The 56,532-nt window shown below is 72.4% G+C and carries 50 protein-coding genes (2 of these 50 running past the window's edge); 22 read left to right on the forward strand and 28 right to left on the reverse strand.

The genetic code is table 11. The features are described from left to right. Positions 1-154: the 5' end (the start) of an MtrAB system response regulator MtrA gene (gene mtrA, locus J2S41_RS29615; RefSeq protein WP_033339693.1), read on the reverse strand. Its footprint begins 536 nt before the window's first position; the window shows 154 of its 690 coding nt (coding positions 1-154); it begins with the start codon at positions 152-154; the stop codon falls past the left edge of the window. A 200-nt stretch (positions 155-354) separates the two neighbouring features. Here mtrA and J2S41_RS29620 point away from each other — a divergent pair, with 200 nt between their 5' ends. The 5 genes from J2S41_RS29620 to J2S41_RS29640 are packed head-to-tail and all read left to right on the forward strand — an operon-like array spanning position 355 to position 5,465. Then, complete coding sequence (locus J2S41_RS29620; protein ID WP_310372549.1) at positions 355-1,206, forward strand: hypothetical protein; 852 nt, start codon at positions 355-357, stop codon at positions 1,204-1,206. Further along, complete coding sequence (locus J2S41_RS29625) at positions 1,203-1,775, forward strand: DUF4129 domain-containing protein (RefSeq protein ID WP_310372551.1); 573 nt, start codon at positions 1,203-1,205, stop codon at positions 1,773-1,775. Before J2S41_RS29620 ends, J2S41_RS29625 begins: the two co-directional genes overlap by 4 nt. Next, a complete protein-coding gene (locus J2S41_RS29630; protein ID WP_310372553.1) occupies positions 1,772-3,097 on the forward strand; it encodes a DUF4350 domain-containing protein in 1,326 nt (441 codons plus the stop codon). The genes J2S41_RS29625 and J2S41_RS29630 overlap by 4 nt, the downstream gene beginning before the upstream one ends. After that, positions 3,094-4,077 (forward strand): AAA family ATPase, encoded by a 984-nt coding sequence (locus J2S41_RS29635; RefSeq protein ID WP_310372555.1) that lies wholly within the window; start codon positions 3,094-3,096, stop codon positions 4,075-4,077. The genes J2S41_RS29630 and J2S41_RS29635 overlap by 4 nt, the downstream gene beginning before the upstream one ends. Next, on the forward strand, positions 4,074-5,465 hold the full coding sequence (locus tag J2S41_RS29640) for a DUF58 domain-containing protein (protein ID WP_310372557.1): 1,392 nt from the start codon (positions 4,074-4,076) through the stop codon (positions 5,463-5,465). The genes J2S41_RS29635 and J2S41_RS29640 overlap by 4 nt, the downstream gene beginning before the upstream one ends. Positions 5,466-6,210: 745 nt before the next feature. Here J2S41_RS29640 and J2S41_RS29645 read toward each other — a convergent pair. Then, on the reverse strand, positions 6,211-7,167 hold the full coding sequence (locus tag J2S41_RS29645; RefSeq protein WP_310372558.1) for a stage II sporulation protein M: 957 nt from the start codon (positions 7,165-7,167) through the stop codon (positions 6,211-6,213). Positions 7,168-7,213: 46 nt separating this feature from the next. Between J2S41_RS29645 and J2S41_RS29650 the strand changes: the two genes are divergently transcribed. Beyond that, complete coding sequence (locus J2S41_RS29650) at positions 7,214-8,227, forward strand: RDD family protein (RefSeq protein ID WP_310372560.1); 1,014 nt, start codon at positions 7,214-7,216, stop codon at positions 8,225-8,227. A gap of 45 nt (positions 8,228-8,272) precedes the next feature. Here the strand turns inward: J2S41_RS29650 and J2S41_RS29655 are convergent, their stop codons facing one another. The 11 genes from J2S41_RS29655 to J2S41_RS29705 form a co-directional block, all read right to left on the reverse strand. Further along, positions 8,273-8,479, reverse strand: a complete 207-nt coding sequence (locus tag J2S41_RS29655; protein ID WP_310372562.1) for a DUF397 domain-containing protein — start codon at positions 8,477-8,479, stop codon at positions 8,273-8,275. A 30-nt stretch (positions 8,480-8,509) separates the two neighbouring features. Beyond that, the gene (locus J2S41_RS29660) at positions 8,510-9,373 is read right to left on the reverse strand and encodes a helix-turn-helix domain-containing protein (RefSeq protein WP_310372564.1); all 864 of its coding nucleotides are present in this window, start codon (positions 9,371-9,373) and stop codon (positions 8,510-8,512) included. Between the two features lie 380 nt (positions 9,374-9,753). After that, positions 9,754-11,226 (reverse strand): adenosylhomocysteinase, encoded by a 1,473-nt coding sequence (gene ahcY, locus J2S41_RS29665; RefSeq protein WP_310372566.1) that lies wholly within the window; start codon positions 11,224-11,226, stop codon positions 9,754-9,756. A 324-nt stretch (positions 11,227-11,550) separates the two neighbouring features. After that, positions 11,551-12,663: a mannose-6-phosphate isomerase, class I gene (gene manA, locus J2S41_RS29670; RefSeq protein ID WP_310372568.1), complete on the reverse strand. Its 1,113-nt coding sequence runs from the start codon at positions 12,661-12,663 to the stop codon at positions 11,551-11,553. Positions 12,664-12,665: 2 nt separating this feature from the next. After that, complete coding sequence (locus tag J2S41_RS29675) at positions 12,666-13,667, reverse strand: cation diffusion facilitator family transporter (protein ID WP_310372570.1); 1,002 nt, start codon at positions 13,665-13,667, stop codon at positions 12,666-12,668. Positions 13,668-13,670: 3 nt separating this feature from the next. Further along, positions 13,671-14,894 carry an SIS domain-containing protein gene (locus J2S41_RS29680; RefSeq protein ID WP_310372572.1) on the reverse strand — a complete coding sequence of 408 codons (1,224 nt, stop codon included), beginning with the start codon at positions 14,892-14,894 and terminating at the stop codon, positions 13,671-13,673. Next, positions 14,894-15,103 carry a Trm112 family protein gene (locus J2S41_RS29685; RefSeq protein WP_310372574.1) on the reverse strand — a complete coding sequence of 70 codons (210 nt, stop codon included), beginning with the start codon at positions 15,101-15,103 and terminating at the stop codon, positions 14,894-14,896. The genes J2S41_RS29680 and J2S41_RS29685 overlap by 1 nt, the downstream gene beginning before the upstream one ends. 52 nt (positions 15,104-15,155) lie before the next feature. After that, positions 15,156-16,532 carry a phosphomannomutase/phosphoglucomutase gene (locus tag J2S41_RS29690; RefSeq protein WP_310372576.1) on the reverse strand — a complete coding sequence of 459 codons (1,377 nt, stop codon included), beginning with the start codon at positions 16,530-16,532 and terminating at the stop codon, positions 15,156-15,158. A gap of 145 nt (positions 16,533-16,677) precedes the next feature. Further along, complete coding sequence (locus tag J2S41_RS29695) at positions 16,678-17,703, reverse strand: hypothetical protein (RefSeq protein ID WP_310372578.1); 1,026 nt, start codon at positions 17,701-17,703, stop codon at positions 16,678-16,680. A 77-nt stretch (positions 17,704-17,780) separates the two neighbouring features. Next, positions 17,781-18,446, reverse strand: coding sequence for an endonuclease V (locus tag J2S41_RS29700; RefSeq protein ID WP_310372580.1), 666 nt, complete (start codon positions 18,444-18,446; stop codon positions 17,781-17,783). Between the two features lie 101 nt (positions 18,447-18,547). Beyond that, positions 18,548-19,972 carry an aldehyde dehydrogenase family protein gene (locus J2S41_RS29705; protein WP_310372582.1) on the reverse strand — a complete coding sequence of 475 codons (1,425 nt, stop codon included), beginning with the start codon at positions 19,970-19,972 and terminating at the stop codon, positions 18,548-18,550. Positions 19,973-20,099: 127 nt separating this feature from the next. On the opposite strand from J2S41_RS29705, the gene J2S41_RS29710 reads away from it, so the two are divergent. Then, entirely contained in the window at positions 20,100-21,536 is a 1,437-nt protein-coding gene (locus J2S41_RS29710) for a gamma-aminobutyraldehyde dehydrogenase (protein WP_310372584.1), read from the forward strand. After that, positions 21,536-22,852: a 4-aminobutyrate--2-oxoglutarate transaminase gene (gabT, locus tag J2S41_RS29715; RefSeq protein WP_310372586.1), complete on the forward strand. Its 1,317-nt coding sequence runs from the start codon at positions 21,536-21,538 to the stop codon at positions 22,850-22,852. Before J2S41_RS29710 ends, gabT begins: the two co-directional genes overlap by 1 nt. Here gabT and J2S41_RS29720 read toward each other — a convergent pair. Further along, entirely contained in the window at positions 22,805-23,248 is a 444-nt protein-coding gene (locus J2S41_RS29720; protein ID WP_310372587.1) for a hypothetical protein, read from the reverse strand. The genes gabT and J2S41_RS29720 overlap by 48 nt on opposite strands. Then, complete coding sequence (locus J2S41_RS29725) at positions 23,241-27,407, reverse strand: WXG100-like domain-containing protein (protein ID WP_310372589.1); 4,167 nt, start codon at positions 27,405-27,407, stop codon at positions 23,241-23,243. Before J2S41_RS29725 ends, J2S41_RS29720 begins: the two co-directional genes overlap by 8 nt. A gap of 136 nt (positions 27,408-27,543) precedes the next feature. On the opposite strand from J2S41_RS29725, the gene exaC reads away from it, so the two are divergent. Together exaC and J2S41_RS29735 are read left to right on the forward strand one after the other, a co-directional pair. Further along, a complete protein-coding gene (exaC, locus tag J2S41_RS29730) occupies positions 27,544-29,067 on the forward strand; it encodes an acetaldehyde dehydrogenase ExaC (RefSeq protein ID WP_310372591.1) in 1,524 nt (507 codons plus the stop codon). After that, positions 29,067-29,441, forward strand: a complete 375-nt coding sequence (locus J2S41_RS29735; protein WP_310372593.1) for a DUF779 domain-containing protein — start codon at positions 29,067-29,069, stop codon at positions 29,439-29,441. Before exaC ends, J2S41_RS29735 begins: the two co-directional genes overlap by 1 nt. Positions 29,442-29,550: 109 nt before the next feature. On the opposite strand, the gene J2S41_RS29740 is transcribed toward J2S41_RS29735, so the two are convergent. Further along, on the reverse strand, positions 29,551-29,874 hold the full coding sequence (locus tag J2S41_RS29740) for a hypothetical protein (RefSeq protein WP_310372595.1): 324 nt from the start codon (positions 29,872-29,874) through the stop codon (positions 29,551-29,553). Positions 29,875-30,166: 292 nt separating this feature from the next. Further along, complete coding sequence (locus J2S41_RS29745; RefSeq protein WP_310372597.1) at positions 30,167-30,571, reverse strand: YbaB/EbfC family nucleoid-associated protein; 405 nt, start codon at positions 30,569-30,571, stop codon at positions 30,167-30,169. A gap of 136 nt (positions 30,572-30,707) precedes the next feature. Here J2S41_RS29745 and J2S41_RS29750 point away from each other — a divergent pair, with 136 nt between their 5' ends. Further along, on the forward strand, positions 30,708-31,994 hold the full coding sequence (locus tag J2S41_RS29750; protein ID WP_310372599.1) for a GAF domain-containing protein: 1,287 nt from the start codon (positions 30,708-30,710) through the stop codon (positions 31,992-31,994). Here J2S41_RS29750 and J2S41_RS29755 read toward each other — a convergent pair. Beyond that, a complete protein-coding gene (locus J2S41_RS29755; protein ID WP_310372601.1) occupies positions 31,977-32,570 on the reverse strand; it encodes a LysE/ArgO family amino acid transporter in 594 nt (197 codons plus the stop codon). The two genes, J2S41_RS29750 and J2S41_RS29755, sit on opposite strands and share 18 nt — an antisense overlap. Before the next feature lie 69 nt (positions 32,571-32,639). On the opposite strand from J2S41_RS29755, the gene J2S41_RS29760 reads away from it, so the two are divergent. After that, complete coding sequence (locus J2S41_RS29760) at positions 32,640-33,515, forward strand: LysR family transcriptional regulator ArgP (RefSeq protein ID WP_310372603.1); 876 nt, start codon at positions 32,640-32,642, stop codon at positions 33,513-33,515. Between the two features lie 138 nt (positions 33,516-33,653). Beyond that, positions 33,654-34,817: a monooxygenase gene (locus tag J2S41_RS29765; RefSeq protein WP_310372605.1), complete on the forward strand. Its 1,164-nt coding sequence runs from the start codon at positions 33,654-33,656 to the stop codon at positions 34,815-34,817. Here the strand turns inward: J2S41_RS29765 and J2S41_RS29770 are convergent. Next, on the reverse strand, positions 34,814-35,413 hold the full coding sequence (locus J2S41_RS29770; protein ID WP_310372607.1) for a TetR family transcriptional regulator: 600 nt from the start codon (positions 35,411-35,413) through the stop codon (positions 34,814-34,816). The genes J2S41_RS29765 and J2S41_RS29770 overlap by 4 nt on opposite strands. Positions 35,414-35,552: 139 nt before the next feature. Between J2S41_RS29770 and J2S41_RS29775 the strand changes: the two genes are divergently transcribed. Continuing rightward, complete coding sequence (locus tag J2S41_RS29775) at positions 35,553-36,512, forward strand: glycoside hydrolase family 16 protein (RefSeq protein ID WP_310372608.1); 960 nt, start codon at positions 35,553-35,555, stop codon at positions 36,510-36,512. A gap of 31 nt (positions 36,513-36,543) precedes the next feature. Here J2S41_RS29775 and J2S41_RS29780 read toward each other — a convergent pair whose 3' ends face one another. Continuing rightward, positions 36,544-37,254 (reverse strand): GntR family transcriptional regulator, encoded by a 711-nt coding sequence (locus J2S41_RS29780; RefSeq protein ID WP_310372610.1) that lies wholly within the window; start codon positions 37,252-37,254, stop codon positions 36,544-36,546. 170 nt (positions 37,255-37,424) lie between these two features. Between J2S41_RS29780 and J2S41_RS29785 the strand changes: the two genes are divergently transcribed. From J2S41_RS29785 to J2S41_RS29805, 5 genes are all read left to right on the forward strand, one after another. Beyond that, a complete protein-coding gene (locus J2S41_RS29785; RefSeq protein ID WP_310372612.1) occupies positions 37,425-38,678 on the forward strand; it encodes a sugar ABC transporter substrate-binding protein in 1,254 nt (417 codons plus the stop codon). A gap of 5 nt (positions 38,679-38,683) precedes the next feature. Beyond that, positions 38,684-39,625 carry a carbohydrate ABC transporter permease gene (locus tag J2S41_RS29790; protein WP_310372614.1) on the forward strand — a complete coding sequence of 314 codons (942 nt, stop codon included), beginning with the start codon at positions 38,684-38,686 and terminating at the stop codon, positions 39,623-39,625. Then, the gene (locus J2S41_RS29795; protein WP_310372616.1) at positions 39,622-40,440 is read left to right on the forward strand and encodes a carbohydrate ABC transporter permease; all 819 of its coding nucleotides are present in this window, start codon (positions 39,622-39,624) and stop codon (positions 40,438-40,440) included. Before J2S41_RS29790 ends, J2S41_RS29795 begins: the two co-directional genes overlap by 4 nt. A 24-nt stretch (positions 40,441-40,464) precedes the next feature. After that, positions 40,465-41,637 carry a carbohydrate-binding protein gene (locus J2S41_RS29800; protein ID WP_310372617.1) on the forward strand — a complete coding sequence of 391 codons (1,173 nt, stop codon included), beginning with the start codon at positions 40,465-40,467 and terminating at the stop codon, positions 41,635-41,637. Positions 41,638-41,703: 66 nt separating this feature from the next. Next, the gene (locus tag J2S41_RS29805) at positions 41,704-43,260 is read left to right on the forward strand and encodes a beta-N-acetylhexosaminidase (RefSeq protein WP_310372619.1); all 1,557 of its coding nucleotides are present in this window, start codon (positions 41,704-41,706) and stop codon (positions 43,258-43,260) included. Here J2S41_RS29805 and J2S41_RS29810 read toward each other — a convergent pair. The 7 genes from J2S41_RS29810 to J2S41_RS29840 all read right to left on the reverse strand — a co-directional run bounded on the left by J2S41_RS29810 (position 43,250) and on the right by J2S41_RS29840 (position 51,130). Next, positions 43,250-44,173, reverse strand: a complete 924-nt coding sequence (locus tag J2S41_RS29810; RefSeq protein WP_310372621.1) for a DUF1963 domain-containing protein — start codon at positions 44,171-44,173, stop codon at positions 43,250-43,252. The genes J2S41_RS29805 and J2S41_RS29810 overlap by 11 nt on opposite strands. A 36-nt stretch (positions 44,174-44,209) precedes the next feature. After that, positions 44,210-45,595, reverse strand: coding sequence for an NAD(P)/FAD-dependent oxidoreductase (locus J2S41_RS29815; RefSeq protein ID WP_310372623.1), 1,386 nt, complete (start codon positions 45,593-45,595; stop codon positions 44,210-44,212). Continuing rightward, entirely contained in the window at positions 45,592-46,365 is a 774-nt protein-coding gene (locus tag J2S41_RS29820) for an ABC transporter permease (RefSeq protein WP_310372625.1), read from the reverse strand. Before J2S41_RS29820 ends, J2S41_RS29815 begins: the two co-directional genes overlap by 4 nt. Then, on the reverse strand, positions 46,362-47,273 hold the full coding sequence (locus tag J2S41_RS29825; RefSeq protein WP_310372626.1) for an ABC transporter permease: 912 nt from the start codon (positions 47,271-47,273) through the stop codon (positions 46,362-46,364). Before J2S41_RS29825 ends, J2S41_RS29820 begins: the two co-directional genes overlap by 4 nt. Positions 47,274-47,417: 144 nt before the next feature. Next, a complete protein-coding gene (locus tag J2S41_RS29830; protein ID WP_310372627.1) occupies positions 47,418-48,545 on the reverse strand; it encodes an ABC transporter ATP-binding protein in 1,128 nt (375 codons plus the stop codon). A 10-nt stretch (positions 48,546-48,555) separates the two neighbouring features. After that, on the reverse strand, positions 48,556-49,815 hold the full coding sequence (locus tag J2S41_RS29835; RefSeq protein ID WP_310372628.1) for an ABC transporter substrate-binding protein: 1,260 nt from the start codon (positions 49,813-49,815) through the stop codon (positions 48,556-48,558). A gap of 88 nt (positions 49,816-49,903) precedes the next feature. Continuing rightward, positions 49,904-51,130: a polyamine ABC transporter substrate-binding protein gene (locus J2S41_RS29840; protein WP_310372629.1), complete on the reverse strand. Its 1,227-nt coding sequence runs from the start codon at positions 51,128-51,130 to the stop codon at positions 49,904-49,906. A 210-nt stretch (positions 51,131-51,340) separates the two neighbouring features. Between J2S41_RS29840 and J2S41_RS29845 the strand changes: the two genes are divergently transcribed. The 3 genes from J2S41_RS29845 (at position 51,341) to J2S41_RS29855 (ending at position 54,648) form a co-directional block, all read left to right on the forward strand. Beyond that, on the forward strand, positions 51,341-51,826 hold the full coding sequence (locus tag J2S41_RS29845) for an Lrp/AsnC family transcriptional regulator (RefSeq protein WP_310372630.1): 486 nt from the start codon (positions 51,341-51,343) through the stop codon (positions 51,824-51,826). Positions 51,827-51,949: 123 nt separating this feature from the next. Further along, complete coding sequence (locus J2S41_RS29850) at positions 51,950-53,296, forward strand: aspartate aminotransferase family protein (RefSeq protein WP_310372632.1); 1,347 nt, start codon at positions 51,950-51,952, stop codon at positions 53,294-53,296. Then, positions 53,296-54,648, forward strand: a complete 1,353-nt coding sequence (locus J2S41_RS29855) for an NAD(P)/FAD-dependent oxidoreductase (RefSeq protein ID WP_310372634.1) — start codon at positions 53,296-53,298, stop codon at positions 54,646-54,648. Before J2S41_RS29850 ends, J2S41_RS29855 begins: the two co-directional genes overlap by 1 nt. 60 nt (positions 54,649-54,708) lie before the next feature. On the opposite strand, the gene J2S41_RS29860 is transcribed toward J2S41_RS29855, so the two are convergent. Further along, on the reverse strand, positions 54,709-56,532 hold the 3' portion of the coding sequence (locus J2S41_RS29860) for an immune inhibitor A domain-containing protein (protein WP_310372636.1). The gene runs 354 nt beyond the window's last position; 1,824 of the gene's 2,178 nt are visible here — the last part of the coding sequence; its start codon lies off the right edge, out of view; the stop codon is at positions 54,709-54,711.

Below are 56,532 nucleotides of genomic sequence, written 5' to 3' on the forward strand. Positions count from 1 at the left end.
GCAGGACGATGTCCGGCCTGTTCTCACGGAACGCGGCGAGCGCGCGCTCGCCGTCGGAGACGAATGACGGCAGAAATCCCTCGCTGCGCAGCACGATGCCGAGCATCTCCGCCAGCGCTGGATCATCGTCGACCACCAGGACCCGGGCTCTCATGGCGTCCAATATCGCACTTCCTCCCCACGAACCGCGTGACGCCCGCCGACGGTCTGTGCCGTCCGTCCGTACCGAATCGGGTGATCTCGGGATTTTATCGGCGCGTTTCGCGAGGGGTGGTCGTGGCGTACGGGCGCTCGTCGCGGCGTGCCAGGATTGCCCGAGCGAATCCCTCGACGTCTCATCCCTGGAGCCACCGTTTGGATCACGCGGGTCCCTCCGCCGCGCTTCCGCTGCGTCCGCTCACCGTCGGTGAGCTGCTCGACGCCGCGGTCGGCGTGCTGCGCGACAACGCGCGGACGCTGCTGCCGGCCGGGCTGCTGCTGGCCGCGGCGGAGCAGCTCGCGCTCGCGCCGGTGCGCGCCTGGGCGCAGGCGCCGCCGCCGACGTACGTACCGCAGTGGGAAGACCTTGATCGGTTCTGGGTCCTGCTGACCGTGGGCGCGGCCACCGAGGCGGTCGCGATCCTGCTGCTCGGCGGCGCCGCCGCGCGCGCCGCCTCGGCCGCGCTGCTCGGCACGCGACTGCCCGCCCGCCGGGTGCTCGACCCGCGCGCCACCCGCCTCGGCCCGGTCGTGCTGGTCGCGCTGCTGGTCGGCGCGCTCACGCTGGTCACCGCGTTCACCGGGCTGCTGTGGATTCCGGTGTACGGGCTGACCGGGCTGATCATCCCGGTGCTGGTGGTGGACCGGCTGCGGGTCGGGCGCGCGATCGGCCGCGGGCTGTCCATCGCCACCCGGCACGGCGCGCGCGGGCTGTGGGTGCGGCTGCTCGGCGCCACCGGCTGGCTGGCCATGCGCATCGCGCTCGCGCTCTCCGGCGTGTACACGGTCGACCTGCTCGGGCTCACCCATCCGGGCTGGGCCGCGCCGCTCGGCTTCGTCGTCTGGACGCTGGCGAACACGCTGGCCTACCCGACGCTCGCCTGCCTGGACGCGGTCGTCTACCTGGAGACGCGAATGCGCACCGAAGGGCTGGACATCCGGCTCGCCCGCGCCCGCGCGCACGGCACCGTGACCGAGACCGCGCTCGCCCAGGGGACTCCGGCATGACCTTCAGCCGGTGGTGGACCGAGATGGTGGGCGTGGTCGACGACCGGGTCGGCGCCGGCATCGCCATGCTGATCGTGCTGTTCACCGCGTTCGTGGTGGCGATCGCCTGGTACGCGTACCCGGCCTGGGTGCCGCGCCGCCTGCCCCGGCTGCGGCTGCCCCGATGGCGGCTGCGACGACGGCGCCGCGCGCGCCCGGACGCGGCCGAGGCGATCGAGACCGTGGAGATCGACACGCTGCCGGAGCTGCCGTCCAACTCGCTGGTCACGCTCGCCGACCGGTACGCCGCGGACGGCCGCTACGCCGAGGCGGTCCGCGAGCGGCACCGCGCCATGGTCCGCGAGCTGGTCGAGCACCACGTGATCGAGCACCACCCGGAGTGGACCGTCACGGAGCTGGCCGGCGCCGCCGTCCGCGCCCGGCCCGCGCTGGACGCGCCGCTGCGCACGGCCGGGACGATCTTCTCCGACATCTGGTACGGCCAGCACCCCGCCGAGCCCGGCCACGACCAGCGGATGCGGGAGCTCTCCACGGAGTTGGGCGCGGCGCTGCGGGAGGGGCGGCGATGAGGCGCAGATACCGGATCATCATCCCGGTCGCGGTCGCGCTGGCGCTGCTGCTGGTCACCGGCGTCACGTACGCGATCGAGGAGCCCGATCCGTCGGAGAACACCTACCTGTCACCGGCCGTCACCGAGGGCACCGGGGGCAGCGCGCTCCGCCGGGCCCTGGCCGCGGCCGGCGTCGACGTCCAGCACCTGACCAAGACGTCGGACGCGCTGCTGGAGGCGTACCGGGGCAACGCCACGCTGTTCATCCCGGCGCCGGAGGCGATCCACCCGGAGTACCTGCGCATGCTGGAGCTGCTGCCACCCACCACCCGGATCGTGCTGGTCGCGCCGGCAGCACCGTCGCTGCGCGCGGCCGGGCTCGCGGTCAGCGCGGAGGGCCGGCGCTGGACCACCCGCGCGGTCGCGCCGGACGCGGAGCAGCCCCGGCCGTGCTGGATCGAGGAGGCGCGGGCCGCCGGGGTCGCCGCCGCGCTGCGCCAGCGCTACGACGGCGCCGGGCCGGCCTGCTACGGCCAGGGCCTGATCCGCGCGCTGGACCTGCCGGCCGAGACGTACGTGATCGGCACCGGCGACCCGTTCCGCAACGACCGCATCCGCGAGCACGGCAACGAACGGCTCGCGGTCGGGCTGCTCGGCACCCGCGCGCGCATGATCTGGCTGGACCGGCACCGGCTGGAGCCGCCGCCGCTCTACACCACCGCCCGGCCGAACGGGCCGGAGGCGCCGCCCTCGCTCTACCCGGACGACACCTCGGCCGACGACGGTACGCCGTACGACCGGCCCGCCCCGGACGGCAGCCCGCAGCCGGGCGGCGCCGGCGAGAACGACGGGGACGCGGGCTCCGGCGGAGACGGCGACGACGACCGCGCGGCGGCGCCCGAGCGGCCGGACAACCCGATGTTCGAGGCGTTCCCGCCGTGGTTCTGGGCGATGCTGGTACTGCTCGCGGTCGCGGCGCTGGTCACCGCGCTGTGGCGGGCCCGCCGCCTCGGCCCGCCCGTGGTGGAGCCGCTGCCGGTCCAGGTCCGCGCGCACGAGACCGTGCTCGGCCGCGGCCGCCTCTACCGCCGGGCCCGGGCCGCGGCGCACAGCGCGGAGATCCTCCGCGAGGCCGCCCGGCAGCGGCTCGCCCACCGGCTGCGCCTCCCGCCGGAAGCCGACCTGAGCGCGGCCGTGGCCGCGTACCTGCGCGCGGACGAGCGGGAGGCCCGCCAGGTGCTGTACGACTTCCCGGTGACCGACGACGGCGACCTGGTCTGGCTGGCCGGCGCGCTGCACGACTTGACCACCGCCGTGACACACGAAGGAGACGACCGGTGACCCAGAACGCAGTCGGTGCGGTGGCGACCACCGACGACGCCCGGGAGACGCTGCACCGGCTGCGCGCCGAGGTGGCGAAGGCGGTGGTGGGGCAGGACTCGGTGGTCACCGGCGTGCTCATCGCGCTGCTGTGCCGCGGCCACGTGCTGCTGGAGGGCGTGCCCGGCGTGGCGAAGACGCTGCTCGTCCGGACCGTGGCGGCGGCCCTCGCGCTGGACGCCAAGCGCCTGCAGTTCACGCCGGACCTGATGCCGGGCGACGTGACCGGCTCGCTGGTCTACGACCCGCACACCGCGAAGTTCGAGTTCCGGAACGGGCCGGTCTTCACGAACCTGCTGCTCGCCGACGAGATCAACCGGACGCCGCCGAAGACCCAGTCCGCGCTGCTCGAGGTCATGGAGGAGCGGCAGGTGTCGGTGGAGGGCGTGCCGCGCGCGCTGCCGGACGTGTTCATCGTGGCCGCCACGCAGAACCCGGTCGAGTACGAGGGGACGTACCCGCTGCCCGAGGCGCAGCTGGACCGGTTCCTGCTCAAGCTGACCGTGCCGCTGCCCACCCGCGACGAGGAGCTCGGCGTGCTGCGCGCGCACCACGCCGGCTTCGACCCGCGCGACCTCGCCGCCGCCGGCGTGCGGCAGGTCGCCACCGCGGACGACCTGAACGCCGGGCGCGCCGCCGTCGCCCGGGTCGCGGTCGCGGACCCGGTGCTGGCGTACATGGTCGACATCTGCCGGGCCACCCGCGTCTCCCCCGCGTTCGAGCTGGGCGCGTCCCCGCGCGGCGCCACCGCGCTGCTGGCCACGGCCAAGGCGTGGGGCTGGCTGGCCGGCCGCGACTACGTGACGCCGGACGACGTCAAGGCGGTCGCGCGCGCCACGCTGCGGCACCGGGTGCGGCTGCGCCCCGAGGCCGAGCTGGAGGGTGTCACCACCGACGCGGTGCTGGACTCCGTGCTCGCGTCCGTCCCGGCGCCACGATGATCACCTGGCGCGCCGCGCTGCTGCTGGTCGCCGGCGCCGCCACGATGCCGCTGTGGCCGTGGCCGTGGATCGGCCTGACCGTGGTGCTGGCGGTGGTGGCGGCGCTGACCGCGCTCGACTTCCGCGCCGCGGCGGCGCTGCGGCACGTCACGCTCGGCCGGGACGGTCAGCGGGCGGTCCGGCTCGGCGACCCGGCCACGGTGCGTCTGACCATTCACAACCGGGGGGTACGGACGCTGCGCGCCGACCTGCGCGACGACTGGGTCCCCTCGGCCGGCGCGGAGCGGACCACGCACCGGCTGGAGATCGAGCCGGGCGGCACCGCGGTCGTGGAGACCCGGCTGCGGCCCACCCGCCGCGGCGACCGGGCCGCGGTCCGCGTCACGCTGCGCTCGCACGGCCCGTTCCGGCTCGCGTTCCGGCAGCTCGCGGGCCGTCCGGAGACGCCCGGATGGACGCTGCGCACGCTGCCCCGGTTCGAGTCCCGCCGATTCCTGGCGGAGAAGGTGTCCCGGCTGCGGGTGCTGGACGGCTCCACGGTGGCGCGCGGGCGCGGTCAGGGCACCGAGTTCGACGCGCTCCGCGAGTACGTGGTCGGCGACGACGTACGCTCGATCGACTGGCGGGCCAGCGCGCGGCGGTCGGACGTGCTGGTGCGTACCTGGCGGCCGGAACGCGACCGGCGGGTGCTGTGCGTGCTGGACACCGGCCGCACCTCGGCGGTCCGGGTGGACCGCGCCGCCGATCCCGGGCGCCGCCCGTCCTGGCTGGCGTCCCCGCCGCCCGAGGACGCGCCGGTCGCGGCCGGGCCGCCCCGGCACGGTGAGCCGCGCCTGGACGCCGCGATCGACGCCGCGCTGCTGCTGGCCGCGCTCGCCGCCCGCGCCGGCGACCGGGTGGACCTGCTGGCCGTCGACACCGCGGTCCGGGCCGCCGTCTCCGGCGCCGGCCGCGAGGCGCTGCTCCCCCGCCTGGTCGACGCGCTGGCCCCGCTGCAACCCGCGCTGGTCGAGACGGACTTCGAGCTGGTCGTCAGCGAGATCCTGCGCCGCGAGCGGAAACGGGCGCTGGTCGTACTGTTCACCACGCTGGAGCCCGGCCCGCTCGGCGAGGGCCTGCTGCCGGTGCTGCCCCGCCTCGCCGCCCGGCACAAGGTCCTGCTCGCCTCCGTCCACGATCCGGCGCTGGCCGCGCTGACCACCCGCGTCCCGGAGAACGCCGACCAGGCTTACGCGGCGGCGGCCGCCCACCAGGCGTACGCCGACCGGGACCGGGTCCGTACGGCCCTCACCCGCCATGGTGTCGAGGTCGTGGACGCGCCACTGGACGACTTCGCCTCCCGCGTCAGCGACGCCTATCTCACCCTGAAGGCGGCGGGCCGCCTCTGAGGCCTCGACCGGCCGCGCGGCCGAGGCCGGCTTCGCGCATGGCCGGTGACCGGCGCTCGCCGTCCGGTCGCTTGGGCGAACGGCATGGGTGACCAGGCACTCCGCGCCTGAAATATCGCCATATAGCGTTCAAGGCTTTGCTCTGGTACGACGCGCGGCTATTGAGGCAGGCGGCGCATGGCTCAGCGGTCAAGACAGCACCGGTCGCGACACCCGGCCGAGGGAATCCCACCGAGCGCCGGGTCTCCCTTCCAGCCGCTCGGCACGCGGCATCCGTCCCGGCGATCTCACGCAGCCAGCCACGGCCCTGGCACCACGCCACGCGGCCTGAGCGGGTGGTCTCCCCGGCCGGCGGCCTGACCGGTCAACCCCACACCGCATCCACCCCGGGGATCTCGCACAACCGGCCACAGCCTGGCACGACGCCGCGCAGCCTGAGCGTGTGGTCCCCCCGGCCGGCGGCCTGACCGCTCCACCGCAGCGGCACCAGGCACCGCATCCACCCCGGCGATCTCGCACAACCGGCCACAGCCTGGCACGACACCGCGCAGCCTGAGCGGGTGGTCTCCCCGCACCAGGCCGCGCGGCCCGAGCGTGTGGTTTTCCCGGCCGGCGGCGGGACCGGCTCCGACCGGCGGACCGGAGCGGAGCGCCAGCGGAGTCGGAGGGGAGCCGGAGGTTGGCCCGCGGGAGCATGCGGGCCGCACCGCGCTGGGAGCGGGAAAATCCGCTTTTGAAGGGTTTTCTAGCGGCTCGACGCGTCGGCGCCGGCCGCGCGGGAGCCGAGGAGGAGGACGTAGCCGAGGAAGGCGAGCCAGGCGGCGGCGCCGATGCCGATGCGGAGGGCGGTGGGCATGAGGGAGGGCGTGACCAGGGATTCGATGAGCGCGGCGACCGCGAAGAGGCCGATCAGTCCGACCGCGGCGATCATGCCTTCGCGGGCGGTGTCGGCGAGCGCGCGGCCGCGGGTGCGGTCCGGGCCCGGGGCGATCCAGGCCCAGCCGATGCGGAGGCCGGCGCCGGCCGCGACGAAGATGCCGGTCAGTTCGAGCAGGCCGTGCGGGATCATCAGGCCGAAGTACTGCTCGGCGCTGCCGTAGTCGATCATGACGCCGCCGACCACGCCGATGTTCAGCGCGTTCTGCCAGAGGAGCCAGAAGACCGGGAGAATCAGTACGCCGGAGGCCAGGCACTGGGCGGCCAGCCAGGCGTTGTGCGTCCACAGGTGGAAGGCGAACGAGGCGGGCAGGAACTCGGTGTAGTAGCCGGCGAACTCGCTCTCCACCAGTTCCCGCGCCCGCTCCTCGCCGATGAACAGCGCGGCGCTGTCCGGGTGGGTGGCCACCCAGTACGTCAGGAACGCGGTCAGCGCGCAGAACGCGACCGCGACGCCGGACCACCACGGCCAGGCGCGGTAGACCGCGAGCGGGAAGTGGTGGGTGAGGAACCGGGCCGCGTCGGCCGGGCGCAGGCGGCGGCCGCCGGTGATCGCTGCGCGGGCGGTCAGCACCAGCCGGGACAGGCGCGCGACCAGGATCGGGTCGGGTGAGCGGCTGCGGACCACGGACAGGTGCGTGGTGGCGCGCTGGTAGAGCGCGAGCAGCTCGTCGACCTCGGCCGGGGACAGGCGGCGACCGCGGGAGAGCTGCTCCAGCCGGCGCCACTCGCCGTCGTGCTCCGCCACGTACGCATCAAGATCCACTAATCCCCCTGCCCGCGCCGTTCCGGCATAGTGTTTCACTGTGCGCGTGGCGGACGGGAATGCGGCAGGTGGCGGCCTGGTCTCGGGCGAGGCGGTGGAGGTCGAGATCCGGGTGGCGCGGCCGGGCTCGCGCGTGCTCGCGCTCGCGGTCGACATCGTGGTCCAGTGCGGGCTGGCGCTGACCGTCACCATGGCACTGGTGCTCGGGCTGGGCATCGCCGGCGTGCTGAACCGGCTGGACGAGGCCGTGATGGGCGCGCTCACCGTGATCGTCACCGCGCTGGTCCTGGTGGGCTATCCCACCGTGGCGGAGACGCTGTCCGGCGGCCGGACCGCCGGGAAGGCGCTGGTCGGCATCCGGGTGGTGCGCGACGACGGCGGCCCGATCCAACTGCGGCACGCGTTCACCCGGGCGCTGGTCGGGGTGGCGCTGGAGTGGCCGGGCCTGGTGCTGCCGCTGGTCACCTGGATCGCCAGCCTGTTCACCATGCTCACCAACCCGCTCGGCAAGCGCCTCGGCGACCTCGCGGCCGGCACGATGGTCATCCACGACCGCGCCGCCACCAGCTGGGGTTGGGTCCCCGGCATGCCGCCCGCGCTGGCCGGCTGGGCGCTCACGCTGGACCTGACCGGCCTCGGCGACGACCTGGCGCTCGCGGTCCGCCACTTCCTGTCCCGCGGCACCACGCTGGTGGAGCCGGACCGCAGCCGCCTCGGCCGCGCGCTCGCCTCCGAGGTCGCGTCCGTCACCGCGCCACCACCGCCACCCGGCGTCCCGGACTGGGCCTACCTGGCCGCGGTGCTGGCCGAACGGCACCGCCGCGCCACCCACCGCCTGGCCCGCAACCGGGCCGTATCCGCCGCACTCTGGCCCAGCCTGCCCCAGCCCGGCTTCCGCCCCCTGCCCGCCATCCCGCCGGACGCGCGCATCGAGTGGCCCAGCCAATCCTGGCCACGCCCACCCTGGCAGGCCGACCGCCAACTCCCCGACTGGACCGGCATGACCCCACCGGCGATGGCCAGCACGCTGCGCGCGTCCTCCCCGCCGGAGGAGACGTAGGGACCCCGGCGGGTACGTCCGCCGGGGGTGTTTCCGCGAGTACCGCTATCGGGCGATACGACCGTCGGAGACGACACCGATCAGGTGCGTCCAGGCATCGTGGCCGACCGTGAGCATCGGGCCGTCCGGGTCCTTGGAGTCCCGCACGTGCACCGCCGCGGGCATCGCGGCGACCTCGACGCAGGCGCCGTTGGAGGAGCTTCTGCTGCTCTTCCGCCATGGCAGGGCATGGCTGTGGGACGCGGCAGACATCCGCGCCACCATCCTCTCTGTGGGATTCGGTTACATTTCGCGCGCCGCCGCCCGAATGAACTCGATCGACTTCTCCGCCGGCAGCGCGACGTCGCGCAGGCCCTCGAAACTGGTCGCGTAGCCGTCCACTTCCTCGGGCCTGTCCCGGAAGGCTCCGCCGGTGCGTGAATCGGCGTAGACGAGTCGTTCTCCACCGGCGAAGTCCATGATGCAGAACGATCCGGCCAGCCCGGAGTGTGCGCCGGCGTCGAAGGGAACCACCAGAATGGTGACGTTCGGCCGGTCGGAGACCTCGACCAGGCGACCCAACTGGCGGCGCTGCACCTCCCGGCCACCGACCCGGCGGCGCAGCACGGCCTCGTCGAGCACCCAGAGGAGGTCGGGCGCGGGCTGCCGGCCGATCACGGCCTGGCGGGCCAGCCGGACCGCGGCGCGCTGCTCTATCTCGTCGTCCCGCAGCGGGCGGCCGTCCGGGCGCAGGTCATCGGTGCGGAAGATCTCGCGCGCGTACTCATCGGTCTGGAGCAGGCCGGGCACGAGCAGCGCCTCGTACGCCCGCAGCCGCACCACCTCGGCCTCGAAGCCGATGTACGTCTCGTACGCGTCCGGGAGGACGTCGCCGTACGCCTCCCACCAGGCGCGCTGGCGGGACTGGACGGCGACGGCGCGGATGCGGCGGCGGTCGTCCTCGGGGACGTCGTAGGTGTCGAGGAGCGCGTCGAGGTCGCGGTTGCGGATGCCGGTGTGTGCGGTCTCGATGCGGCTGAGTTTGCTCTCCGACCAGCCCAGCGATCGCGCCACGTCGGCCACGGTGCGGCCGGCGGCGTCGCGAAGGCGTCGTAGCTCAGCGCCGAGCTGCCGTCGTAGGGTGGTGGGGCTGGGCTTAACGGCCATCGGCAATACGGTACTGCAAGATCCGATTAGGACAGTGCAGGCCACGGCGGTGTCGGCTGCACGAAACCGCATCGATCTGCACTTGCATCCTGGGACTGCAAGTGGCCTAATGAGCACTAAGCCAGCAGGGATCGGGGCAACCGCCGGCGGCAAACGGCGGTCTCGGACCCGCTACCGATGGGGTGCGCCGGTGACACCGGCTCCGCTCCGACGCACAGGAGGGGCGGGTTCCGGCGGCGGCAAACGCCGGTGCTTCGCCCCTCCTGCCGCGCACCCGCGTGAGAACACCGCTGCGACCTGAGACATGGGCGCGGTCCATAGGGATCAGGGGCGCCCCAACCGTGGCTGGGCGCCCCTGATCTCGTTACCGCACCGGTGGATCAGTAGCGGTAGTGGTCCGACTTGTACGGGCCCTCGACCGGCACGTTGAGGTACGCGGCCTGCTCCTTGGTCAGCTCGGTCAGCTTGGCGCCGAGCGCGTCCAGGTGCAGGCGGGCGACCTTCTCGTCCAGGTGCTTCGGCAGCGTGTAGACGCCGATCGGGTACTCCTCGAGCTTGGTGAAGAGCTCGATCTGCGCGATCGTCTGGTTGGCGAACGAGTTCGACATGACGAACGACGGGTGGCCGGTCGCGTTGCCGAGGTTCAGCAGGCGGCCCTCGGACAGCACGATGATCGAGTGGCCGTCGGCGAACTTGAACTCGTCGACCTGCGGCTTGATGGTGATCCGCTCGACGTCGGCGCGCCGGTACAGCCCGGCCATGTCGATCTCGTTGTCGAAGTGGCCGATGTTGCCGACGATCGCGTTGTGCTTCATCCGCGCCATGTGGTCGGCGGTGATGACGTTGAAGCAGCCGGTGGCGGTGATGAAGATGTCCGCAGTCTCGACCACGTCCTCGATCGTCGCGACCTGGTAGCCGTCCATGGCGGCCTGCAGCGCGCAGATCGGGTCGATCTCGGTGACGATCACCCGGGCACCCTGGCCGCGCAGCGACTCGGCGCAGCCCTTGCCGACGTCACCGTAGCCGAAGACCACGGCCACCTTGCCGCCGATGAGCACGTCGGTGGCGCGGTTGATGCCGTCGATCAGCGAGTGGCGGCAGCCGTACTTGTTGTCGAACTTGCTCTTGGTGACCGAGTCGTTGACGTTGATCGCCGGGAAGAGCAGCTGGCCCGCGGCCTGCATCTCGTAGAGGCGGTGCACGCCGGTGGTGGTCTCCTCGGTGACGCCCTTGATGTCGGCGGCGACCTTGGTCCAGCGCTGGTTGTCCTCGGCCAGCGAGCGGTGCAGCAGGCCCAGGATCACCGCGTACTCCTCGGAGTCGGCGGTGTCGACGGCCGGGACGGCGCCCAGCTTCTCGAACTCGGCGCCCTTGTGCACGAGCAGCGTGGCGTCACCGCCGTCGTCGAGGATCATGTTCGGGCCCTTGCCGTCCGGCCAGAGCAGCACCTGCTCGGTGCACCACCAGTACTCCTCCAGCGTCTCGCCCTTCCAGGCGTAGACCGGCACGCCGGCCGGCGCCTCGGGGGTGCCGTCCGGGCCGACCACGATCGCGGCGGCGGCGTGGTCCTGCGTGGAGAAGATGTTGCAGGACGCCCAGCGGACCTCGGCGCCGAGCGCGGTCAGCGTCTCGATCAGCACGGCGGTCTGGATCGTCATGTGCAGCGAGCCGGTCACCCGCGCGCCACGCAGCGGCTGCGCGTCCGCGAACTCGCGCCGGATCGCCATCAGGCCGGGCATCTCGTGCTCGGCGAGCTGGATCTCCTTGCGGCCGAAGGCGGCCAGCGACAGGTCGGCCACCTTGTAGTCGCCCTCGGCGACTGTCTGGGGCCGAACGGGAAGGGTGCTGGTCATGAAAGCTCCTGTCGATACGTCACCGATGACCGACCCACTACCTTACGCGTCGCCGATGGTGACCGTGGAATCGCGCTGGCCACCCCGGGGCGGGGAACCCGCCGGAATGCGCACGGGGCGGTCGGTGACGTGAGTCCCGACCGCCCCGTGCATCCCCCCGGTTTGGCATGTCCGCGCGGCCACCCCGTGACCTTGCGTAGTTATAGACTCACACTCGGCAACCACCATGTCAAGCGAAAACCCTAAAAATCGGGATTGGTACGGAGCCGCAAATGGCGAAACCGGGCCGGCCCGTGCGGGCGACCCGGTTTCGGCGGAGCCTGGTCAGACGCCGGTGGCCGCCACGAAGGCCGCGCCCGGGCCGGACAGCCGCAGCGGGCCGGCGTCCGCACCGGCGAACGCGGCCGTGCCCGGCGCGATCTCCACCACACCCTGCCCGTCGTCCGCCCGGACCGCGCCGCCCACCGCCAGCACGATGCGCGGCCCCGGCACGTCCAGCGTGACCGTGCGCGCCCCCGGCACCACCTGATGCAGCAGGAAGTCGGGCACCGGCACCGGCCAGGCCCGTACGCCCTCGGCCAGTTCCGCGGCCGGGTGCAGCGGCTCGTCCAGCGGCTCGAAGCGCAGTACCTCCAGCAGCTCGTCCACGTCGACCCGCTTCGGCGTCATGCCGCCGCGCAGCACGTTGTCGCTGGCCGCCATGATCTCGATGCCGGTGCCGCGCAGGTACGCGTGCAGGTTCCCGGCCGGCATCCAGATCGCCTGGCCCGGCTCCAGCCGCACGTGGTTGAGCAGCAGTGCCACCAGCACGCCGGTGTCCTCCGGGTAGAACCGGGCGAGCTCGGCCACCAGCGGCGCCGTCCCGGCCGCCACCGCGGCCTTCACCAGCCCGGCCCGGCCCTCGACCGGCCAGGTGAGCAGCGTGCGCACGGCCTCGCGCGGCCCGCCCGGCCCGGTGCGCAGGGCGGCCGTCACGCCCGCCAGCTCCGCGATGCCCAGCCCGTCCAGCCGGTCCGCCGCGACGGCCGGGTCGGCGAAGCCGCACAGCGCGTCGAACGGCGTCAGCGCCACCAGCAGCTCCGGCTTGTGGTTCGCGTCGACGTAGCCGCCGTGGCCGGCCGCGAAGCGCGCCCGCGCGTGCTCCAGCGTCGGATGCGCCTGCAGCGACAGCGGCGCGTCGGCGGCCAGGATCTTCATCAGGTACGGCAGGCGTGGGCCGAACCGCTCCACCACGGCCGGGCCGAGCAGCCGGTCCGGCTCCGCGGCCAGCAGCTCGTCCAGGCCGGTCCCGGCCACCCGCGACGGGTCGGCCGGGTGCGCGCCGATCCACAGCTCCGCCTCCGGCCCGTCGGCGGGCGCGGTACGGCCCTGTATCTCGGCGATCGCGGACCGCGATCCCCACGCGTACGGACGGATGACGCTGGTCAGAGGCTTCATGTCTACTTTCCGGTCGGTGCTTCGGAGGCGAGCTGGGTGCCGTCGAATCCGGACTTCGGCGTGGCCGCGGCCTCGGGCCTGAACACGTCCGGCTCCAGGTAGATGACGCGCGCGATCGGCACGGCGGCCCGGATCCGCGCCTCCGCCTCGTCGATGTGCCGGACGACGTCGGCCGCGGTTTCGTCGGTACGGACCGCGAACTTCGCGGCGACCAGCAGTTCCTCCGGGCCGAGGTGCATCGTGCGCATGTGGATGATCCGGTCGACGGCCTCGCCGTCCAGCAGCGCCCGCTCGATCGCGGCCTGGTCCTGCGGCGACGCACCCTCGCCGAGCAGCAGGCTCTTGGTCTCCACGGCCAGGATGACCGCGATCGAGACCAGCAGCAGGCCGATCGCGCCGGTGCCGAGCGCGTCCCACAGACCGTGCCCGGTGATCAGCGTGAGGCCGACGCCGAACAGCGCCAGCACCAGGCCGATCAGCGCGCCGAAGTCCTCCAGCAGCACCACCGGAAGCTCCGGCGCCTTGGCCCGGCGGATGAACTGCCTCCACGAGGCGTCGCCGCGGGTGTGGTTGGACTCCTTGATCGCGGTACGGAACGAGAAGCTCTCCATCAGGATCGCCGCCACCAGCACCGCGACCGGCACCCAGTGCCAGGACGTGATCGCGCCGTGGTTCGGGTCGGTGTGCGCCTCGTGCCACTTGTGGTACGCCTCGTAGAGCGCGAACAGGCCACCGAGCGAGAACAGCACGATCGACACGATGAACGCGTAGATGTAGCGCTCCCGGCCGTACCCGAACGGGTGGTCCGGCGTCGCGGCCCGGCGGGACCGTCGCCCGCCGAGCAGCAGCAACGCCTGGTTTCCGGAGTCGGCCACCGAGTGGATCGACTCCGCCAGCATCGACGAGGACTGGGTCAGCAGGAACGCGACGAACTTCGTCGCCGCGATGCCGAGGTTCGCGGCCAGCGCCGCGATGATCGCTTTACCGCCCTCGCCGGTGCTCATCGGTCAGGAGATCCCTTCGGCGCGGATCGGGTTGGCCAGTTCCTTCATCTCCGAGATCGCCGGAACCGCCATCGGGTCGAGGCCGTGCGCGAGCGCCAGGTAGATCGAGGCGAAGTCGGGCACCGCGATCAGTGACGCCAGCCGCTCCAGCGCGGAACCGCCCTCCGCGGTGACCACGTCGCAGCGCACGCCGCGCCGCTCCGCCAGCGTCTGCACCGCGTCCGCGCGCCGCTCCTCGACCGCGACCGGCTCGTCGTTGGCCTCCTGCGGGTCGAGGCCGCCGTCCCGCAGCAGCACGATGCGCAGCCGGGTCGGCTCCGCGTCGACCTCCGGGTCGGCGAAGATGTCCCGCTCGGACTCGACCAGGCCGCCGAAGACGCCGTCCAGCAGACCGACGCGGCCACGGCCGGCCTCGCCGAGCGCGCCGGAGACCACGGGGTACCGCGCGTTGGCCGACAGCGTGTCGGCGAACCGGCGTGCGGCCACGGTGGCCAGCGGCGACGAGCCCCAGACGATCGGCACGGAGCCGGCCAGGCCCAGCGCCAGCGACTTCGCCGGGTTGACGAACGACTCCAGGCCGGGGCGGCAGCGGTCCGCGTCCGAGTCCAGCCGGGTCGCGGTCTCCGCCAGGTCCGCCTCGTTGATCTTCACCAGGTCGAGGTGGCGCGCGGCCAGCAGCACCGGCACGGCCAGCGACCACAGGCTGGCGCGGGCCGGCGCGCGGCGCGGCACGCCGATGAACGGCGCGCGGGCCGACTCGGCCACGGACTGCAACCGCGAGTCGGGCGCGCCGATCGCGACCAGCCGGGCACCGCGCCGGGCGGCGGCCTCGGCCGCGGCCAGCGCCTCCGGGCTGCGGCCGGACGCGGAGACCGCGACCACCACGTCCGCGGCGCCGACCCAGCCGGGCACGCCCGGGCTGCGGTGCGCGATGACCGGCGCCGGGCAGCGGGGGCCGGCGACCGTGCGCAGGATGTCCGCGGTGAGCACCGCGGTGCCGGCGCCCGCGATCACGACCGCGCGCGGGCGGCCCTCGCCGGAGATCGCGCTGAGGTTGGCCTCGGCCGCGAGCTGCGCGGACTCCCGGACCTGGGCGCCCGCGGACGCGGTGGCGCGGAGCATGCCACCCGGGTCCTGCGCGGCCATCAGCTTCTCGTCGTCGAGGATGCGCTCGTCCACGACGCGCCGGCCCTGAATCCCCGCGGTGCCGTCCACCGGGTTGCCCATCAGCGGTCTTCCTCCTGGTCCGTGCGGTGCGGACCCGACGGAGCCGTTCGCGCCTCGTCCAGCAGCATCACCGGGATGTCGTCCTCCACCCGGAACTCGCGCCCGCACTCGGTGCAGGTCAGCGTGCCCGCGCCGGCGTCGTAGGACAGCGGCGCGCGGTGCGTGTCCGGACAGGTGATGATCTCCAGCAACTGCGGATCCAGGGCCACGAACGGCTCCCTTCCAGGGTCCTGCGGGTGTGTTCCCCGCGACCCCAGAATGCTAACCGCGAACGATCGCCAGAACGTCGTCGCGCAGCCGCGCCATGCGCTCCGCGGTCGGCGCCTCCACGTTCAGCCGGAGCAGCGGCTCCGTGTTGGACGGGCGCAGGTTGATCCAGGCGCCGTCCTCGAAGCTGATGGTCAGGCCGTCCAGGTCGTCCGTGGGGTTGCCGGCGAACGCGGCGCGCACCTCCGCGGTCTTCGCCGCCGCGTCCGACACCGTGGAATTGATCTCACCGGAGGCGACGTACCGCTCGTAGGCGGCGCCCAGCTCGGACAGCGGCCGGTCCTGCTCGCCGAGCGCGGCCAGCACGTGCATCGCGGCGAGCATGCCGGTGTCCGCACCCCAGAAGTCGCGGAAGTAGTAGTGCGCGGAGTGCTCGCCGCCGAAGATTGCGTCGGTCTTCGCCATCTCCGCCTTGATGAACGAGTGCCCCACCCGGGTACGCACCGGCTTGCCGCCGTGCTCGGACACGATCTCCGGCACCGCGGTCGAGGTGATCAGGTTGTGGATGATCGTGCCGCCCGGGTGCTTGGCCAGCTCCCGCACGGCCACCAGCGCGGTGATCGCGGACGGGGAGACCGGGTCGCCGTTCTGATCGATGACGAAGCAGCGGTCCGCGTCGCCGTCGAACGCCAGGCCGAGGTCCGCGCCGTGCTCGACCACCGCGGCCTGCAGGTCCACCAGGTTCGCCGGCTCCAGCGGGTTCGCCTCGTGGTTGGGGAACGAGCCGTCCAGCTCGAAGTAGAGCGGCACGATCGAAAGCGGCAGGCCGGGCAGCACCGCGTCGCCGAGCACGGCCGGGACCGTGTGGCCGCCCATGCCGTTGCCCGCGTCAACGACCACCTTGAGCCGGCGGATGCCGGACAGGTCGACCAGCGACCGCAGGTGCGCCGCGTAGTCGGCCAGCAGGTCGCGGCGCTCCACCGGCACGCCGTCGACCGGCGTGAGGCCGTCGTCGAGCAGCTGCTGCGCGCGGTCGCGGATCTGCGCCAGGCCGCTGTCCTGCCCGATCGGCTTCGCACCGGCCTTGCACATCTTGATGCCGTTGTACTGCGCCGGGTTGTGGCTGGCGGTGAACATCGCGCCGGGCAGGCCGAGCACGCCGGAGGCGTAGTAGAGCAGGTCGGTGGAGCCGAGGCCGGCGTGCACCACCCGGGCGCCGGCCGCGATCGCGCCGGCCGCGAACGACTCGGCCAGCGCCGGGCCGGACTCGCGCATGTCGTGCGCGATCACGATGCGGTCGGCGTCGTCACCGAGCGCGCGGAGCGTCTCCACGAAGGCCTGGCCCAGCGCGCAGGCCGCCGCGGTGTCGAACTGATCCGGGACCGTACCCCGTACGTCGTACGCCTTCACGATCCGTGACAGCTCAGCCAACTCAACGCTCCTCACGCCTCGTCCTACGCCTGTGTAGCCGACCGGGGAAGCGTATCGGAGCCGTGTTCACCGGACGTGACGAGGCGGGTGACCGGCACACTGCCGATCGGTCACGCGCACGTGACGAGCAGGAGGGCCGATGCTGTCACTCGGTCACTCTGGGCAACCTCGTGGTCGGGTCCGGCGGGGTGGTGCGGTTCCGGTGGGCGTTCGGCCCGGACGGTACGCCCGGGAAGCGCTGCGTGGGCGGGTCGACCGGCGGCTGCGCGGGCAGCACCTGGGTGGCCGAGCCGCCGCCGGTCCAGCCGCCGCCCGGCGCGCCGGGACGCGGACCCGCGCCGTAGACGCCGCCACCGCCGCCGGGCGGCCACGAACCGCCGGGGTCGGCCGCGAGCGCGCCGTCCTCCTCGCCCCGGTTGCGGCGGATCAGCAGCACGATCAGCGCCACGCCGACGCCGACCATGACCACGCCGATGGCGATCGGCACGCCGAGGCCGTTGAACGGGCCGTCGTTCGCGGACAGGGAGACGGGACCCTGGTCGTCCGGCGGCAGCGAGGCGAACGAGGTCTCCGCGGCCGCGGGTTCCTCGGTCTTCTCCTCCTCCGGCGTGGGGCTCGGCGACGGCGACTTCGACGGGGTCCGGCTCGGCGTGGGGCTGGGCTCGTCGGCACCGCCCCGGATGCGCGCCTCGTCGTCCCCGTCGGCCAGCCGCTCGCCCTGCTCGTCGAGCATGAAGCCCTCGAAGCGCACCTCGCCGTTCGGCGCGTTCGGCCCGAACGCGACCTGGAACCGCACGGTCTGCTGCCGGTTCTGCCGCTCGCACATCTGGGCCTCGGCCGGCTGCACCAGCTGCGTGACGAAGTCGCCGTCGCCCTGCGCGCTCAGCTGCACCTGGATGAGCTGGCCGCCGGAGCTGACGCCGACCGCGACCTGGTCCGCGCTCAGGTCGTCGGCGCGGATCCGCAGCTGGGCGCGGGCGCGCACGCAGCCGTCGTCCTCGCGGCGCATGCGGATGTCGACGTTCTGCGGGCCGCTGCCCGCGTTGAACGAGCTGGGCGCGCTGACCGCCACCTCGTCCGCGTACGCCGGAGCAGCACCCAGCACGACGGCGCCGAGCAGCCCGACCGTCACCGTCATGAGGGCGCGCGCCACCCATCGCCGTACAAGCATGTCTGGGAGGCTACATCGGCGGCACGACAACACCGAAGTCGTCGAACGGTCGATGACCACACCCTTTTACGGGCTTTTCATCTGGTACGTTCCGCGAGCGCGGCACGGCAGGCGTGATCCGCGGCCCGCGTCGTCTCCGGCAGCCGGAACCGCGGCGCGAGCGCCAGGACCTGCGCGGTCGCGCCCGCCACCGAGCAGCGGTGGCCGGGCGAGACGAACACCGGCCGCACCCGGTCCTGGGTGCGCAGCACGGCGCCGACCGTCACCCCATCGAGCGTGATCGGGCTCGCATCGCCGCGCCGCTCCCCCGGCATCGTCCAGTCGCCGGTCAGGTGCGTCTTGCCGACGCCCAGCGCGGGCAGGCCGGTGAGCACGCCGAGGTGGCAGGCGAGCCCGAAGCGGCGCGGGTGCGCGAGGCCGTGCCCGTCGCAGACCAGCAGGTCGGGGCGGACGGTCAGCCGGTCCAGCGCGTCGAGCAGCGCGGGGATCTCGCGGAACGCGAACAGGCCCGGGACGTACGGGAACGCGGGCCGGCCGATGGTGATCGCCTGGTCCACCGGGGCGAGCGTGCCGGCGTCCAGCACCACCACGGCCGCGACCAGCCGCTCGTCGCCGTCCGCGTAGGCGACGTCCAGGCCGGCCACGGTCCTCGGCGGCGGGCCCGCGTCGGTGAGGTCGACCAGGGGGCGCAGCCGGTCCTGCTCGGCCTCGGCCTCGGCGACGGTGGTGGGCCAGGCGGTCAACCGGATGCCTCCGCTGCTCGGGGTGGAAACGGTGCGGTCACGCCGGAGACCGGGTGCCGCCGGCCGGGCGGGCGTCCGTACCGCCGATGGATTTTGATCTTCTAGAGCGCGAGGCCGGTGAGCACCATGACCCTGGGCTCGGTGTAGTCCTCCATCGCGGAGCGGAGGCCCTCGCGGCCCACCCCGCTGCCCTTCACGCCGCCGTAGGGCATCTGGTCCGCGCGGTAGGACGGGACGTCGCCGATGATCACGCCGCCGACCTGGAGCGTCTGGTGCGCCGCGAACGCGGTGCGCAGGCTGTGGGTGAAGACGCCGGCCTGCAGGCCGTAGGCGGAGTCGTTGACCGCGGCGAACGCCTCCTCGTCGCCGGACACCCGCTGCACCGCCAGCACCGGGCCGAAGACCTCCTCGACCAGCACCTTCGCGCCGGGCGGCACGTTCGTCAGGATCGTCGGCGCGTACGAGCAGCCGTCCCGCTTCCCGCCGGCCAGCACCTCGGCGCCGGCCGCGACCGCCTCGTCCACCCAGGCCTCGACCCGCTTCGCCGCGTCCTCGCTGATCAGCGGGCCGACGTCGGTCGCCTCGTCCGCCGGGTCGCCGGTCCGCAGCTCGCGCACCCGCTCGACCAGGCTCGCCACGAACCGGTCGTGCACGTCCGCGTGCACGTAGACGCGCTGCACCGCGATGCAGCTCTGCCCGGCCTGGTAGTTGGAGAAGACCGCGACGCGCGACGCCGCGTGCGCGACGTCCTCGTCCGAGGACCAGTCCGCGCAGATCACCACCGCGGCGTTGCCGCCCAGCTCCAGCGTCACGTGCTTGCGCGGCACCGAGTCCTGGATCAGGCCGCCGACCGGGCCGGACCCGGTGAACGACACCACCGGCAGCCGCGGGTCCCTGACCAGCTCGGCCGTGCGGTCGTTCGGCAGTGGCAGGACGGAGAACGCGCCCTCCGGCAGGTCCGTCTCGGCCAGCAGCTCGCCCAGCAGCAGCGCGGACAGCGGCGTGGCCGGCGCCGGCTTCAGCACGATCGGCGCGCCGACCGCGATCGCCGGGGCGACCTTGTGCGCGACCAGGTTGAGCGGGAAGTTGAACGGGGAGATGCCCAGCACCGCCCCGCGCGGCACGCGCCGCACCAGCGCCATCCGGCCCTCGCCGGCCGGGTCCGTGTCCAGCCGCTGCATCTCGCCGGCGAACCGGCGTGACTCCTCGGCGGCCCAGCGGAACACGGAGACCGCGCGGGCGGCCTCGGCGCGCGCCCACTTCAGCGGCTTGCCGTTCTCCGCGGTGATCAGCCGGGCGACCTCGTCCGCGCGCTCCCGCAGCCGCTGCGAGACGTGGTCCAGCGCGGTGGCCCGCACGTGCGCGGGCGCCGGCGCGAGCACGGCCTTGTTCAGCGCCTCGTCCACCTGCTCGGGAGTGGCGAAGGTGGTGCGGCCGACCACGGCACCGTCGTAGGGATGCCGCACGACCACCTCGTCGCGGCCGTGCGCGGGCTGTCCGGCGAGGTAGAACGGGGTGATGTCCATGGGCGCGGATCCTTTCCCTCTCCACCGAGCCTAGTCCTTATGGAAACAGTCGCCAGAACCCTTGCCTGCCACGGTTTCCGTAGCGAGGATGGCGGAGGAGTGACGGATACGGCCTTACGGAGACGACATGAGTGACAGCACGGTCCTCCGCAACTTCATCAGCGGTGAGTACACCGACCCGGTCGACGGCCGCTACTCCGACCTGATCGATCCGACCACCGGCGAGGTCTTCGCCCAGGCCCCGATCTCCGGCGAGCGCGACGTGGACGCGGCCATGCGCGCGGCCGCCACCGCGTTCGAGACCTGGCGCGACACCACGCCGGCCGAGCGGCAGCGCGCGCTGCTCAAGCTCGCCGACGCGGTCGAGTCCCGCGCGGCCGAGCTGGTCGACGCGGAGGTCCGCAACACCGGCAAGCCGCGGCGGCTGACCACCGAGGAGGAGCTGCCGCCGTGCGTGGACGAGCTGCGCTTCTTCGCCGGCGCCGCCCGCATGCTGGAGGGCAAGTCGGCCGGCAACTACCTGGCCGGGCACGAGTCGTACGTGCGGCGCGAGCCGATCGGCGTCTGCGCGCAGGTCACGCCGTGGAACTACCCGCTGATGATGGCCATCTGGAAGATCGCGCCCGCGCTCGCGGCCGGCAACACCGTGGTGCTCAAGCCGTCCGACACCACGCCGGTCTCCACCCTGCTGCTCGCCGAGATCGCGGCCGAGTTCCTGCCGCCCGGCGTGTTCAACGTGGTCGCCGGCGACCGGGACACCGGGCGTGCGCTGGTCGCCCACCCCACGCCGCAGTTCGTCTCCATCACCGGCTCCACCCGCGCCGGCCGCGAGGTCGCCGCGGCCGCCGCGCCCGACCTCAAGCGCACCCACCTGGAGCTGGGCGGCAAGGCGCCGGTCGTGCTGTTCGACGACGCCGACGTGGCGGCCGCGGCCGAGGCGATCGCCGGCGGCGGCTACTTCAACGCCGGCCAGGACTGCACGGCGGCCACCCGGGTCATCGCCGGCCCCGGCATCTACGCCGACCTGGTCGCGGCGCTGGCCGAGCAGGCGCGGGCCACCCGCACCGGGCTGCCGGACGACCCGGACGTGGCGTACGGGCCGCTCAACAACGCCAACCAGCTCGCCCGCGTCACCGGCTTCCTGGAGCGGCTGCCCGCGCACGCCTCGGTCGAGGCCGGTGGCGGCCGGGTCGGCGACCGCGGCTACTTCCACGCCCCCACCGTGATCTCCGGCGTGCGCCAGGACGACGAGCTGATCCAGGACGAGGTCTTCGGGCCGGTGATCACCGTGCAGCGGTTCACCGACGAGGACGAGGCGGTGCGCTGGGCCAACGGCGTGGAGTACGGGCTGGCCGCCTCGGTCTGGACCCGCGACCACGGCCGCGCCATGCGGATGACCCGCCGGCTCGACTTCGGATGCGTCTGGGTCAACACGCACATCCCGTTCGTGTCGGAGATGCCGCACGGCGGCTTCAAACACAGCGGGTACGGCAAGGACCTGTCGATGTACTCCCTGGAGGACTACACGCGGGTCAAGCACGTCATGCACAACATCGAGGTCTGATGTCCGCCTCCTCGGAGCTGTCCGCGCGGCGCGCCTCGGCCGTGGCGCGCGGCGTGACCAGCGTGATCAACTCCTATGTGGCGCACGCGTCCGGCGGCACGCTGACCGACGTCGACGGGCGCGAGTGGATCGACTTCGCGGCCGGGATCGCGGTCACCAACGTCGGCAACGCGGCGCCACGCGTGGTCGCGGCCGTGCGCGAGCAGGTCGAGCGGTTCACCCACACCTGCTTCATGGTCGCGCCGTACGCGCTCTACGTCGACGTGTGCGAGCGGCTCAACGCGCTCACCCCGGGCGACTTCGAGAAGCGGTCGATGCTGGTCAACTCCGGCGCCGAGGCGGTGGAGAACGCCGTCAAGATCGCACGACACGCGACCGGGCGGCCGGCCGTCGTGGTGCTGGAGCACGCCTACCACGGGCGGACCAACCTGACCATGGCGCTGACCGCGAAGAACATGCCGTACAAGCACCGGTTCGGGCCGTTCGCCGGCGAGATATACCGGGTGCCGGCGTCGTACCCGCTGCGCGACGGCGGACTCTCCGGCGAGACGGCCGCGGCCCGCGCCATCGACCTGATCGAGAAGCAGATCGGCGCGGAGAACGTGGCCGCCGTACTGATCGAGCCGATCCAGGGCGAGGGCGGCTTCGTGGTGCCCGCGCCCGGCTTCGTACCCGCACTGCACGCCTGGTCCGCCTCGGCCGGCGCCGTGTTCATCGCCGACGAGATCCAGACCGGCTTCTGCCGCACCGGCGACTGGTTCGCGTCCACCTTCGAGGGCGTCGAACCCGACCTGATCACCACGGCCAAGGGCATCGCCGGCGGCCTGCCGCTCGCCGCCGTCACCGGCCGCGCCCCGATCATGGACGCGGTGCACGCCGGCGGCCTGGGCGGCACCTACGGCGGCAACCCGATCGCCTGCGCGGCGGCGCTGGCCAGCATCGAGACCATGCGCGAGCTGTCGCTCGCCGACGCCGCGGCATCCATCGAGGCCACCATGGTCCCGCGCCTGCGGTCCATCGCGGCCCGGGATCCCCGGATCGCGGAGGTACGCGGAAGGGGCGCGATGCTGGCCGTGGAACTCGTGTCGCCGGGCACGCTCACGCCCGATCCGGCGGCCGCGGCCGCGGTGTCCGCCGCCTGCCACGCGGCCGGCCTACTGACGCTGACCTGCGGCACGTACGGGAACGTGCTCCGCTTCCTGCCGCCACTGGTCATCTCGGAGCCGGAGTTGGAACGCGGGCTGGACATCGTGGACGCGGCGTTCGCGTCAACCGGCGAGGGTAGGGTCGGCGGCGGGGTCACCCTGCGCCAGTAGTTCGGTCTCGAACATGACGTAGGTACGACGCCGGAGTCCCTCGACGAGAAGGCGCTCGCGGTCACTGAGCCGGCGGTTCTCCGCCTCCGCCACCTCCTCGATCCCACGAATGGTGTCGTAGAGGGCGAAAACCGGCCCTTCCCCCCGCAGGTAGCGCCCCCGCACAGCTTCGGTCTTCTGGACAAACTCCTCGCGGGTCAGCACATTGACCTCCTGCGTCGTGCCATACAGGATGTCGTCCGCGATGTCGTTGCGCGGCTCCCAGCCACCGGCCTCTCCGGAAAGACGCCAGATCGCGGCACCTCCCTCTGAGGTCGCCACCATCTTTCCGGGGACCTTGTAATACAAGAAATAGTAGGGAAGCGCCAAACCGGGCGGGCTGTAAGACTCAGTCATGGGCCCCCCTCGTCGACTGCAGGGCATCCCAGAAATATCGCTGTTGTGCCCGAATCAGTCCATCATGTATCGCCTGCTCGCCGGGCGTCATCCTACGGCCCGCCTCGTTCGCAACACTCTGCAGGTCGCGCCGCACCTCGAATAGCGAGTGTTCCCATATCGCCACATCATCCACAGCCTTCAAGTGCAGCCGCAGCTCGGCAATGTGCCCGCCCGAGAGGCGGACGTTCACGCGCAGATCCCGATAGCCACTCCTCGCGGGATTCTTGATACGATCGTCGAACTCCACGATATCCAACGAATCCTCGCTATCAATCATCCGCAGCGCCCTATACGCATCATCAATCGCGTTGAACTGTATATAGGCACCAGTAAGATCCGTCAATAGCGATGCATCGTTCAGATACCCAGCAACCTTGTCCATAGCGCGCTGCCGACTCTTCGGCTTCGAGCGCGCGTGCAGCTCACCGCCACACCGTTCGGCAATCTCGCCCGATATCCGATTCAGTTCCGGCTGAGCCTCTGCCGACCGGGCATACAGGAGATCAACGTATGCGGTGAGGTAAGCCTCATCCCGACTGCGGCCAATGTCGAAATCTGGCTGGCGGGCCTGGGCACTTCGAGCCGCTAAGGAGGAGCTAATTTCGGCGTGTTCCCCAGTGAGTTCGAACTGCGGCGGTCCGCCAGGGCGCTGCGGCGACAATCCGCTCGAAGCCTGCGCTTCTGTTTCGGCTACTACCTCGCCGAGGACGGTGATTGCCTGTTGGTGGGTGGCGAGGTTGTGGAGGGTGAGGGGGCGGGACAGCAGGCTGTGGCGCAGTTCCGGCGAGGACTGCATGATCCGGACCAGGTCGGGGTGGGCGATCAGCTGTCCCACCAGGTGTTCGGCCAGCAGCGGGCGGCCGGGCTCCGGTGCGTTCCAGGCCTTTTCCAATGCTGCCCGCACGTCCGCGCCGGCCAGGAGTGCGGAGACGTCGCGTACCTCGGCCGGTGACAGCTGCGGGGCGAGGCGGGTCAGGGCGGCCGGGTCCAGGTGCGCGGCGAGCTGTGCCGGGGTGACGCCGGCGGCCAGCACCGACTCCAGGTCGGGGGCCGCGTCGATGACGGCTCGGGGCGTACCCGAGAAAGATCTTTGCGCCGCCAGGTGCCGCTCCCGCACCGACTCCTCCGGCTCCGGCGTGGCACGGATTACCGGGATGTCGGAGGTCGGCATCCCGAACTCGCCCGGCCCGAGCAGACCCGGCGGGCTCGGCTGGGCGGTCGCGGTCCCGGCACGATCGGTCTTGTCCGGCGAGGCTCCTGCGGCCGAGTTCGGTCTCGGCGCGACGCCGGTCTCCTTCGGGCGCTCCACCGATGGCGGGAGCACTACCGATTCGTCGATGCCGAAGGACTCGGAGGCGAGTACGCCCGGGGACGGCACGCCCGGTTGCCCGACCGGGTCCTTGGCGGGACGGAACGCCGGTTTCCCGCCGCGCTTGGCACCACCCGGGCTTCCACCGCGCGGACCGGCGCCGACGATCGGCGGCGCGACGACGATGCCCGGTCCGGCGGCGGCTCCCTCCGATCCGGGTGCGGCGCCCGAGGTGGCCTGCGCCGGGCCGCTGGACGCCGCGAGTTCCGGTCCCTCCTGGCCGGCGGGTGCCGTGTCCGCGCTCAGCCCGCTCGGGGCGCCGCCCGTCGTCGCCACGTCACCGAGGCCACCCGCGAGTGGGCCGGGACCCGGCGTGGGGCGTTCGTCATCGGTGCCACCGTGATCGGCCGACCAGTTCTCCACGGCGTCGCCCGGGTCGAAGCCGGCGCCCCCCGCGACCGGGCCGGCTTTCGGGTCGGAGCCTTGCGACCGACTGGAGTTCAGCGCCTCCTCGGCCGACGTCACCGCCCGGGCGAGGCCACCGGCCACCGGGGAACGGTCGGCGCTGGCGGGCCGGTCCACGGTTCCCCGGGAGGCGGGCGCGTCGCCGGCCGGCCCCGGTGTGACGCCGCCGGTGAGTGGGCCGGGCGTCGTCGCGGTGGTGGGTGGGCGGTCGGGGCCGTTCGCCCAGTCGTCGGCGATCCGCGAGGCGGCAGCGGCCTGACCCGCGGGCGGTACCCCGGTACCCAGACCGGCCGTGAGGGGGCCGGCCGCCCCCTGATCCGCCGGTCGGCCGAGGCCGTCCGTCCAGCCGTCGACGGCCCGGCCCGCGGCTGCGACCTCGCCTGCCAGAGCGGGGCCGACTCCGCTCCCGCCGGCGACCGGCCCGGCAGCGGGCGAACCGGCAGCGGGCGAACCGGCAGCGGGCGAACCGGCAGCGGGCGAACCGGCAGCGGGCGGATCGGCCGCGCCCGCGGCTGCGACCTCGTCCGCCGGAGCAGGGCCGACTCCGCTCCCGCCGGCGACCGGCCCGGCAATGCGCGAATCGCCCGCGCCCGCGGCTGCGATTTCGCCCGTCGGAGCAGGGCCGACTCCGCTCCCGCCGGCGAGCGGCCCGGCAGCGGGCGGATCGGCCGCGAGCGCACCGGGAAGTCCACCGGCTCGCCCGACGGTGGCCCCGGTGCCGGCCGGCGGCTGCGCGACCGGGCCGCCGAGCGGAGTACCGGCGGTGGAATCAGCGCCCGCCGACGCTTCGGCGGACACCGGCGTCGCGCCGCCCGGGTCGCTCGACGCCACCTCACCGGATCGGTCCGGATGTGCGGGCGCCGGTTCGCCGGGGGCGTCGTCGGCGACCGATGCCAGCCCGGTCCCCGAGGAGGCCGCCACCTCGGAGCCTGACCACTCGGTCGCCGGACCCGCGACCGACGGCACCGGATCGGACCCGACCGACGGCACCGGATCGGACCCGACCGACGGCACCGGATCGGACCCGACCGACGGCACCGGATCGGACCCGACCGACGGCGCCGAATCGGACCGGACCGGTGCACCGGCGGTCTGCGGCATCGAGTCCGCGACCCCGCCCGACGCGCCACCACGCTCCGGCACCGAGCTGACACCGACAGCGGAATCGCCACTCACGTCCGCGGCGGGCACCGCATCACCGGAGTCCACCGACCGGACGTCATGCGAGCCCGCACCGAAGACCGCCGCCGCCGCCTCCGGGTGCAGCGCGTCCTGGATCGCACCGGAAACGACGGGGTCCGGCGTACCCTCGGCCGGTTGTGCGGCGGCAGCCGCCGAGTCCGGTGAGAGCGCCGCTTCGATCGTGGCCGCGACCGGCCCACCGTCATCGGAGGGATCGGACGGACCCGCCGCGGCGGTCAGGCCGTCCAGCCGGGTGGCCAGATCGGGGTTCAGCGCCGCATCACGGGCACCGGACGTGACCGCCATGGCGAGATCGGTGAAGGTCAGGTCGCCTCCGGTGGAAACGGCGGCGGCGGCCTCGCCCAGCACCTCCCCGGCGGCCGAGCGCGCCAGACCGTCGGCGAAGCCCCCCGTCGCGCGGAACCCCGCGGTGGACGCGGCCGCTCCCCCGGCGAACCCGGCCGTGGCCGACCTACGGAGCGAGTCGACGTCCACCCCGTCGCGATGACCGGCGGACACCTGGTGGGCCTGAATCCCGCCGTCCAGCGCGACTTCCCGCGCCGCCTCGGAAACCCCGTCCCGCAGCGACCGGCGGGCGAGCGACGGCGCCGAGCGGGCACCCTTGGACGCCATGGCGGCCACCAGCCGCTGGAAGATCCGCTGTACGGCCAGGCGGCTGACCGTGAGCGCGGCGGCCGCCGCCGGGGTCGCGGCGCCCAGCGTGAGCGCCACCGCGACGGTGAGCGAGATCAGCTCGATGACGAGCAGCGTGACCTCGATCCACACCTCGAGCTTGGCGGCCTCGATGTCGCACCCGCACTCCTCGACCATCCTGCCGACCTCGTCGGTGGCGGTCAGCAGCTCGCCGAGCGCGGCCTGGTCGCCGGCGGCGATCGCGGCCCAGGCGGCGCGGAAGGCCTCGGACGCGGGTCCGGCGTACGAGTTCTGGAAGGCGGTGGCGGCCACGGCGGCGTCGTCGGCGGGGGCGGCGAGCAGGGCGGCGACGCCGTACCACTCCTCGGCCAGGTCCCAGACGGCCTTCTCGTCGCCCTCGGGCCACTCGACGCCGACGACCCATTCGAGGCCCTCGCGGATCCAGCCGGGGGCGTCGAGCCAGAGCAGGTCGAGCGGGTGCGGGATCGGGCTGGGCAACACCGTCACGAGTCCTCCCGATCGTCCCGCGGCCACGAGCCACCCATTCAAGCAGGTGGGTGCCAGCCTCCGTAGGTCACGCAACGTTCGTGCAACGTCACGGAAACTAACCTGCGCGCGACAGCCCACGGCGAGGAGGCCGCACATGTCTCGTTACGCAGCGCCCGGTCAGGACGGCGCGATCGTCTCCTACGAGACGCGCTACGACCACTGGATCGGCGGCGAGTACGTACCGCCGGCGAAGGGTCAGTACTTCGAGAACCCCAGCCCGGTGAACGGGCAGGTCTTCACCGAGATCGCCCGCGGTACCGCCGACGACGTCGAGCGCGCGCTGGACGCGGCGCACGGGGCGGCGCCCGCGTGGGGCCGCACGCCGGTGGCGGAGCGCGCGGTGATCCTGCACCGGATCGCGGACCGGATGGAGGAGAACCTGGAACGGCTCGCGGTCGCCGAGACCTGGGAGAACGGCAAGCCGGTCCGGGAGACGCTGGCCGCGGACCTGCCGCTGGCGATCGACCACTTCCGCTACTTCGCGGGCGCGATCCGCGCGCAGGAGGGCGGGCTCGCCGAGCTGGACGAGGACACGGTGGCGTACCACTTCCACGAGCCGCTCGGCGTGGTCGGGCAGATCATCCCGTGGAACTTCCCGATCCTGATGGCGGTCTGGAAGCTGGCGCCCGCGCTCGCGGCCGGCAACGCGGTGGTGCTGAAGCCGGCGGAGCAGACGCCGGCCTCGATCCACCTGCTGATGAGCCTGATCGCGGACCTGCTGCCGCCGGGCGTGGTCAACATCGTCAACGGCTTCGGCGTGGAGGCGGGCAAGCCGCTCGCGAGCAGCGCGCGGGTGGCGAAGGTGGCGTTCACCGGCGAGACCACCACCGGGCGGCTGATCATGCAGTACGCGTCCGAGAACATCAAGCCGGTCACGCTCGAGCTGGGCGGCAAGAGCCCGAACCTGTTCTTCGACGACGTGTCCGTCCGGAACGACGACTTCTTCGACAAGGCGCTCGAGGGCTTCACCATGTTCGCGCTGAACCAGGGCGAGGTCTGCACCTGCCCGTCGCGCGCGCTCATCCAGGCCGGCCACTACTCCGACTTCCTGGCCGCGGCCGTCGAGCGGACGAACGCCATCAGGCAGGGCAACCCGCTCGACACGGACACCATGGTCGGCGCGCAGGCCTCCAACGACCAGCTGGAGAAGATCCTGTCCTATCTGGACATCGGGCAGCGTGAGGGCGCGAAGCTGCTCACCGGCGGCGAGCGGGCGGATCTCGGCGGGGACCTGGCCGGCGGGTACTACGTACAGCCGACGATCTTCCAGGGCGACAACGCGATGCGCGTCTTCCAGGAGGAGATCTTCGGGCCGGTGGTGTCGGTCGCGTCGTTCACCGACTTCGCGGACGGCATCAAGATCGCCAACGACACGCTCTACGGGCTGGGCGCGGGCGTGTGGACCCGCGATCTGAACACGGCGTACCGGGCCGGGCGCGCGATCCAGGCCGGGCGCGTCTGGACGAACTGCTACCACGCGTACCCGGCACACGCGGCGTTCGGCGGCTACAAGCAGTCCGGCATCGGCCGGGAGAACCACCGGATGATGCTCGACCACTACCAGCAGACCAAGAACCTGCTGGTCAACTACTCGCCCAAGGCCGTCGGGCTGTTCTGATGGCATCCCGGGTCGACGTCACGCCGGCCGCCGCGGACCTGATCAGGTCGTTGCGCGGCACGCACGGGCCGCTGATGTTCCACCAGTCCGGCGGGTGCTGCGACGGCAGCGCGCCGATGTGCTATCCGGCGGGCGAGTTCCGTACCGGCAGCGCCGACGTGCTGCTGGAGGAGATCGTGGTGGACGGCGTGGACGAGCCGGTCACGTTCTGGATGTCGGCCGCGCAGTTCGCGCTTTGGCGACACACGCACCTGACGGTCGACGTGGTGCCGGGCCGTGGCAGCGGCTTCTCGCTGGAGGCACCGGAAGGAGTGCGCTTCCTGATCCGTTCCCGCCTGCTCACCTCGGACGAGCTCGCCGAGCTGGGAGATTGAGAATTCCATTTTCCCGCTTCCGGCGTGGCCGGTGTCCGCATGCTCCCGCGGGCACCGGTCGTCGCTGGCGCTCCTCCCTGCCGGTCCCGCGGTGGCCGGCCGCGGGCGCTCAGACCGGCCAGGCGCCCTGGATCAGCGCGTCGTTCGCGTCGTCGGTGGCGGTGACGCGCCGGACCGCGACGGTGGCCGACACGCCCAGATCCTCCACCTGCGCGCCCAGGTCCTCCGTGGCCGCCAGCACGCGGGCCTCGACGGCGCGGTACCGCGCCTCGAAGGCCGCACCGATCTCGTCGGCCCCCCAGGGCGGCGCCGCGGAGAGCGCCTGGATCCGGGTGCCCGCCGCACGCGCCCGCCCCAGCAACTCGGCACCCGCGTCGGCCAGGTCGTGCGCGGCCCGCCCCGCCCGCGCCACCTCAACACGCACGTCACTCATGCCGCGCCGTCCTCCATGCTGCGGAATCCGTGTGGTCGGCGCTGAGCCGATGACTCGCTCGCACGCTCGCTCATGCCGGACCGTCCTCCACGCTGCGGTATCCGTGTGGTCGGCGCTGAGCCGATGACTCACTCGCAAGCTCGCTCATGCCGGACCGTCCTCCACGCTGCGGAATCCGTGTGGTCGGCGCTGAGCCGATGACTCACTCGCAAGCTCGCTCATGCCGGACCGTCCTCCACGCTGCGGTATCCGTGTGGTCGGCGCTGAGCCGATGACTCGCTCGCAAGCTCGCTCATGCCGGGCCGTCCTCAGATGCCGGGCCGAACCGGGGAAACGCGCCGGTGGTCAGGAAGGACATGGCGGCGCTGTGCGGCGGGAGGTGGTCGGCGAGCAGGTGCTGGACCGCGTCGGCCGCGTCCGCGGTGGCCAGGCCCACCAGGCGGGTGATCTCGTCGGCCAGTTCGTGCGGCGCGTACGCCCGGTAGGCCCGCGCCTCGATCTCCAGCGAGGTGAGCTGGCCGCGCGGCCCCACGGTGACCCGGATCAGCTCGTGCGTGTCGGTCGCGGAGGCGGACAGCTCGGCGAGGCTCGCCTGCAACTCCGCCATGCCGTCGCGGAGGCGCTCGTACTGCCCGTAGACGTCCGCGAAGCGGGCCTTGAGCGCGGCGTTCGCGTCGCGGTCGACGTGCTGGGCCACCGGCCATCCCCTCCCCCTGGTGCGGCGTGCCGACCATACCGGGCCGTGTCGAACGGCGAGGTCCACGGTTGGCACCGCGGGGTGACCTGGGTCACGATAGCGATAGTCCGCTGCCAGACACAGGGGAAGGACGTCGATGTCCAACCCGTGGCTCGCCCTGCACCTCGGTGCCGATCCGGCCGAACGCATCGGCCAGATCCGCCGTGCGCACGACGCGTTCATCAACGGCGGCACGACGTCGCAGGTCAGAAGCGTCGTCGTGGACTCCTGGCGGCGGTCCGCGGTCGCCTCGGTCGATCCGGACACGACCGCGCCCACCGACCTGACCGACGACGAGCTCGCCGGCTACCGCGCCGCCCACCCGCTGGCCCGTGTGCTGCCGCTCTTCCGCGATCTGCTCGGCGGCATCGCGGACGACGGCGAGCACCTGATGGCCGTCTGCGACGCGCGCGGCCGGCTGCTCTGGGTGGAGGGCCACGCCGCGGTGCTGCGCAGCGCCGCCGCGATGAACTTCGTGCCCGGCGCCCGCTGGGACGAGCGCCACGCCGGCACGAACGCGCCCGGCACCGCGCTCGCGGTCGACCACTCCGTGCAGATCTTCGCCACCGAGCACTTCAGCCGCCCTGTCCAGCGCTGGACGTGCGCCGCCGCCCCGATCCACGACCCCGCCTCCGGCCGCCTGCTCGGTGCCGTCGACCTCACCGGCGGCGACCACCTCGCCACCCCGCACAGCCTCGCGCTGGTCACCGCCACCGCCCGCGCCGCCGAGGCGCTGCTGGCCACGCCGGCCGGGGACCACGCTCCCGCCGTGACCGCGCTCGGCCGCGACGAGGCGGTGCTGACCGTGGCCGGCCGCCGTACCCGCCTGGGCCGGCGGCACAGCGAGTTGCTGGCGCTGCTGCTGTGCCACCCCGAGGGCCGTACCGGCGAGCAGTTGGCGCTCGACCTCTACGGCGAGGACCTCCAGGCCCCGGTCACGCTCCGCGCCGAACTCTCCCGGCTGCGCCGCACGCTCGGCCCCGCGCTGGTCGGCTCCCGCCCGTACCGGATAGAACCCGGCGTCACCGCCGACTTCCTCACCCTCCCCCGCCTGCTGGACGCCGGCCTGATCGGCGAGGCCCTCGACGCGTACGCCGGCCCGCTCCTGCCCGCCTCCGACGCCCCCGGCGTCGTCCGGCTGCGCCGTTCCCTCGACGACCGCCTCCGCACCGCTGTGCTCGAGTCCGGCGATCCGGCCCTGCTCGACACCTGGGTACGCACCGAATGGGCCACCGACGACCTCCAAGCCTGGGAGGCCCTCGCCCACGTCCTCCCCCCGCACTCCCCCCGCCACACCCTCGCCCTCGCCCACATCCACACCCTCACCCGCGAATACGGCCTCCGGAGCAACACGGCGCGGCGGCGGTCAGGAAAGCAGGAGTGAGAGGGCGAGAGCGGTCATGACCGCGGCGATGAGGGCGTCGACGACGCGCCAGGCGGAGGGGCGGGCGAGCAGGGGGGCGAGGCGGGTGGCCCCGAAGCCGAGGGCGGTGAACCAGGTGGCGCTGGCCGCCGCGGCACCGGCGCCGAAGAGCCACTGCTGCGGGTCCTGGTTGGCGATGGCGCCGAGGAGCACGACCGTGTCCAGGTAGACGTGCGGGTTGAGGAACGTGAAGGCGAGGCAGGCGAGCAGCGTGGTGCGGAGCGTCGCGGGCGGGCGGTCGAGCGGGCTGAGCGTGCCGGGGCGCAGCGCCCGGCGGGCGGCCAGCACCGCGTAGCCGAGCAGGAACGCGGCGCCGCCCCACCGGACGGCCGTGAGCGCGGCGGGCGCCTGGGTGAGGAGCGCGCCGAGGCCGGCGATGCCCGCGGTGATCAGCACCGCGTCGGAGACCGCGCACACCGCGACGACCGCGAGCACGTGTTCCCGGCGCAGGCCCTGGCGCAGCACGAACGCGTTCTGCGCGCCGATCGCGACGATCAGCGTGAGCGAGAAGCCGAAGCCGGCGAGGACGGATGCCATGACCCGACGCTAGGCGCGACCCCGCATGCACTCCAGCTAAAGATTGTGAAGGACCATTAGGATCGCTTAATGGCGCTGGATCCGGTGCAGCTCGCGACGTTCCACGCGGTGGTCGCGCACGGCAGCTTCGACGCGGCCGCGCGCGCTCTGCACGTCACGCCGTCCGCGGTGAGCCAGCGGATCAAGGCGCTGGAACGGGTGGTCGGCCAGGTGCTGGTGCGCCGGGCCCGGCCGTGCGAGCCGACCGCGGCCGGGCAGTCGCTGGTCCGGCTCGGCGGCCAGATCGCACTGCTGGAGCGGGAGGCGCTGGACGCGGCGCGGGGCGCGCTGACCGGCCGGGCGCGGGTGGCCGTGGTGGTCAACGCGGACTCGCTCGCCTCCTGGTTCGTGCCCGCGCTCACGGCCGTACCCGATGCGGTCTTCGATCTGCACACGGACGACGAGGGCCACACGGCGGACCTGTTGCGCGCCGGGACCGTGATGGCGGCGGTGACCACGGAGCGGGTCGCGGTGCAGGGCTGCCGGGTCCGGCGGCTCGGCGCGATGCGCTATCTCGCGGTCGCGGCGCCGGCCGTGCACGAGGCCTGGTTCGCCGGCCGCGACCTGGCGGAGGCGCTGGCCGAGGCGCCGATGGTGCGGTTCAACCGCAAGGACCTGCTCCAGCACCGGTTCGCCCGGGAGGTGTCCGGCCGCGACCTGGATCCGCCGGCGCACTGCGTGCCGGCGTCGTCCGCGTTCGACACGGCGGTCCGGCTCGGGCTCGGCTGGGGCCTGCTGCAGGAGCGGTCCGCGGCCGAGGACGTGGCGGCGGGGCGCCTGATCGACCTCGCCCCCGGGCGGTACGTGGACGTCCCGCTCTACTGGCAGTGCTGGCGCCTGGAGTCCGCGGTGCTGGACGCGCTGACCACGGCGGTCCACGACGCGGCCGCGACCGCCCTGCGCTGACCGGCGGCCCCGGGATGATCAGGAAATCTCCGGGTCAACCCGGATGAAATCTTCGCTCACCGTCTGAGACGGTCGGGGTGCACATCAGTGACTCCGCCCTGATGCGACGGGGCGATGAGCGGACGGAGGCACAACCCGGTGCGACATCTCAGAACTTCGATCGGTGCCACCCTGGCCGTGCTGCTGCTCACGGCCGCGTGCGCCACCTCGGCCGGCGACGAGCCGGACTCGGCCGCGGCACCGGCCACGAGCGGCGCGCACGGCCACGAGTACCAGGAGCCGCCGCCCGCGGCGCCGCTGCGCGAGGGTGAGCGGTTCCAGGAGTTGACCATGGAGCGGGCGTACTCGCCGCGGGCACCGGAGGGCGCCACCGACGAGTACCGCTGCTTCATGATCGACCCGGCGCTGACCGAGCCCGCGTTCCTCACCGGCAGCCAGTTCCTGCCGCAGAACCACCAGTTGGTGCACCACGCGATCTTCTTCCGGCTGGAGCCGGACCAGGTGGTGGACGCGGAGAAGCTGGACGCGGCCGAGGAGGGTGACGGCTGGCGCTGCTTCGGCAACGCCGGGGTCGGCGACGCGGCCTGGGTGGCGCACTGGGCGCCGGGCGCGGACGAGGTGCTGCTGGACCAGAAGGTCGGCTACCCGATGACGCCGGGCAGCCGGCTGGTCATGCAGATCCACTACAACCTGCTGGCCACCGGCGGGGACGCGGCGGCGAGCGACCGATCCAGCATCCGGCTGCGACTGTCCACGGACGACCTCACGCCGCTGCGGACCGGGCTGCTGACCGCGCCGGTCGAGCTGCCGTGCGCGCCCGGCGAGTCCGGGCCGCTGTGCGACCGGGCCGCGGCCGTCGCGGACGTGACCAAGCGGTTCGGCGCCGAGGCCGGGCAGACGGTCGAGCAGCTGAACAAGTGGTGCAACGACGGCAATACGCCGCGGCAGGGCCCGTCGCAGAGCTGCGTGCAGCCGGTCGAGGAGCCGATGACCGTCTACGCGGTGGCCGGTCACATGCACCTGCTGGGCCGCGCGATCTCGGTGGAGCTGAACCCGGGCACGCCGCAGGCGCGGAAGCTGCTGGACATCCCCGCGTACGACTTCGACGACCAGGCGATCCGCCCGCTGGACGCGCCGGTCCAGCTGAAGGCGGGCGACACGCTGAAGGTCAGCTGCACGCACGACGCCACGCTCCGGCAGCAGCTGCCGGCGCTGCAGGACCTGCCGCCGCGGTACGTGGTCTGGGGCGAGGGCACCAGCGACGAGATGTGCCTCGGCATCCTGGTGGCGGGCGCGGCCTAGCGGGGACGCAGCCGGGCGAGGAAGGCCTCCAGAACCGCGGGCATGTCGACCGTGTCTCGGTCGAGCAGCCACTGGATCTGGAGGCCGTCCATCAGCGCGACCAGGGACACCGCGGTCGCGTCCACGTCGACGTCGGCCGCGAGCCGGCCGTCCGCCTTCGCCTCGCGCAGCGCGTCGGCCATCAGCTCGCGGATCCGGCGGTACCGGCCGACGAAGAACCCGTGCGCCGGGTGCTCCTCGGCGACCGCCTCGCCGGACAGCGTGGCGTAGAGCTGGACCAGGCCCGGCACGGTGGCGTTGTGCCGGACCAGCTCGGTCACCGCCTCCAGGAACGCCCAGCCGCGCTCGCCGTCGAGCCGGCGCTGGTCCGCGTCGTCCCGCTGGTCGAGCACCTCGGCGAGCAGCTGCTCCTTGGACGAGAAGTGGTGCAGCAGTCCGGCCTGGGTGAGCCCGACGCCGTCCGCGATCTCCTTCAGCGAGCCGCCGCGGTAACCGGACTCGGCGAACACCACGACGGCGTGCCGCAGGATCTCCGCGCGCTTGGCGCGGCCCTTGGTGTAGCTGCCGCGGACCCGCCGGGCGTTCCCCTCAGTCACGAACACCGAGCGTAGTCGGGCGCGCAACGAAGCGACCGGCACGCTAAACCATTCTTAGGAGACTCTGAAGGATCTTGACTCCGGTGGATCCCTCGACCAGCCTTCGGCGAGGCGAGATCCCCTCGAGTCAGGAGCACAGGTGCATTCACGATCTTCACGGGTACGGATGGGCGTGCTCACGGCCGCGGCCGTGGTCACCGCCGCCGGCGGTCTGGTCGTGACGGGCAACGCGTTGGCCGGGACCGACGCCACGACGACGGCGGCGGCGTGCGGCGCGTTCTTCGACGACTTCATCTACTCGTCCACCGCGGACGCCGCGTTCACCGCGCACCGCTGGCGCACCCGCGGATACGCGGGCGGGCCGGGCGTGCCGGGCGCGACCTGGTCCGCCGCGAACGTCTCGTTCACCGATGTGGACGGTCAGCGCGTCGCGCAGCTGCGGGGTTCCACGGACGGCACCGCGGCCGGGACCACGCAGGCGGAGTTCTACCAGACCGAACGGCGGTTCTTCGAGGGCACGTACGCGGCGCGGATCAAGCTCTCCGACACGCCGGTCAGCGGCCCGGACGGCGACCACGTCAACCAGACGTTCTTCGCGATGGGGCCGGTCCAGCGCTTCGACTACGACCCGCTCTATTCGGAGCTGGACTTCACCGAGTACCTGCCGAACGGCGGCTGGGGCACCGCCGGCCCGACCAACTACCAGACCAGCTACAACGGGTTCCGGGCCGACCCGTGGGACCCGTACAACGCCAGCGACGCGCAGGACGGCAGCCTGGCCGGCTGGCACACGATCGTCGGTCAGGCCGTGGACGGCCGGGTGACGTACTTCGTGGACGGCGTGCGGGTCGCCGAGCACACGGTGGACTACAAGGACGGTTCCCGCTCGGTCTTCCCGCGGGTGGAGATGGGCCTGAACTTCAACCTGTGGTTCATCGACCTGGCCGGGCACTCCGGCGGCCGGGCGACGTACCAGGAGCACGTGGACTGGGTCTACTACGCCGACGAGGAGGCCGTCTCCCCGGCCGAGTTGGAGGCGCGCACCGCCGCCTACCGCAGCGCCGGCACCGCGCGTGCGGACACGCTCGGCTCCTGCTGACCCGGCGACCCGACGGGAGCGGCGCCGTGACCTATCCGGCGTCGTTCCCGAAGGCCAGGTGCGTGGTGATCCGGTACCGGTCGCCGCGGTAGATGGACCGGGCGAACTCCACCACCCGGCCGGACGTGTCCCGGGTGGTGCGCTCGAAGAGCAGAGCCGGGGCATGCAGCGGTACGCCGAGCAGCCGCGACTCCTCCGCGTCGGTCACCGTGGGCTCCGTGGTCTGCACGGCGTCGGCCACCACCACCTCGTACCGCATGCGCAGCAGTTGATAGAGCGACCCGGACTCGACGTCGGCCGGCACCAGCCCGGGAACCAGTTCGGCCGGAATCCGGATGCGCTCGATCGCCATCGGCGCGCCGTCGACCACCCGCACCCGCTGGATGTAGCGCAGCGACGAGCTGGGTGACAGCTCCATCCGGCGGCCGAGCCGGGCGCCGGCCGGCTCGATGGTGAAGTCGATGACCTCGCTGCGCCAGTCGCCCTCCGCGGGCGGCACGGTGAAGTTGCCGGCGCTCGCCGGCGCGAGTTCCTGCGAGATCTTGCGCGGCGTGGTGAACGTGCCCCGGCCGTGGCTGCGGACGAGCAGGCCGTCGCGGGTCAGGTCCTCGATCGCGGCGCGCAGCGTGGGCCGGGAGACGCCGAACCGCTCGCTGAGGTGCCGCTCGGACGGCATCATCTCACCGGGCTGGCGGCCGTCGATCAACTCGCGGAGCAGTTCCCGGATCTCGGCCCGCTTCATGATCGGGACTATACCAACCCGCCACGCCATAATTTCCCACTGGTAAAGCAAAAACCGGTGAAAGTCGACCCTATGTGAACCCTATAGATCTGTAAGGAGTCTTGACTTTTACCAGTGGTTGGACCACCGTTCTCCCAACGCGAGACACCCTCACCCCTGGGGAGAACATCGTGACACCGACCCTGACCCGCCGCCGCGCGCTCGGTGCCGCGCTCGCGGCCGTCGCGCTCGGCACCACCGCGGCCTGCGGCGGACCCGCCGCCGAGGACGGCCCGGTCACGCTGGACGTCTGGCTGATGAAGGACTCCGCGCCGGACGCGGTGCTCCAGCAGGTCAACGCCGAATTCCAGGCGGCGCACCCGGGCGTCACCGTCGACGTCGAGATCCTGGAGTGGGACGGCCGCGACGTGAAGTGGAAGACCGCGCTGGCCAGCGACACCCCGCCGGACGTGCTGGAGATGGGCAACACGGACGTGCTCGCGTACGCGGCCTCCGGCGGCCTGACCGACCTGACCGGGCGCGAGTTCGAGAACCAGGCGACGTGGCTGCAGGGGCTGCGCGAGGCGGGCAGCTATGAGGACCGGCTGTACGGCGTGCCGTACTACGGCGGCGACCGCGTGGTGATCTACCGCAAGGATCTCTGGGCGAAGGCCGGGCTGACCACGCCGCCGGCCACGCTCGCGGAGCTGCGCACGGCCGGCGAGAAGCTGCAGGCGGCGCACGGTGGCGACTTCTCCGGCCTCTACTTCCCCGGCCGTTACCAGTACGCGGCGCTGCCGTTCCTCTACGACACCGGCGGCGCGATCGCGGTGCGCGACGGCGACACCTGGACCGCCACGCTCTCCACCCCGCAGGCACAGGCCGGGCTCACCAACTGGGCCGAGCTGATCCGCGCGGTGTCCAGGGCGCCGGCCGACGCGGACGAGACGAACCTGTCGGACGTGCTGGCCGAGGGCCGTACCGGCATGATCATCGGCCAGGCCTGGATGGTCGGCTCGATCGGCAAGGAGAACCCGGAGCTGGCCGATCAGCTGGCCGCGTTCCCGGTGCCGGGCACGGCCGGGCCGATGCCGGTCTTCCTCGGCGGTTCCAACCTCACGGTGGCGGCCGCGAGCCCGCACCAGGACCTGGCGTACGACTGGATCAAGCTGATGACCGGCACCAGGTATCAGACGCTGCTGGCCCAGGGCGGCCTGCTGCCCAACTCGACGAGCCTGTCCGGCGTGGTCACCGGCATCACGAAGATCCAGATGGACGCGGCCGCCCGGAGCTGGTTCACGCCCACCTCCACCAAGTGGTCCGACGTGGACAACGCGCAGGTGCTGATGGACATGCTCCAGTCGATCGCCGCCGGCGACGCCACCGTGGCCGAGGCTACCCGCAGGGCCGACGACCAGATCAACCAGCTGCTCAACGCGGCCTGACCGGCATGACCGCCACGATCGCCCCGCCGGTCACCCCGTCGTCGCCGCCGGTCGCGCCGGTGCGGCGGCGGCCGGGTGCGCTGCCGTACCTGCTGCTGATCCCCGCCACGATCGCGGTGTTCGCAACGCTGATCTACCCGGTCGGGCGGATGGTCGCGCTCAGCTTCCAGCGCGGCAACCTCGGCGACCTGATCACCCGCCGCACCGTGTGGGTCGGGCTCGACAACTACCGGGCCGTGCTGACCGACGGGGTCTTCTGGACCGTGCTGCCGCGCACGATCGGATTCGCCGCGGTCTGCGTGTCGCTGACGCTGCTCATCGCCACCGGCTGCGCGCTGCTGCTCCAGCACGCCGACCGGTGGGCGCGGGTCACGCTCTCGGTCGGCATGGTGGTCGCCTGGGCCACGCCGGTGCTGATCGGCGCCGTGGTCTTCAAGTGGCTGTTCGACGCGGAGTTCGGCGTGGTCAACTGGCTGCTCACCGAGTCCGGGCTGTGTGAGTGCCGGCACCGGTCCTGGCTCGGCGACCAGTGGTCCGCGTTCGCGGTGCTGGTGTCCATCGTGGTGTGGGGCGCGGTGCCGTTCGCGGCGCTGTCGATCTACGCGGGGCTGCTCACCGTGCCGCCGGAACTGGCCGAGGCCGCGCGGATGGACGGCGCGGGCGCGCACCGGATCTTCTGGAGCATCACCTTCCCGCTGCTGCGCCCGATCTACGCGATCCTCACCGTGCTGTCGGTCATCTGGGACACGAAGGTCTTCCCGCAGGTCTGGCTCACCACCAAGGGTGGCCCGTACCAGGGCACCGTGATGCTGGGCGTCTACATCTACCAGAAGGGCATCGTCAGCTCGCAGTTCGGCGTCGCGTCCACCATCGCGGTGCTGATGACGGTCATGCTGCTCGGGCTCTCCTGGATCTACGTCCGGGCGATGCGGCAGGAGGCCCGATGACCCGCCGCGCGCTGGTCAACACCGCCTGCCTGCTGGTCGCGGCGCTGTTCGTCTTCCCGGTCTACTGGATGGCGTCGACCGCGTTCAAGCCGGACGCGGACATCGTCAGCCACCCGCCCCGGTTCGTGCCCTGGCCGATCGAGCTGGACCACTTCGGCCGGGTGCTCGGCGACGCCGGGTTCTGGGCAGCGCTGCGCAGCTCGCTCACCGTCACCGTGACCGTGGTGACGGCCGGGACACTCGTCGCGCTGATGGCCGCGGTAGCGCTGGCCCGCTTCACGTTCCGCGGCCGGACCGGCTTCGTGCTCGCGCTGATCATCGTGCAGATGATCCCGGGCGAGGCGCTGTTCATCCCGTTCTACCTGATGCTGCGCGAGACGCACCTGCTCGGGCAGTTGGCCGGGCTGATGCTGGTCTACCTGTCGATCACCGTGCCGTTCACCGCGTGGATGCTGCGCGGGTTCGTCGCCTCGATCCCGGTGGACCTGGAGGAGGCCGCGGCCGTGGACGGCGCGAGCCGCTGGCAAGCGTTCTGGCGGGTGCTGTTCCCGCTGGTCGCGCCGGGCCTGCTGGCCACCTCGATCTTCTCGTTCATCACGGTCTGGACCGAGTTCACCTACGCGTACGTCCTGATCAACGATCCGCGGAACTACCCGCTCCCGATCTACATCCAGTCGTTCATCGGGCGCGACGACGTCGACTACGGGCCGCAGATGGCGGTCGCCTTCCTGTTCACGCTCCCGGTCGTCGTCTTCTTCCTCCTGGTCCAGCGGCGGGCCGTTGCCGGCATGAGCGCCGGCGCCGTCAAGGGCTGACCTCCTCACCCCCAAAGGAGAGCCATGAATTCGGCACGAACCGCAGCGCTCGCCGCTGCCGCCCTGGTCACCGCCGCCGGTGGGCTGATAGCCACCGGAAACGCGTCCGCCTCGACCGCGGCCGCCGCCTGCGGCGTGCTGTTCGACGACTTCAACTACACGTCGCCGTCGGACAGCGCGTTCACCGGGCACGGCTGGACCGCGCGCAACAACCCGGGCGGCCCCGGCGTGCCCGGCGCCACCTGGTCCGCGGCGAACATCTCGTTCCCGACCGTGGACGGGCAGAAGGTGGCGCAGTTGCAGGCGTCCACGGACGGCACCGCCGCCGGCACCACGCACGCGGAGTTCCTGCAGACCGAGCGACGCTTCTTCGAGGGCACGTACGCGGCGCGGATCAAGTTCTCCGACGCGCCGGTCAGCGGCCCGGACGGCGACCACATCAACGAGACGTTCTTCGCGATCGGGCCGGCCCAGCGGTACGACTACGACCCGCTCTACTCCGAGCTGGACTTCTCCGAATACCTGCCGAACGGCGGGTGGGGCGTCGAGGGGTCGATCAACTATCAGACCAGCTGGAACGGGTACCGGGAGAACCCGTGGGACCCGTACAACGCGCACTCCCAGCAGCCGGGCAGCCTGGCCGGGTGGCACACCGTGATGGGCCAGGTCGCGAACGGGCACGTGAAGTACTTCATCGACGGCGTGCAGGTGGGCGACCACACGGTGTCGGAGAAGGACCCGGCCTGGACGGTCTACCCGCGCGCGGCCATGTCCATCAACTTCAACCTGTGGTTCATCGACCTGGCCGCGCACACCGGCGGGCGGGCCACGTACCAGGAGCACGTGGACTGGGTCTACTACGCGAAGAACGAGTCCGTCTCGCCGGCCGACCTGACCGCGCGCACCTCCGCGTACCGCAGCGCCGGCACCGTGCACCAGGACACGCTCGCCACCGGCGGCTGCCCGACCGGCCCGACCGCCACGCCCGGCTCGCCCACGCCGCCGCCCACCGCCACCTCGTCCCCGACGCCTCCGCCGCCCACCTCGTGCGCCGGCGCGAACCCGTGGGCGTGGGGCACGGTCTACCAGGCCGGTGACCGGGTCACCCACGCCGGCCGCCTGTGGCAGGCCAACTGGTGGACGCAGGGCTCCGAGCCCGGCCTCACCGCCCAGTGGCGCGACCTCGGTACCTGCTAGAGCTCTTCCACCGCGCCGCCCCTTCCCTACTCTGGAAGGGGCGGCGTCACCCACCCAGGAGACCTCATGCTGATCCCACGTCCCGTCTCGATCTCGGACAGCGCGGGCTCGTTCGCGCTCACCCCCGCGACCGCGATCCACGCGCCGGACGCGCCCGAGGTCGCCGCGCTGCTGCGCGAGCTGCTCACCCCGGTCACCGGCCTGCCGCTGCCGGACACCGGCACGCCTGGGCCGGACACCATCGCGCTGCGCGTCACGCCGGACGCCACCGACCTCGGCACCGAGGGCTACCGGCTGGAGGTCTCCCGGTCCGGCGTGACCGCCGCCGCGCCGGGAGCCGCCGGGCTGCGCTGGGCCGTGCAGACCCTCCGCCAGCTGCTGCCGGTCGAGGCGTACGCGCCGGACCGCCGGGACGTGCCGTGGACCGTCACCGGCGTGTCCATCGTCGACACGCCGCGCTATCCCTGGCGCGGGCTGCTGGTCGACGTGGGCCGCTGGCACAAGCCGGTCTCCTGGCTGCGCCGCGTCGTGGACCTGCTCGCCATGCACCGGATGAACGTGCTGCACCTGCACCTCACCGAGGACCAGGGCTGGCGGTTCGAGGTGCGTAAGCACCCGCGGCTGACCGAGGTGGGGGCGTTCCGCCGCGCGTCGCCGCGCGGCCACGAGACCGAGAACCGCTCCGACGACACGCCGCACGGCGGCTTCTACACCCAGGACGAACTGCGCGACCTGGTCGCCTACGCCGCCCGGCGCGGCGTCACGATCGTGCCCGAGATCGACCTACCCGGTCACATGCAGGCCGCCATCGCCGCGTACCCCCACCTCGGCAACGCTCCGGACGACCCGCCCGAGGTCTGGACCCGGTTCGGCGTCAGCGACCGCGTGCTCAACGTCGAGGACGGCACGGTCGCGTTCGTCCGGGACGTGCTGGACGAGCTGATGGACGTCTTCCCCGGCCCGTGGATCCACCTCGGCGGCGACGAGGTCCCGCTCACCGAGTGGGAGTCCTCGCCCGCCGCCGCGCGCCGGATCGCCGCCGAGGGGCTCACCGGCCCGGCCGACCTGCTCGGCTGGTGGATCCGGCAGGCCGCCGCGCACGTCACCCGGGCCGGCCGCCGCCCGGTGCTCTGGGACGAGTTGGTCGGGCAGCACGCGCCCGCGGACGCCGTCGTGATGGCCTGGCGGGGCCACGACCGGATCGCCGAGGGCCTGCTCGACGGGCACGACGTGATCGCCACCCCGCACGAGCACCTCTACCTCAACTACCCGGCCTCGGACGCCGCGTCCGAGCCGCTGTCGATCCGGGACGGCTACGCCGCCGCGCACGGCCCCACCACGCTCGACCACGTGTACGCGTACCGCCCGCAGCCCGCCGGCCTGCCGTCCGACCTGCCGACCCGGGTGGTCGGCGTCCAGGCCAACATGTGGTGCGAGTACGCGCCCACGCCGGACCGGGCCGAGTACGACCTGCTGCCCCGGCTGTCCGCGGTCGCCGAGGTCGCCTGGGGCACCCCGGACTCCCTACCCGCGTTCCACACCCGCCTCTCCACCCACCTCCGCCGCCTGGACGCGGCCGGCTACCGCTACCGGCCGCTGGACGGGCCCGGGCTCACTCCGTGAACGCGGTGTAGGAGAGCGCCCGGTCGAACCGCCCGGCGGCCAGATCCTCGTGGCGGATGATGAATCGTCCGATGTAGACGTCCTCGGGATAGAACTGCATCAGCGGCACCCACTCGCGCATCACCCGGACCGTCTCCCGCTCCAGCCACAGGGCGCTCTCCCCCGGCGGGATACTCACCTCGCCGGCCTTCTCCCGGGCCGCGATCGCCTCCTCGGCGATCCTGGTCTCCGGCGTGGTGTACATGACGTCGGTGGCCAGCTCGCCGATGACCCAGGAGTGGCCGCCGAGCGAGATCTCGGGGTCGCGGCGGTCCGGCCACAGCTCGTCGGCCAGCGCCACCAGCTCGGCCAGGTGCGGCAGGTCGCGCGCCAGGTGCGCCTGGTCGCCGTCGCGCGTGCTCTCCACGTCGTCGCCGTCCCCCAGCCACTCGGGCAGCTCCGCGGCGACCACGGCGCGCAGCTCGCGCCTCGGGGCCACGAAGTCGAGCGTCATGTTGTTGAACACGATCTCCGCGTGCTCGGGCTCCTCCGCGATGACCGTGTCGGTGCCGGCCGGCACGTGAACGACCCGCGCGTGCTTCTGCTCACCGGCGACCGAGTACTCCTCGTAGGCGTCCTCGTGGTGCAGGAAGAACAGCAGCGAGCCGTCCGCCGGCAGCGCCAGGCCGTCGACCCGGGGCAGCGCCGCGCAGTCGATGGACGCGACGAACGGCAGCGGCCCGTACTCGCCGGACGGCCACTCCATGCCGACCGGCAGCCGGGGCAGCCCGCCGCGCTGCCCGGCCGGGACGCCGTCGTCGTAGTGCGCGCCGGTCCAGATCGCGAACCGGAGGAACTCGGCGAACCTGTCGACCTCACCGTCCGGGATGCCCCGGTCGGTCGCGGCACGACGGAATTGTCGTTGATAGTCCATGGCGCGGCATGGTGCCAGATCGATGCGAACGCCGCCTTACCGCCGGATGCCCATCCCCAGTCGGCGCACGGTGCGCAGCCACAGGTCCGGCCGCCCCTCGTGGTCGTCCGCGCGGGCCAGCGACCGGCGGGTGAGCGTGATCGCCAGCGTCCGCGCCGGCTCCGGCGGGAACGGCACCGGCTTCCGGCGCACCGTGGCCAGCTCGGTCAGCTCGGTGCGCCGGCCGCTGAGCAGGTCGAGACTGACCCGCGCGGCGAACCGGGTGGCGGAGACGCCGAGCCCGGTGAAGCCCGCGGCGTAGGCCACCTTGCCGCCGTACGCGGTGCCGTGGAACGCGAAGAAGCGGGTGCAGGTGTCGACCGCACCACCCCACCGGTGGCTGAACCGCACGTCCGCGAGCTGCGGGAACGTGACGGCGAAGCGCCGGGCGAGCGTCTCGAACGAGGCCCGGCGCTGGGCCAGCACGGGCGCCGTCCGGCCGCCGGCGTGGAAGATCGGGTCGTACCCGCCGAACAGGATTCGGTGGTCCCGCGTGATCCGGTAGTAGTGGAACCGGTTACCCAGGCCGGAGACGCCCTGCCGCCGCCGCCAGCCGATCGAGGCGAGCTGCGGCGCGGTGAGCGGCTCGGTCATCAGCGCGTAGTCGTAGACCGGGGCGACGAAGTGCCGCAGGCGGCGCAGCAGCGGCGGGAACGCGTTGGTGGCGAGGATCGCCCGGCCGGCCCGGACCGCGCCGTGCGGGGTGGTCAGCCGGACCGCCGCGCCCTCGTCGGACAGGCCGGTGACCCGGGTGTGCTCGTGGATGCGGACGCCCTGCTCCAGGCAGACGCGGCGCAGGCCCCAGGCCAGCCGGGCCGGGTCCACCAGCGCGGTGCCGCGCCGGTCCCAGGCGGCGTAGAGATAGGTCGGCGAGTCCAGCTCGGCGCGGACCGCGGCGGAGTCGAGCAGGCGGACAGTGCGGCCGTACGCCATGGCCAGCACCGCGCTCTCGGCGAGCTGCGTCACCTGGTACGCCTCGGTCGCGACCTTCAGCTCCCCGGAGCGCACGAAGTCGCAGTCGATGCCGTGCCGCGCCACCGTCGCCTCGATCGCGTCCAGGTTCTCGGTGCCGAGCCGTTCCAGCGTGACCAGGTCGTCCGGGAACCGGGCGCGCCCGTTGGCCAGGCCGCCGGTGAGGCTGGTGGCGCAGAACCCGCCGTTGCGCCCGGACGCGGCCCAGCCGCAGGTGCCCGCCTCCAGCACCACCACGTCGCGCGCCGGGTCGTCCTGCTTGGCCAGCAGCGCGGCCCACAGTCCGGCGTACCCGCCGCCGACGATCGCCAGGTCCGCGGTCCGGACGCCGGACAGCGGCGGCAGCGGGTCCGGGCGTTCCGGCCGGTCCAGCCAGTACGGGATCGGCGCCGCGTCGCGCAGCGTCCTCATGACCGCCGGCGCCGGTTGATGATCTCCCCGGCCACCACGACGATCACCGCGATCAGGAACATCGCCGTCCCGATCACGTTGACCTGCGGCGGGATGCCGCGCTGCGCGGCGCCCCACACGTACATCGGGAACGTGACCGTGGTGCCGGAGTTGAAGTTCGTGATGATGAAGTCGTCGAAGGAGAGCGAGAACGACAGCAGCGCGGCGGCCACGATACCGGGCGCGACCAGCGGCAGCGTGATCCGGCGGAACGTCTGCCACTCGCCGGCGTAGAGGTCCATCGCGGCCTCCTCCAGCGCCGGGTCCAATCCGGCCAGCCGCGCCTTCACCGTCACCACGACGAACGACACGCAGAACATCACGTGCGCGATCACCACGGTCCAGAAGCCGAGCGGGACGCCACCGGCCACGAACAGCGCCAGCAGCGACGAGCCCATCACCACCTCGGGCGTGGCCATCGGCATGAAGATCAGCAGGTTGGTCGCGGACCGGCCGCGGAACCGGTGCCGGGCCAGCGCGAACGCCATCAGCGTGCCGAGCACCGTGGCGATCAGCGTGGCCAGCAGCGCGATCTGGACGCTGCGGCCGACCGCGTCGCACATGTCGCCCGGGCCGCACGGGTTGGCCCAGTTGTCCAGCGTGAACCGGTGGAAGTCGTAGGACAGCCGGCTGCTCGGCTCGTTGAACGACAGCGCGGCCACCACGAAGATCGGCAGGAACAGGTAGAGCAGGACCAGCAGGCCGACGGCGAGGACCCAGTTGCGCCTCACAGCACCTCCTCCGTGCCGGATCGGCGCACGTAGACGAGCACGATCGCCAGGATCGCGGCCATCAGGATGAACGACAGCGCGGCGGCCTGCGGGTAGTCCAGCCGCACCAGGAACGCCGAGTCGATCACGTTGCCGATCATGTACTGCCGGGGCGTGCCGAGCAGTTCCGCGTTGATGTAGTCGCCGGTCGCCGGGATGAACGTCAGCAGCGTGCCGGCCACCACGCCGGGCATGCTGAGCGGCAGCGTGACCCGGAAGAACGTGCTGACCGGGCCGGCGTAGAGATCGCTCGCGGCCTCCAGCACGCGACGGTCCAGCCGCTCCAGGTTCGCGTAGAGCGGCAGCACCATGAACGGCAGGAAGTTGTAGACCAACCCCATGATCACCGCGGTCGGCGTGGCCAGCAGCCGGCCGTCCGCACCGAGCAGGTGCACCGCGCGCAGCACCTCGACCACCGCGCCGTTGTCCGACAGGATCGTCTTCCAGGCCAGCGTGCGGACCAGGAAGCTGGTGAAGAACGGCGCGATCACCCCGACCAGCATCAGGTTCCGCCAGCGACCGGCGCGGTGCGCGATCGCGTACGCCAGCGGGTAGCCGAGCAGCAGGCAGATCGCGGTGGCCGCGGCCGCGTAGCCGATCGACCGCAGGAAATGCCACCGGTACGCCTCCAGCGCGGCCGGGTAGTTGCCGAACGACCAGGTCATCGCGTACCCGGTGGTCAGCGACCCGCTCGGGTCGTAGAGGCTGGTCGCGCCGAGCTGCACCAGCGGGATCACGAAGAAGACCAGCAGCCACAGCCCGGCCGGAAGCATCAGCAGGTACGGCAGCCACCGCCGGCGCCGCCCCGAGCGCGGCGGGGCCGGCGGCGTGTTCGCCCCCACCCCGGCCCCGATCGCCGCGACGCTCATGCTGACTCACCCTCTTCGCTGCGGTTTCGCGGTGGGACGCACTGAGCCGATGATTCGCTCGCAAGCTCGCTCATGCTGACTCACCCTCTCCGCTGCGGTTTCGCGGTGGGACGCACTGAGCCGATGATTCGCTCGCAAGCTCGCTCATGCCGCCACCAGCGCCTGCGTCGCGTCGCCCGCGCCGTGTGCGCGGTCGAGCAGGAACGCGTGCGCCGGGTTCCAGGCGACCGTGACGTCGGTACCCGGCCGCAGCGGCCCGTCGACGCCGATGTTCGGCGCGAACACCGACAGCTCCGTGTCCCAGGCGGTCCGCACCAGGTACTGCGTGCTGACGCCCACGTAGGAGGAGTCGGTGACCGTGCCGGTGACGTGCTGCAGGCCGCCCGGCACCTGGTCCGCGGTGGCGAAGAGGTGCATCTTCTCCGGCCGTACCCCCAGGTAGACCTCGTCGCCGGTGGCACGCGACCGCGCGGCCGGGACGGTGAACCGCGCGCCGTGCGCGGTGACCAGCAGGTCGTCCCCGCTGCGCCCGCCGCCGGTCGCGGCCAGCAGGTTGGACTGGCCGAGGAAGTTGGCCACGAACGGCGTGGCCGGGAACTCGTAGATCTCGGTCGGCGCGCCGAGCTGCTCGATCCGCCCCGCGTTCATCACCGCGACCGTGTCGGCCATCGTCATGGCCTCCTCCTGGTCGTGCGTGACGTGCACGAACGTGATGCCGACCTCGGTCTGGATGCGCTTGAGCTCGATCTGCATCTGGCGGCGCAGCTTCAGGTCCAGCGCGCCGAGCGGCTCGTCGAGCAGCAGCACCTGCGGGTGGTTGATCAGTGCGCGGGCCAGCGCGACCCGCTGCTGCTGCCCGCCGGAGAGCTGAGCCGGGCGGCGGGCGCCGAAGCCGGCCAGCTCGACCAGCGACAGCATCTGCTCGACCTGCGGCCTGACGTTCCGCACGCCCTTGCGCCGCAGGCCGAACGCGACGTTCTCGGCGATGGTCAGGTGCGGGAACAGCGCATAGCTCTGGAACACGGTGTTGACGGGCCGCTGGTACGGCCGGAGCCGGGTGATGTCCTTGCCGCCGAGCGTGACCTGTCCGCCGGTGGGCTCCTCCAGGCCGGCCACCATCCGCAGCGTGGTGGTCTTGCCGCAGCCGGACGCGCCGAGCAGCGCGAAGAACGCGCCCTGCGGGATGGTCAGCGTCAGGTCGTCCACCGCGGTGAACATCCCGAACCGCTTGGTCACGCTCGTCAGGCGCAGACCCTCGCCGTCAACACTCATTCTCGCTCCGTCACTTGTCGCTGACCTTCGCCACGACCTGGTCCCAGCGCGCGCGGTACCGCGCCTCCTCGTCCGGTTCCAGCGCCATGAAGATACGGGTGGTCGCCAGCGTGTCCGGGTCCGGGAAGATCAGCGGGTTCGCGGCCAGGTCCGGGTCGATCTTCTCCATCTCCGCCTGCGCGCCGGCGACCGGGCAGATGTAGTTCACGTAGGCGGCCACCTCGGCCGCGACCGCGGGTTCGTAGTAGTAGTTCATCAGGTTCAACGCGTTGTCGAGGTGCGCCGACGTGACCGGGACCTGCATGTTGTCGGAGAACAGCATCGAGCCGGTCTCCGGCGCCACGAACTGGATCGCGTCGTTGTCGAACTGGAGCTGCACCACGTCGCCGGACCACGCCATGCAGGCCGCCACGTCGCCGTTGCCCAGGTCCTCCGCGTACTCGTTGCCGGTGAACGCGACGATCTGGCCGGCCTCGACCGCGCTGTCCAGCACCTCGATCGCCTCCTCGAAGTGGCTCTCGGAGAAGTCGCTCGCGTTGTAGCCGAGCGACTGCATGATCAGGCCGATCGTGTCCCGCATGTCCGACAGCAGCGTCACGCGGCCCTTGAGGTCGGAGCGGGTGAGCAGTTCCTCGACGGTACGGACCGGGCGGACCTCGCCGCCGTGGTAGGCGATCCCGGAGAGGCCGGACTGCCACGGCACGGCGTACCGGCGGTCGCGGTCCCAGGAGCGGATGCGCAGGTTCGGCAGCAGGTTCGCCTCCACGTTCTTCAGCCGGGCCAGGTCCAGCCGCTGCGCGTACCCGTCGCGGATGAGCTGCGCGGAGGCCCAGTCGGTGAGCACCACGATGTCGTCGGACGGCGCGCAGGCGGCCAGCTTCGGCGTCAGCCCGGCCATGAACTCGACGTTGTCGTTGATCTCCTCCTTGTACGTGACCGCGATGCCGGAGCGCTCCTGGAACGCCTCCAGCGTCGGCCGGCTCCGCTCGTCCTCGGTCAGGTCGATGTAGAGCGGCCAGTTGTTGAAGACGAGCGTCTTCTCGGTCTCCGACACGTCCCGGGCCAGGCAGGTGAACGTGGGTGCGGCGGTATCGCGGGACCGCAGCGCCGCGATCGTGCCGCCGCCGGCCGCCAGGACGCCGAGTCCGGCGGCGCCGAGCAGCAGTCCGCGCCGGGACGCGGTGCGGGGCGCGCGATGGGTGCGCACCCCGCCCCCGCCGTTCACGGTCCGCAGTACCTCGCGGGCCTCTGGGGTCAGGGACCGTCTCATTGCGCCTCCGCGGGTGTTGCATGTGGACGGGATTCCCACTGATGGGGCATGGCCGCGTCACCCTAGCCCGCGGGAGGCGGATCGGTTGTTACGCCCCGATAACGGCTTGAAACTTCTGCTCGTACGTCTTCTCCGTCGCCTCGTCGAGCGCCATGAAGACCTTCGCCTTCGACGTGACGGTCTCGTCCGGGAAGATGAGCGGATTCGACGCCAGCTCCGGATCGAGCTTCTCCGCCTCCGCGCTCGCGCCCTCGACCGGGCAGATGTAATTCACGTACGCCGCGACCTCGGCCGCCACCACCGGGTCGTAGTAGTAGTCGATCAGCGCCTCGGCGTTCGCCTTGTGCGCCGCCTTGTTCGGCACGTGCATGTTGTCCGCGTAGAGGATGCAGCCCGACTCCGGAATGACGAACCGCACCTTCTCGTCCTCGAAGGCGAGCTGGATGACGTCGCCGGACCAGCCGATGGCCGCCGCGATGTCGCCCTTGGCGAGCTCGGTGGCGTAGTCGTTGCCGGTGAACCGGCGGATCTGGCCGGAGTCCACCGCCTTCTGCAGCTTGGCGAGCGCGTCGTCGAACTGCGCCGCGGTGAAGTTCGCCGGGTCGTGCCCGTTGGACTGCAGCAGCAGGCCCATCGTGTCGCGCATCTCGGCGAGCGCGGTCACCCGGCCCTTCAGGTCCGCGCGGGTCAGCAGCTCGTCGACGGTACGCACCTCGCCGGTGACGTTGCCGTTGTAGGCCAGGCCGGTGAGGCCGGCCTGCCACGGGATCGCGTACTCGTTCGCCGGGTCGAACGACCGGTTCCGCAGCGAGGAGAGCAGGTTCTTCTCCACCGCCGGGATCTTCGCCCTGTCCAGCTTCTGCACCCAGCCGAGCCGGATCAGCCGCGCCGACATCCAGTCGGTGAGCACGATGATGTCGCGGTCGGTCGGCTGGCATCCGGCGAGCTGATTCTGCACCTTGCCGAAGAACTCGTTGTTGTCGTTGATGTCCTCGTTGTACGTGACCGCGATGCCGCTCCTGGCGGTGAACGCCTCCAGCGTCGGGCGCTTCGACTCGTCGTCGGCATCCACGTCGACGTAGAGCGGCCAGTTCGAGAAGACCAGCGTCTTCTCGGTGCCGGACCGGTCCTCGCTGACGCAGGTCTCCGCGGTCTGCGTCTGCCCCTTCGTGCCGCACGCGGCCAGCGCGCCACCGGTGGCCGCGAGCGCGGACGAGCCGAGCGCGCCCCGCATCAGCGTGCGCCGGGAGAGCGAGAAGGCGGAGATCACCGCAGACGCCTCCGGTGACAGCGGTGCACGGGGTGACTTGCGCATTCACGGCTCCTACGTAAAGGGGTCGGCCGGCGAGCGGGAGAATACGGGGGAATGCCGCCGGCCGGAGCTGGTGTGTGGGCCGGGACTAGGTTAGACGACAGATCGTGGCACGCAAGATCTACTGCCACAAGGGATTCCGTTGCACGATCGTCGATGCGCGACGAAATACCGCAGACCCTCGGTCGTAACAGTTAGCAGGGAGGCTTCCGCATGGCCCACGGCCGCATCACCATCCGCGAAGGCGCGGGCCATCCGTTGCTCGACGACGTCGCCAAACAGATCATCGAGCAGCTACAGGAGGACGGGCGGCGGCCGTACGCGGCGATCGGCAAGGCGGTCGGCCTCTCCGAGGCGGCGGTCCGGCAGCGGGTGCAGCGCCTGCTCGACGCGGGCGTGATGCAGATCGTGGCGGTGACCGACCCGCTCCAGCTGGGATTCCCTCGGCAGGCCATGATCGGCGTCCGTACCACCGGCGATCTCGAAGCGATCGCGGACCGGCTGGCCGAGCTCGACGAGATCAACTACGTGGTCATCACCGCGGGGTCGTTCGAGCTGCTCACGGAGGTGGTCTGCCGCAACGACGACCATCTGCTCGACATCCTCCAGCGGATCCGGGCGGTGCGGGGTGTGGTCTCCACCGAGGCGTTCGTCTACCTCAAACTACGGAAGCAGACGTACACCTGGGGCACGGCATAGCTGCGGAAACCGTAGTAGATCGCGCCACACGCCACGGTTTCCGTCGCGTCAGGCTCTTGCCACTCTCGGAATCGCTGTGCGATAACCGTAAGGACCGCGACGACGATTCCGATGGGGCTGATCATGGCCAAGCCGACCGACCATCTCTGGATGCACTTCACCCGGATGTCCAGCTTCCGCGACGGCGAGGTGCCGACCATCGTGCGCGGCGAGGGCTCGTACGTGTGGGACGACAAGGGCCGCCGCTACCTCGACGGGATCGCCGGCCTGTTCACGGTCAACGCCGGGCACGGCCGCACCGAGCTGGCCGAGGCCGCCGCCAAGCAGGCGGCCGAGCTGGCCTACTTCCCGATCTGGGGCGTCGCACACCCGACCGCGATCGAGCTGTCCGAGCGGATAGCCTCGCTCACCCCCGGCGACCTCAACCGCGTGTTCTTCACCACCGGCGGCTCCGAGGCCGTGGAGACCGCGTGGAAGCTGGCCCGGGCGTACTTCCGGAAGACCGGCCGGCCGGGCAAGCACAAGGTGATCAGCCGTTACCTCGCGTACCACGGCACCACGATGGGCGCGCTCTCCATCACCGGCCTGCCCGCGATCAAGGCGGACTTCGAGCCGCTGGTCACTGGCGGCGTCAAGACCGCGAACACGAACATCTACCGCGCGCCGGTGCACGGCGACGACCCGGAGGCCTTCGGCGTCTGGGCCGCGGACGAGATCGCGCGCGCGATCGAGCGCGAGGGCGCGGACACGGTCGCCGCGGTCTTCCTGGAGCCGGTGCAGAACGCGGGCGGCTGCTTCCCGCCGCCGCCCGGCTACTTCCAGCGGGTCCGGGAGATCTGCGACCGGTACGACGTGCTGCTCGTCTCGGACGAGGTGATCTGCGCCTGGGGCCGGCTCGGCGACTGGTTCGGCGCGCTGCGCTACGGCTACCAGCCCGACATCATCACCACCGCCAAGGCGCTCACCTCCGGGTACTCGCCGCTCGGCGCCACCATCGCCAGCGACCGGCTGATCGAGCCGTTCCTGCGCGACGGCGTGGCGTTCCTGCACGGCATCACGTTCGGCGGGCACCCGGTCTCGTCCGCGGTCGCGCTCGCCAACCTGGATCTGATCGCCCGCGAGGACCTCAACGGGCACGTGCGGGCGAACGAGGGCGCGTTCCGCGCGACGCTGGAGAAGCTGCACGACCTGCCGATCGTCGGCGACGTGCGCGGCGACGGCTACTTCTACGGCATCGAGCTGGTCAAGGACAAGACCACCCGGGAGACGTTCGACGACGCCGAGTCGGAGCGGCTGCTGCGCGGGTTCCTGTCCGACGCGCTGTTCGAGGCCGGGCTCTACTGCCGCGCGGACGACCGTGGCGACCCGGTCGTCCAGCTCGCGCCGCCGCTGACCGCGGGACAGGCCGAGTTCGACGAGATGGAGCGCATCCTGCGGTCGGTGCTCACCGAGGCGTACGCCCGCATCTGATGGACGTCTCGCTCTGGATGGCCACGGCCGGCGACGATCTGACGCCCCGGCCGCCGCTGCCCGGCGATCGCGACGCGGACGTCGTGATCGCCGGCGCCGGCTACACCGGCCTCTGGACCGCGTACTACCTGGCGAAGGCGGACCCGTCGCTGCGGATCACGGTGCTGGAGAAGGAGATCGCCGGGTACGGCGCGTCCGGGCGCAACGGCGGCTGGTGCTCCGCGTACTTCCCCGCCTCCACCACCGCCATCGCGCGGCGGCACGGCCGGGACGCCGCGATCGCCATGCAGCGCGCGCTGGAGGACACGGTCGACGAGGTCGGCCGGGTCGCCGGGGCGGAGGGCATCGACTGCCACTTCCGCAAGGGCGGCAGCCTCACGCTCGCGCGCACGCCCGCCCAACTCGCCCGCGCCCGCGCCGCCGTGGCGGAGGCCGCCGACTTCGGCTTCGACCTGGAGCCGCTGGACGCGGCCGAGGCCTCCGCCCGGTGCGCCGCCGCCGGCGTGCTCGGCGGCACCTGGACGCCGCACTGCGCCGCGATCCACCCGGCCCGGCTGGTGCGCGGCCTGGCGCGCGCGGCGGAGCGGCTCGGCGTCACGATCCACGAGCGGACGCCGGTCACCGCGCTGGCGGCCGGCGCCGCGGTCACGCCGCACGGCCGGGTGCGCGCGGACGTGGTGGTGCGCGCCACCGAGGGCTACACGGCCACGCTGCCGCGCGGGCGGCGCGCGGTGGCGCCGATCTACTCGCTGATGGTCGCCACGGCGCCGCTGCCGGAGTCGTTCTGGGCCGCGACCGGGCTGGCCGCGCGCGAGACGTTCAGCGACTACCGGCACCTGATCATCTACGGCCAGCGCACCGCGGACGACCGGCTGGCGTTCGGCGGGCGCGGCGCGCCGTACCACGCCGGCTCGCGGGTCTCGCCCGCGTTCGACCGCGACCCGCGCGTGTTCGCCGCGCTCACGGCCACGCTCCGCGACCTCTTCCCCGCGCTCCCCGGCGATCGGGGCGTCACGCACGCCTGGGGCGGCCCGCTGGGCGTGACCCGCGACTGGCACGCCTCGGTCGGCCTCGACCGCGGTCTCGGGTGGGCCGGCGGCTACGTCGGCGACGGCGTCGGCAGCAGCAACCTGGCCGGCCGCACGCTCGCCGACCTGATCCGCGGCGTGGACTCGCCGCTGACCCGCCTGCCCTGGGTCGGCCACCGGTCCCCGCGCTGGGAGCCGGAGCCGCTGCGCTGGCTCGGCATCAACGCCGGCCTCACGCTGATGGCCACCGCCGACGCCGCCGAGTCCCGCTCCGGGCGTCCCTCCCGCCGCGCCGGCCTGGTCAACCGCCTGCTCGGCCACTGACCGGCCGCATGCGAAAGGCCCCGGGCCGCTCGCGCGGTCCGGGGCCCCTCGGGTGGTGCGTCAGGGCAGCGGAGCGCCGCCCGGCTGGAGCACGCCGTTCACGGTGAGCGTGTACGGCGCGTACTGCTGGATCTGCTCGGTGGGCTCGTCGTACGCCACGACCGCGACCACCTTCGGGAAGGCGGCGAGCAGCAGCGTGGAGAGCTGGCCGAGCTTGAGCGAGTTCTTGCCGTCGTACTCGAACTGCCAGGAGACGCCGAGCTTCTCGTCGATGCCGATCAGCTTGACGTTCCAGTTGGCGACCGGGGTCGGGGAGACCTCGGACGGCGAGTCGAACGGGTCGAGGCTGGAGCCGTCGCTGATCAGCGTGCCGCCCACGGTGACGTCGTCGACGAGCAGGCCGCCCTCGTTGACGCCGCCGTCGGAGACGTACCGAATGTTGATCAGAACGGTCTGGCCCGCGTACGCCGACAGGTCGTAGCTGTGCGGCTGGAACCCGTCGGTGTGACCGTTCAGGCCGGGCCCGAGCGGGGCGTCGACCGTCTTGTCACCGGGGATGACCGTGTAGGTCTTGCCGCCGTCCGTCGACACGGAGACGTACCCGTAGTCGTAGTCGATCTCGGCGCCGTACTTCGCGAGGAAGCTCAGCGTCGGGTCGGCCGCCGGCACGGTGGTCTCGAAGATCGCGGCGGCGTCGGTGTTGTTCGCGTTGCCGGAGAACAGCACCGGGTTGCCCGACCGGTCCGGGTCGTCGGTGACGACGGTCCACTCCAGCGGCTCGGTGGGCAGCGTCTTCGCGCCGGAGAACTGCACCGAGCGGAGATCCCTGCCCTTGAGCGCCTTGCCGTTGCGGTCCTGGAGCAGCACGTAGTCGGCACCGTTGGGTGCGGCGCCGGGCGTGGCGTAGGAGGCCGGGTTGGCGAGGTTGACCGTGGAGTTGAGGCTCGCGGAGGTGACCCGGTTCTTCGGGACACCCAGCGAGACGCCCCAGCGGCCGCCGACGACCTTGTCCAGCAGCACCATCGACTGGTAGTCGTGGATCAGATCGTGGACGTCCTTGACGCCCTCCTTCTTCGCGAGCGCGGCGACGCTGGCGAGGCCCTGGAGGTCGGCGTCGCGGTGCAGCGCGGTCAGGAAGTCCGCACCGTACCGGTCGTGGAGGAACTGCATGAACTCGTACGCGTTGCCGTAGTCGGCGAGCACCGCGGCCGGGTTGGGGCTCTCACCCCAGAGGTTCAGCGAGTTCTCCGGGCCACCGCAGTCCCGGGGGTTGTTGTAGTCGGTCTGCACCGGGCCGAAGCCCTGGAAGCAGACCAGGTGGACGTCCTGGCCCGGCTCGTACACCGTGGCGGCCGTGTTCGAGTAGCCGACGAGGTACTGCGCGTAGTCGGCCAGGCCCTCGTCCACCCAGGTCAACTCGTCCGGGTCCACGTAGGACAGCAGCAGGTGCTGCCACTCGTGGGCGAACGTGCCCTCGTACGCCCGCGGGCGCGCCGGCCGGCTGGTGCACGGGTCGTCGGTCACCTCGTTCGGCGGGTTGGCACCGGTGCGGTGCGCCCAGTCGAACGCGTCGATCGTCATGACGTTGCGGTCGGTGTAGTTGTTGATCGCCGTGGAGAAGAAGCCGGCGATGTACGTACTCGCGGCCGGGAAGTCGTAGAAGTTGTCGTCCCGCACGTTGTCCACCAGCGTGACGGTCTTGTCGCCGTCGCCGGTGAAGTCGCCGTCGATCGTCGCGTTCGTACCGTCGCGGTCCGGAGGCGTGCTGAACGCCGCCGTCTCCTTCGGGAACATGTTCGTGTCGAACTCGACGACCAGGTCGTTGACCTGCTGGTCGGTGACCACGGTGGCGCCGGTGGGGTTACGGCAGTCGCCCTCGGGGTA

This window comes from Catenuloplanes atrovinosus, from assembly GCF_031458235.1.
Classification (GTDB): Bacteria; Actinomycetota; Actinomycetes; order Mycobacteriales; family Micromonosporaceae; genus Catenuloplanes; species Catenuloplanes atrovinosus.

Bases quoted from the DNA above. Each gene is read 5' to 3' on its own strand.
- J2S41_RS29625 (WP_310372551.1), top strand. From the start codon at position 1,203: ATGACCTTCAGCCGGTGGTGGACCGAGATGGTGGGCGTGGTCGACGAC.
- J2S41_RS29630 (WP_310372553.1), top strand. From the start codon at position 1,772: ATGAGGCGCAGATACCGGATCATCATCCCGGTCGCGGTCGCGCTGGCG.
- J2S41_RS29640 (WP_310372557.1), top strand. From the start codon at position 4,074: ATGATCACCTGGCGCGCCGCGCTGCTGCTGGTCGCCGGCGCCGCCACG.
- J2S41_RS29655 (WP_310372562.1), bottom strand. From the start codon at position 8,479: ATGTCTGCCGCGTCCCACAGCCATGCCCTGCCATGGCGGAAGAGCAGC.
- J2S41_RS29660 (WP_310372564.1), bottom strand. From the start codon at position 9,373: ATGGCCGTTAAGCCCAGCCCCACCACCCTACGACGGCAGCTCGGCGCT.
- ahcY (WP_310372566.1), bottom strand. From the start codon at position 11,226: ATGACCAGCACCCTTCCCGTTCGGCCCCAGACAGTCGCCGAGGGCGAC.
- manA (WP_310372568.1), bottom strand. From the start codon at position 12,663: ATGAAGCCTCTGACCAGCGTCATCCGTCCGTACGCGTGGGGATCGCGG.
- J2S41_RS29675 (WP_310372570.1), bottom strand. From the start codon at position 13,667: ATGAGCACCGGCGAGGGCGGTAAAGCGATCATCGCGGCGCTGGCCGCG.
- J2S41_RS29680 (WP_310372572.1), bottom strand. From the start codon at position 14,894: ATGGGCAACCCGGTGGACGGCACCGCGGGGATTCAGGGCCGGCGCGTC.
- J2S41_RS29695 (WP_310372578.1), bottom strand. From the start codon at position 17,703: ATGCTTGTACGGCGATGGGTGGCGCGCGCCCTCATGACGGTGACGGTC.
- J2S41_RS29705 (WP_310372582.1), bottom strand. From the start codon at position 19,972: ATGGACATCACCCCGTTCTACCTCGCCGGACAGCCCGCGCACGGCCGC.
- J2S41_RS29710 (WP_310372584.1), top strand. From the start codon at position 20,100: ATGAGTGACAGCACGGTCCTCCGCAACTTCATCAGCGGTGAGTACACC.
- gabT (WP_310372586.1), top strand. From the start codon at position 21,536: ATGTCCGCCTCCTCGGAGCTGTCCGCGCGGCGCGCCTCGGCCGTGGCG.
- J2S41_RS29720 (WP_310372587.1), bottom strand. From the start codon at position 23,248: ATGACTGAGTCTTACAGCCCGCCCGGTTTGGCGCTTCCCTACTATTTC.
- exaC (WP_310372591.1), top strand. From the start codon at position 27,544: ATGTCTCGTTACGCAGCGCCCGGTCAGGACGGCGCGATCGTCTCCTAC.
- J2S41_RS29735 (WP_310372593.1), top strand. From the start codon at position 29,067: ATGGCATCCCGGGTCGACGTCACGCCGGCCGCCGCGGACCTGATCAGG.
- J2S41_RS29740 (WP_310372595.1), bottom strand. From the start codon at position 29,874: ATGAGTGACGTGCGTGTTGAGGTGGCGCGGGCGGGGCGGGCCGCGCAC.
- J2S41_RS29750 (WP_310372599.1), top strand. From the start codon at position 30,708: ATGTCCAACCCGTGGCTCGCCCTGCACCTCGGTGCCGATCCGGCCGAA.
- J2S41_RS29755 (WP_310372601.1), bottom strand. From the start codon at position 32,570: ATGGCATCCGTCCTCGCCGGCTTCGGCTTCTCGCTCACGCTGATCGTC.
- J2S41_RS29760 (WP_310372603.1), top strand. From the start codon at position 32,640: ATGGCGCTGGATCCGGTGCAGCTCGCGACGTTCCACGCGGTGGTCGCG.
- J2S41_RS29780 (WP_310372610.1), bottom strand. From the start codon at position 37,254: ATGAAGCGGGCCGAGATCCGGGAACTGCTCCGCGAGTTGATCGACGGC.
- J2S41_RS29790 (WP_310372614.1), top strand. From the start codon at position 38,684: ATGACCGCCACGATCGCCCCGCCGGTCACCCCGTCGTCGCCGCCGGTC.
- J2S41_RS29795 (WP_310372616.1), top strand. From the start codon at position 39,622: ATGACCCGCCGCGCGCTGGTCAACACCGCCTGCCTGCTGGTCGCGGCG.
- J2S41_RS29800 (WP_310372617.1), top strand. From the start codon at position 40,465: ATGAATTCGGCACGAACCGCAGCGCTCGCCGCTGCCGCCCTGGTCACC.
- J2S41_RS29805 (WP_310372619.1), top strand. From the start codon at position 41,704: ATGCTGATCCCACGTCCCGTCTCGATCTCGGACAGCGCGGGCTCGTTC.
- J2S41_RS29810 (WP_310372621.1), bottom strand. From the start codon at position 44,173: ATGGACTATCAACGACAATTCCGTCGTGCCGCGACCGACCGGGGCATC.
- J2S41_RS29815 (WP_310372623.1), bottom strand. From the start codon at position 45,595: ATGAGGACGCTGCGCGACGCGGCGCCGATCCCGTACTGGCTGGACCGG.
- J2S41_RS29825 (WP_310372626.1), bottom strand. From the start codon at position 47,273: ATGAGCGTCGCGGCGATCGGGGCCGGGGTGGGGGCGAACACGCCGCCG.
- J2S41_RS29830 (WP_310372627.1), bottom strand. From the start codon at position 48,545: ATGAGTGTTGACGGCGAGGGTCTGCGCCTGACGAGCGTGACCAAGCGG.
- J2S41_RS29835 (WP_310372628.1), bottom strand. From the start codon at position 49,815: ATGAGACGGTCCCTGACCCCAGAGGCCCGCGAGGTACTGCGGACCGTG.
- J2S41_RS29840 (WP_310372629.1), bottom strand. From the start codon at position 51,130: ATGCGCAAGTCACCCCGTGCACCGCTGTCACCGGAGGCGTCTGCGGTG.
- J2S41_RS29845 (WP_310372630.1), top strand. From the start codon at position 51,341: ATGGCCCACGGCCGCATCACCATCCGCGAAGGCGCGGGCCATCCGTTG.
- J2S41_RS29850 (WP_310372632.1), top strand. From the start codon at position 51,950: ATGGCCAAGCCGACCGACCATCTCTGGATGCACTTCACCCGGATGTCC.
- J2S41_RS29855 (WP_310372634.1), top strand. From the start codon at position 53,296: ATGGACGTCTCGCTCTGGATGGCCACGGCCGGCGACGATCTGACGCCC.